The organism is Pseudomonas sp. B3(2017) (assembly GCF_002113595.1).
GTDB lineage: Bacteria > Pseudomonadota > Gammaproteobacteria > Pseudomonadales > Pseudomonadaceae > Aquipseudomonas > Aquipseudomonas ekonensis.
The window spans coordinates 278180-335657 of the sequence record NZ_NEIU01000005.1 but is presented as its reverse complement, the minus strand read 5'-3'; the positions used below and the strand labels follow the sequence as shown (position 1 = coordinate 335657).

General features: G+C 64.0%; 50 protein-coding genes and 1 tRNA gene (2 of these 51 cut by a window edge). 29 read left to right on the top strand and 22 right to left on the bottom strand.

Annotated elements, in window-relative coordinates:
• The 3 genes from CAG33_RS10310 to CAG33_RS10300 all read left to right on the top strand — a co-directional run.
• Positions 1-316, top strand: the end of a protein-coding gene (locus CAG33_RS10310) for an acetyl-CoA C-acetyltransferase (RefSeq protein WP_085577637.1). It extends 890 nt beyond the left edge of the window; 316 of the gene's 1206 nt are visible here — the last part of the coding sequence; its start codon lies off the left edge, out of view; its stop codon occupies positions 314-316.
• 26 nt (positions 317-342) lie between these two features.
• Positions 343-2487 (top strand): 3-hydroxyacyl-CoA dehydrogenase NAD-binding domain-containing protein, encoded by a 2145-nt coding sequence (locus CAG33_RS10305; RefSeq protein WP_085638255.1) that lies wholly within the window; start codon positions 343-345, stop codon positions 2485-2487.
• A gap of 106 nt (positions 2488-2593) precedes the next feature.
• Positions 2594-3316 carry an amidotransferase gene (locus tag CAG33_RS10300; protein ID WP_085577635.1) on the top strand — a complete coding sequence of 241 codons (723 nt, stop codon included), beginning with the start codon at positions 2594-2596 and terminating at the stop codon, positions 3314-3316.
• Positions 3317-3381: 65 nt separating this feature from the next.
• On the opposite strand, the gene CAG33_RS10295 is transcribed toward CAG33_RS10300, so the two are convergent.
• The 3 genes from CAG33_RS10295 to CAG33_RS10285 all read right to left on the bottom strand — a co-directional run bounded on the left by CAG33_RS10295 (position 3382) and on the right by CAG33_RS10285 (position 6123).
• Positions 3382-4353, bottom strand: a complete 972-nt coding sequence (locus CAG33_RS10295; protein WP_085577634.1) for a magnesium and cobalt transport protein CorA — start codon at positions 4351-4353, stop codon at positions 3382-3384.
• A gap of 132 nt (positions 4354-4485) precedes the next feature.
• Positions 4486-5208, bottom strand: a complete 723-nt coding sequence (locus CAG33_RS10290) for a 1-acylglycerol-3-phosphate O-acyltransferase (protein WP_085577633.1) — start codon at positions 5206-5208, stop codon at positions 4486-4488.
• A gap of 225 nt (positions 5209-5433) precedes the next feature.
• Entirely contained in the window at positions 5434-6123 is a 690-nt protein-coding gene (locus CAG33_RS10285) for a crotonase/enoyl-CoA hydratase family protein (RefSeq protein ID WP_085638252.1), read from the bottom strand.
• A 65-nt stretch (positions 6124-6188) separates the two neighbouring features.
• Between CAG33_RS10285 and CAG33_RS28230 the strand changes: the two genes are divergently transcribed.
• From CAG33_RS28230 to CAG33_RS28495, 9 genes are all read left to right on the top strand, one after another.
• Positions 6189-6413 carry a hypothetical protein gene (locus tag CAG33_RS28230; RefSeq protein WP_139831322.1) on the top strand — a complete coding sequence of 75 codons (225 nt, stop codon included), beginning with the start codon at positions 6189-6191 and terminating at the stop codon, positions 6411-6413.
• An 8-nt stretch (positions 6414-6421) separates the two neighbouring features.
• Positions 6422-6511, top strand: a tRNA-Ser gene (locus CAG33_RS10280).
• Between the two features lie 281 nt (positions 6512-6792).
• Positions 6793-8208: a hypothetical protein gene (locus tag CAG33_RS10275; RefSeq protein WP_139831321.1), complete on the top strand. Its 1416-nt coding sequence runs from the start codon at positions 6793-6795 to the stop codon at positions 8206-8208.
• Positions 8209-8256: 48 nt separating this feature from the next.
• Entirely contained in the window at positions 8257-8883 is a 627-nt protein-coding gene (gene cysC, locus CAG33_RS10270; RefSeq protein ID WP_085577630.1) for an adenylyl-sulfate kinase, read from the top strand.
• 117 nt (positions 8884-9000) lie between these two features.
• Positions 9001-9321, top strand: a complete 321-nt coding sequence (locus CAG33_RS10265) for a YbjQ family protein (protein WP_085577629.1) — start codon at positions 9001-9003, stop codon at positions 9319-9321.
• Between the two features lie 189 nt (positions 9322-9510).
• Positions 9511-9699, top strand: a complete 189-nt coding sequence (locus CAG33_RS10260; RefSeq protein ID WP_085577628.1) for a hypothetical protein — start codon at positions 9511-9513, stop codon at positions 9697-9699.
• 323 nt (positions 9700-10022) lie between these two features.
• The gene (locus CAG33_RS10255) at positions 10023-10388 is read left to right on the top strand and encodes a glycine zipper domain-containing protein (RefSeq protein ID WP_085577627.1); all 366 of its coding nucleotides are present in this window, start codon (positions 10023-10025) and stop codon (positions 10386-10388) included.
• Positions 10389-10533: 145 nt separating this feature from the next.
• Positions 10534-10950, top strand: a complete 417-nt coding sequence (locus tag CAG33_RS10250) for a glycine zipper domain-containing protein (protein ID WP_085577626.1) — start codon at positions 10534-10536, stop codon at positions 10948-10950.
• A 126-nt stretch (positions 10951-11076) separates the two neighbouring features.
• Positions 11077-11247, top strand: coding sequence for a hypothetical protein (locus CAG33_RS28495; RefSeq protein ID WP_170929970.1), 171 nt, complete (start codon positions 11077-11079; stop codon positions 11245-11247).
• A 261-nt stretch (positions 11248-11508) separates the two neighbouring features.
• Here CAG33_RS28495 and CAG33_RS10245 read toward each other — a convergent pair whose 3' ends face one another.
• Positions 11509-11892: a hypothetical protein gene (locus CAG33_RS10245; protein WP_085638249.1), complete on the bottom strand. Its 384-nt coding sequence runs from the start codon at positions 11890-11892 to the stop codon at positions 11509-11511.
• The gene (locus CAG33_RS10240; protein WP_085638246.1) at positions 11885-16666 is read right to left on the bottom strand and encodes an RHS repeat-associated core domain-containing protein; all 4782 of its coding nucleotides are present in this window, start codon (positions 16664-16666) and stop codon (positions 11885-11887) included. The genes CAG33_RS10245 and CAG33_RS10240 overlap by 8 nt, the downstream gene beginning before the upstream one ends.
• Before the next feature lie 247 nt (positions 16667-16913).
• Between CAG33_RS10240 and CAG33_RS10235 the strand changes: the two genes are divergently transcribed.
• Positions 16914-17609: an HAD-IA family hydrolase gene (locus tag CAG33_RS10235; RefSeq protein ID WP_085577623.1), complete on the top strand. Its 696-nt coding sequence runs from the start codon at positions 16914-16916 to the stop codon at positions 17607-17609.
• Positions 17610-17696: 87 nt separating this feature from the next.
• Here the strand turns inward: CAG33_RS10235 and CAG33_RS10230 are convergent, their stop codons facing one another.
• Complete coding sequence (locus CAG33_RS10230) at positions 17697-18443, bottom strand: 3-oxoacyl-ACP reductase family protein (RefSeq protein WP_085577622.1); 747 nt, start codon at positions 18441-18443, stop codon at positions 17697-17699.
• Positions 18444-18569: 126 nt separating this feature from the next.
• Between CAG33_RS10230 and CAG33_RS10225 the strand changes: the two genes are divergently transcribed.
• The gene (locus CAG33_RS10225; RefSeq protein ID WP_085638243.1) at positions 18570-19493 is read left to right on the top strand and encodes a LysR family transcriptional regulator; all 924 of its coding nucleotides are present in this window, start codon (positions 18570-18572) and stop codon (positions 19491-19493) included.
• A gap of 241 nt (positions 19494-19734) precedes the next feature.
• Here CAG33_RS10225 and CAG33_RS10220 read toward each other — a convergent pair whose 3' ends face one another.
• The 3 genes from CAG33_RS10220 to CAG33_RS10210 form a co-directional block, all read right to left on the bottom strand.
• Positions 19735-20463 (bottom strand): aspartate/glutamate racemase family protein, encoded by a 729-nt coding sequence (locus CAG33_RS10220; RefSeq protein ID WP_085577620.1) that lies wholly within the window; start codon positions 20461-20463, stop codon positions 19735-19737.
• 54 nt (positions 20464-20517) lie between these two features.
• Positions 20518-22056 carry an NCS1 family nucleobase:cation symporter-1 gene (locus tag CAG33_RS10215; RefSeq protein ID WP_085638240.1) on the bottom strand — a complete coding sequence of 513 codons (1539 nt, stop codon included), beginning with the start codon at positions 22054-22056 and terminating at the stop codon, positions 20518-20520.
• A 625-nt stretch (positions 22057-22681) separates the two neighbouring features.
• Complete coding sequence (locus tag CAG33_RS10210) at positions 22682-23416, bottom strand: phosphoadenylyl-sulfate reductase (RefSeq protein WP_085577618.1); 735 nt, start codon at positions 23414-23416, stop codon at positions 22682-22684.
• Positions 23417-23580: 164 nt separating this feature from the next.
• Here CAG33_RS10210 and thrH point away from each other — a divergent pair, with 164 nt between their 5' ends.
• Positions 23581-24198, top strand: coding sequence for a bifunctional phosphoserine phosphatase/homoserine phosphotransferase ThrH (thrH, locus tag CAG33_RS10205; protein WP_085638237.1), 618 nt, complete (start codon positions 23581-23583; stop codon positions 24196-24198).
• Between the two features lie 41 nt (positions 24199-24239).
• On the opposite strand, the gene pabB is transcribed toward thrH, so the two are convergent.
• The 4 genes from pabB to CAG33_RS10185 form a co-directional block, all read right to left on the bottom strand.
• Positions 24240-25583, bottom strand: a complete 1344-nt coding sequence (gene pabB / locus CAG33_RS10200; RefSeq protein WP_085638234.1) for an aminodeoxychorismate synthase component I — start codon at positions 25581-25583, stop codon at positions 24240-24242.
• A 171-nt stretch (positions 25584-25754) separates the two neighbouring features.
• A complete protein-coding gene (locus CAG33_RS10195; RefSeq protein WP_085577615.1) occupies positions 25755-26741 on the bottom strand; it encodes an alpha-L-glutamate ligase-like protein in 987 nt (328 codons plus the stop codon).
• A complete protein-coding gene (locus tag CAG33_RS10190) occupies positions 26741-28276 on the bottom strand; it encodes an inactive transglutaminase family protein (protein ID WP_085577614.1) in 1536 nt (511 codons plus the stop codon). Before CAG33_RS10190 ends, CAG33_RS10195 begins: the two co-directional genes overlap by 1 nt.
• A gap of 5 nt (positions 28277-28281) precedes the next feature.
• A complete protein-coding gene (locus CAG33_RS10185) occupies positions 28282-28818 on the bottom strand; it encodes an ATP-dependent zinc protease (protein WP_085577613.1) in 537 nt (178 codons plus the stop codon).
• A gap of 297 nt (positions 28819-29115) precedes the next feature.
• Here CAG33_RS10185 and CAG33_RS10180 point away from each other — a divergent pair, with 297 nt between their 5' ends.
• The 6 genes from CAG33_RS10180 (at position 29116) to prpD (ending at position 37729) form a co-directional block, all read left to right on the top strand.
• On the top strand, positions 29116-29838 hold the full coding sequence (locus tag CAG33_RS10180; protein WP_085631342.1) for a GntR family transcriptional regulator: 723 nt from the start codon (positions 29116-29118) through the stop codon (positions 29836-29838).
• Positions 29835-30728, top strand: a complete 894-nt coding sequence (gene prpB / locus CAG33_RS10175; RefSeq protein WP_085577611.1) for a methylisocitrate lyase — start codon at positions 29835-29837, stop codon at positions 30726-30728. The genes CAG33_RS10180 and prpB overlap by 4 nt, the downstream gene beginning before the upstream one ends.
• Positions 30729-30801: 73 nt before the next feature.
• Positions 30802-31929, top strand: coding sequence for a 2-methylcitrate synthase (gene prpC / locus CAG33_RS10170; RefSeq protein ID WP_085577610.1), 1128 nt, complete (start codon positions 30802-30804; stop codon positions 31927-31929).
• Positions 31930-32134: 205 nt separating this feature from the next.
• The gene (gene acnD, locus CAG33_RS10165) at positions 32135-34744 is read left to right on the top strand and encodes a Fe/S-dependent 2-methylisocitrate dehydratase AcnD (protein ID WP_085638231.1); all 2610 of its coding nucleotides are present in this window, start codon (positions 32135-32137) and stop codon (positions 34742-34744) included.
• 54 nt (positions 34745-34798) lie between these two features.
• On the top strand, positions 34799-35989 hold the full coding sequence (gene prpF, locus CAG33_RS10160; RefSeq protein ID WP_085631346.1) for a 2-methylaconitate cis-trans isomerase PrpF: 1191 nt from the start codon (positions 34799-34801) through the stop codon (positions 35987-35989).
• A gap of 255 nt (positions 35990-36244) precedes the next feature.
• A complete protein-coding gene (gene prpD / locus CAG33_RS10155) occupies positions 36245-37729 on the top strand; it encodes a 2-methylcitrate dehydratase (RefSeq protein WP_085631347.1) in 1485 nt (494 codons plus the stop codon).
• Positions 37730-37830: 101 nt separating this feature from the next.
• On the opposite strand, the gene CAG33_RS10150 is transcribed toward prpD, so the two are convergent.
• Positions 37831-38649, bottom strand: a complete 819-nt coding sequence (locus CAG33_RS10150) for a pyruvate, water dikinase regulatory protein (RefSeq protein ID WP_085577606.1) — start codon at positions 38647-38649, stop codon at positions 37831-37833.
• 201 nt (positions 38650-38850) lie between these two features.
• On the opposite strand from CAG33_RS10150, the gene ppsA reads away from it, so the two are divergent.
• The 8 genes from ppsA to CAG33_RS10110 all read left to right on the top strand — a co-directional run bounded on the left by ppsA (position 38851) and on the right by CAG33_RS10110 (position 47009).
• Entirely contained in the window at positions 38851-41220 is a 2370-nt protein-coding gene (ppsA, locus tag CAG33_RS10145) for a phosphoenolpyruvate synthase (RefSeq protein WP_085577605.1), read from the top strand.
• A 99-nt stretch (positions 41221-41319) separates the two neighbouring features.
• Positions 41320-42309 carry an alpha/beta fold hydrolase gene (locus CAG33_RS10140; protein ID WP_085638228.1) on the top strand — a complete coding sequence of 330 codons (990 nt, stop codon included), beginning with the start codon at positions 41320-41322 and terminating at the stop codon, positions 42307-42309.
• Positions 42310-42538: 229 nt separating this feature from the next.
• Positions 42539-43027: a ribonuclease E activity regulator RraA gene (gene rraA / locus CAG33_RS10135; RefSeq protein WP_170929976.1), complete on the top strand. Its 489-nt coding sequence runs from the start codon at positions 42539-42541 to the stop codon at positions 43025-43027.
• Positions 43028-43051: 24 nt separating this feature from the next.
• Positions 43052-44047, top strand: coding sequence for a zinc transporter ZntB (locus CAG33_RS10130; RefSeq protein WP_085577602.1), 996 nt, complete (start codon positions 43052-43054; stop codon positions 44045-44047).
• Positions 44048-44110: 63 nt separating this feature from the next.
• A complete protein-coding gene (locus CAG33_RS10125) occupies positions 44111-44359 on the top strand; it encodes a hypothetical protein (protein WP_007951986.1) in 249 nt (82 codons plus the stop codon).
• Between the two features lie 2 nt (positions 44360-44361).
• Positions 44362-45186: a mechanosensitive ion channel domain-containing protein gene (locus CAG33_RS10120; protein ID WP_085577601.1), complete on the top strand. Its 825-nt coding sequence runs from the start codon at positions 44362-44364 to the stop codon at positions 45184-45186.
• Between the two features lie 90 nt (positions 45187-45276).
• The gene (sigX, locus tag CAG33_RS10115; RefSeq protein WP_011333251.1) at positions 45277-45867 is read left to right on the top strand and encodes an RNA polymerase sigma factor SigX; all 591 of its coding nucleotides are present in this window, start codon (positions 45277-45279) and stop codon (positions 45865-45867) included.
• Positions 45868-45974: 107 nt separating this feature from the next.
• Positions 45975-47009: an OmpA family protein gene (locus tag CAG33_RS10110; RefSeq protein WP_085577600.1), complete on the top strand. Its 1035-nt coding sequence runs from the start codon at positions 45975-45977 to the stop codon at positions 47007-47009.
• A 75-nt stretch (positions 47010-47084) separates the two neighbouring features.
• Here the strand turns inward: CAG33_RS10110 and cobA are convergent, their stop codons facing one another.
• From cobA to CAG33_RS10070, 8 genes are all read right to left on the bottom strand, one after another.
• A complete protein-coding gene (gene cobA / locus CAG33_RS10105; protein WP_085577599.1) occupies positions 47085-47849 on the bottom strand; it encodes a uroporphyrinogen-III C-methyltransferase in 765 nt (254 codons plus the stop codon).
• A 13-nt stretch (positions 47850-47862) separates the two neighbouring features.
• Entirely contained in the window at positions 47863-50577 is a 2715-nt protein-coding gene (locus CAG33_RS10100; RefSeq protein ID WP_085638225.1) for a nitrate reductase, read from the bottom strand.
• Positions 50577-50894, bottom strand: a complete 318-nt coding sequence (gene nirD, locus CAG33_RS10095) for a nitrite reductase small subunit NirD (RefSeq protein WP_085638222.1) — start codon at positions 50892-50894, stop codon at positions 50577-50579. The genes CAG33_RS10100 and nirD overlap by 1 nt, the downstream gene beginning before the upstream one ends.
• Positions 50891-53344, bottom strand: coding sequence for a nitrite reductase large subunit NirB (gene nirB, locus CAG33_RS10090; protein ID WP_085577596.1), 2454 nt, complete (start codon positions 53342-53344; stop codon positions 50891-50893). Before nirB ends, nirD begins: the two co-directional genes overlap by 4 nt.
• Positions 53345-53675: 331 nt before the next feature.
• On the bottom strand, positions 53676-55346 hold the full coding sequence (locus CAG33_RS10085) for a bifunctional protein-serine/threonine kinase/phosphatase (RefSeq protein WP_085638219.1): 1671 nt from the start codon (positions 55344-55346) through the stop codon (positions 53676-53678).
• A 7-nt stretch (positions 55347-55353) separates the two neighbouring features.
• Positions 55354-56565, bottom strand: coding sequence for a NarK/NasA family nitrate transporter (locus CAG33_RS10080; RefSeq protein WP_085577594.1), 1212 nt, complete (start codon positions 56563-56565; stop codon positions 55354-55356).
• A 265-nt stretch (positions 56566-56830) separates the two neighbouring features.
• The gene (locus CAG33_RS10075; protein ID WP_085577593.1) at positions 56831-57406 is read right to left on the bottom strand and encodes an ANTAR domain-containing response regulator; all 576 of its coding nucleotides are present in this window, start codon (positions 57404-57406) and stop codon (positions 56831-56833) included.
• A 15-nt stretch (positions 57407-57421) separates the two neighbouring features.
• Positions 57422-57478: the 3' end of a CmpA/NrtA family ABC transporter substrate-binding protein gene (locus CAG33_RS10070; protein ID WP_085638216.1), read on the bottom strand. Its footprint extends 1155 nt past the window's final position; the window shows 57 of its 1212 coding nt (coding positions 1156-1212); the start codon falls outside the window, past its right edge; its stop codon occupies positions 57422-57424.

The following is a 57478-nucleotide window of genomic DNA, read 5'->3' as shown; positions in this document are numbered from 1 at the left end:
GCTCACCGGCCCCGCGCCTGCCACCCGCAAGGCGCTGGCCAAGGCCGGGCTGCGGGTCGAGGACATCGACCTGTTCGAAGTCAACGAAGCCTTCGCTTCCGTGGTGCTGAAGTTCATCAAGGACATGGCCGTCGACCCGGACAAGGTCAACGTCAACGGCGGCTCCATCGCCATGGGCCATCCGTTGGGCGCCACCGGCTGCGCGATCCTCGGCACCCTGCTCGATGAACTGGAAGCCCGGCGCCTGCGCTATGGCCTGGCGACGCTGTGCGTCGGCGGCGGCATGGGCATCGCCACCATCATCGAACGCCTCTGAGCCCGGACTTCAAGGAATCCACCCCCATGAACCAAGCCATCCGTTACGAACTGGGCCAGGACAACATCGTCACCCTGACCATCGACATGCCGGGCCAGAGCGCCAACACCATGAACGCGGTGTACCGCGAGGCCATGGCCGATTGCGTCGCCCGCCTGGCGGCGGAAAAGGACACGATCGCCGGCGTCATCGTCACCTCCGCCAAGAAGACCTTCTTCGCCGGCGGCGACCTCAACGAGCTGATCAAAGTCGGCAAGCCCGAAGCCCGGGCCTTCTACGACATGGTGCTGACCCTCAAGGGCCAGTTGCGCACCCTGGAGACCCTCGGCAAACCGGTGGTCGCCGCCATCAACGGCGCGGCGCTGGGGGGCGGCTGGGAAATCTGCCTGGCCTGCCATCACCGGGTGGCGCTGGACGACGCGTCGGTGCAGCTCGGTCTGCCCGAAGTGACCTTGGGCCTGTTGCCGGGTGGCGGCGGGGTGGTGCGCATGGTGCGCATGCTCGGCCTGGAAAAGGCGCTGCCATATCTGCTTGAAGGCAAGAAAGTCCGCCCGCAGCAAGCCTTGCAGGCCGGCCTGGTCGACGAACTGGCGGCCGACCGCGACGAACTGCTGGCCAAGTCCCGGGCCTGGATCCTGGCCAACCCGAACGCGGTGCAGCGTTGGGACGTGAAGGGCTACCAGATCCCCGGTGGCACGCCGTCGAACCCGAAGGTCGCGCAGATGCTGGCCATCGCGCCGTCGATCCTGCGCGCGAAAACCCAAGGCACCTTGCCTGCCCCGGAGAAGATCCTCTGCGCGGCGGTGGAAGGCGCGCAGGTGGATTTCGACACGGCGCACCTGATCGAGACCCGCTACTTCACCGAACTGACCACCGGCCAGGTCGCGAAGAACCTGATCGGCACGTTCTGGTTCCAGCTCAACGAAATCAATGCCGGCGGCTCGCGGCCGCAGGGGCATGCGCCTTACGTGACACGCCGGGTGGGCGTGCTCGGGGCCGGGATGATGGGTGCGGGGATCGCCTACGTCAGCGCGGCGGCTGGCATCGAGGTGGTGCTCAAGGACGTGAGCCTGGCCGCCGCCGAGAAGGGCAAGGCCCATTCGGCGGCGTTGCTGGACAAGAAAGTCGCCCGCGGCCACATGAGCGCCGAGCAGCGCGATACGGTGCTGGCGCGGATCCGTCCCACCGAAAGCGATGCCGACCTGGATGGCTGCGACCTGATCATCGAGGCGGTGTTCGAGGATCGGGAGCTCAAGGCCAAGGTATCGGCGGCCGCGCAACAGGTGGTCGGCGCCGACGCGGTGATCGCGTCCAACACCTCGACCCTGCCGATCACCGGCCTGGCGACGGCGGTGCCGGATCCGGGCAAGTTCATCGGGCTGCATTTCTTCAGCCCTGTGGACAAGATGCCGCTGGTGGAGATCATCAAGGGCGCGCAAACCCGCGACGAGACCCTGGCCCGTGGTTTCGACTTCGTCCTGCAGATCAAGAAGACCCCGATTGTCGTCAACGACAGCCGTGGCTTCTTCACCTCGCGGGTGTTCGGCACGTTCACCAACGAAGGCATCGCCATGCTCGGCGAAGGCGTCAGCGCGCCGATGATCGAGACCGAAGCGCGCAAGGCCGGGATGCCGGTGGGGCCGCTGGCGATCTCCGACGAAGTTTCCCTCAGCCTGATGAGCCATATCCGTCTGCAAACGGCCAAAGACCTGCAAGCGGAAGGGAAACCGCTGATTGAGCACCCGGCGTTCGCCGTGATTGACTTGCTGCTCAACGAATTCAAGCGGCCGGGCAAGGCCGCGGGAGGCGGTTTCTATGACTATCCGGCCGGCGGCCAGAAACACCTCTGGCCCGAGCTAAAGACCCGTTTCGAAAGGCCAGACGGGCAGATTCCGCCGAAGGACGTACGTGATCGCCTGCTGTTCGTGCAGGCCCTGGAAACCGTCCGTTGCGTGGAGGAGGGCGTGTTGATGTCCACGGCCGACGCCAACGTCGGCTCGGTCTTCGGCATCGGTTTCGCGGCGTGGACGGGCGGTGCCTTGCAGTTCATCAACCAGTACGGCGTGCAGGACTTCGTCGCCCGCGCGCAATACCTGGCCGAACAGTACGGCGAGCGTTTCGCGCCACCGGCCCTGCTGCTCGAAAAGGCGGCGAAGGGGGAACTGTTCTGACGGTGTCCTGACGGGGATCGGGCGCATTTCGGGGCTTGCCTTGCCGGGTGGTTTCAAGGCAGGCTCTGGGGTGTGCATTATTCCCATCACGTGTCAGGAATTTTTTATGTCGCTACGCATCTGCATTCTGGAAACCGACATCCTGCGTCCGGAACTGGTCGATCAGTATCAGGGTTACGGGCAGATGTTCCAGCGCCTGTTCTCGCAGCAGCCGATCGCCGCCGAGTTCACCGTCTACAACGTGATGCAGGGCGATTATCCGAGCGATGACCTGACCTTCGATGCTTACCTGGTCACCGGCAGCAAAGCCGATTCGTTCGGCACCGACCCGTGGATCCAGACCCTCAAGCAATACCTGCTGACCCGCTACGAGCGCGGCGACAAGCTGCTGGGCGTGTGCTTCGGCCATCAGTTGCTGGCGCTGCTGCTGGGCGGCAAGAGCGAGCGCGCCACCCAAGGCTGGGGCGTCGGCATCCACAACTACAAGATGGCCGCCAAGGCCCCGTGGATGAACCCGGTGCGTGAAGAGCTGACGCTTTTGATCAGCCACCAGGACCAGGTCACTGCACTGCCGGAGAACGCCACGGTGATCGCCTCCAGCGATTTCTGCCCGTTCGCGGCGTACCACATCAACGATCAGGTGCTGTGCTTCCAGGGCCATCCGGAATTCATTCACGACTATTCGCGTGCGCTGCTGGACCTGCGCCAGGAAGCCCTGGGCGAACAGGTCTACAGCAAAGGCGTGGCCAGCCTTGAGCATCAGCACCATGGCACCACGGTGGCGGAGTGGATGATGCGTTTCGTGGCACACAAACCGGCAACCGCCTGACCCGCGCCTGTAGCGAGGGAGTTTGCGTCCACCGGGCCGCGAAGCGGCCCCAGCCCTGGGTTCCCCTACAGCCACCCCGACTTCTTGAAGCTCGCCCACAGCCCCACGCAGCCCACGGTGATGAACCCCAGCACGCCGAAATAGCCGTAGTGCCAACTCAGCTCAGGCATGTTCTGGAAGTTCATCCCGTAGATCCCGGCCACCGCCGTGGGGAACGCCAGGATCGCCGCCCACGCGGCGAACTTGCGCTGCACCACGCTCTGGCGTGACGCCTCCAGCAACACACCGATCTCGATGGTCTGGCTGGCGATGTCCGCCAGGGTCGTCAGATCCTCCATCTGCCGCGTCACGTGGATCTGCACATCCCGGAAGTAGGGGCGCATGTTCTTGTCGATGAACGGGAAGCTCAGCTTCTGCAGTTCCTCGCCGATCTCCACCATGGGTGCCGCATAACGCCGCAGGCGCAGGACGTCCCGGCGCAGGCCGTGAAGCTTCTGGATGTCATGTTCGTTCAAGGCGCTGCACAGCACGTTGCGCTCCAGCTCGTCGATTTCGGCATGGATCGCTTCGCCCACCGGCTGATAGTTCTCGATCACGAAATCCAGGATTGCATACAGTACGAAATCTTCCCCGTGCTCAAGCAGCAGCGGACGCGCCTCACAACGTTGGCGGACGTGGGCGTAGGACGCCGAGTGGCCGTTGCGGGCGGTGATGATGTAGCCCTTGCCGGCGAAGATATGGGTTTCGATGAATTGCAGGATGCCGTGCTGGCGCACCGGCGAGTAGGTGACGATGAACAGCGCGTCGCCGAAGGTTTCCAGCTTCGGTCGGCTGTGCTTTTCCAGGGCGTCTTCGATGGCCAGTTCGTGCAGGTTGAACTGGCGTTGCAGGTTGGCCAGCTCCTGGGCGTTCGGCTCTTCCAGGCCGATCCAAACGAAGTGCCCGGTTTTCGCGGCCCAGGCCGCGCCTTCGTCGAGGGTGATGTTGGTGACTTTCTTACCGGCACTGTAAACCGCAGCAGCGACAACTCGACCCATGGTGGTGATTCACTTCTTCTTGGCAGATGACAGGGGTTTCAGGCTTCAGCTTAGCCGTGTGGCTGCTTCAGAGTGCGTGCAATCTGCATCGTTCACCGGCAAAAGAAAACCCGCACGGGGCGGGTTTCATCTTCAGGCGGCCTGCAGCTGCCGATCCATGGCATCGATGCATTCGCGCATCTGCTCCTGGCACTGGGCCATGAGCCGAGGCATGTCGTCCATCGTCAGTCCTGCTGTAGGAATCGCCGGCAACGAACGGATGAGCACGTTGCCGCTGCGCCAGCGGTTCAGGCGCATATGGTTGATGTAGTTGCTGACGCACACCGGAACGATCGGCACGCCGGCGGCGATCGCCATCTGGAACGCGCCTTTCTTGAACGGCAGCAGTTCCTTGCCCAGGTTGCGGGTGCCTTCCGGAAACACCCAGATCGAGGTGTCCTCATGCTGCAGGGTATGGGTGGTGGTCAGCATCGACTTGCGCGCCTTGTGTGCGTTCCCACGGTCGATCAACACGTTGCCGGCCAGCCAGAACAGCTGGCCGAACAGCGGCACCCACTTCAGGCTCTTCTTGCCGATGCACACGGTGCGGTAAGGCACCACGTTGCCGAACACGAACAGGTCGTAGTTGGACTGATGGTTGGCGATGATCACGCAACTGGCAGGCTTGTTCATCAACCCGCTGACCTCGGCCTTGATTTTCAGCCGCAGGATGCACATGGCCGGCAGCGCATAGAGGCGGGCACACAGACGGCTGTTGTCCGGATTGAACGGACGGCACAGGCCGAGGATCACACCCAGCACACCGGCAAGAATAAAGTGCAGCCCCATCAACAACATACGTAACGCAAACAGCATTTTCACGCCCACCGGGACAAAAAGGTGGCGCAGTGTACGGATGTGCACTGTTTTCGGCAATTGCCGCTCAAGTGTCCGGAGATGGGCGATGTTTAAGCGCATGTTTCCGACTCGGTGGTCAGATGCGACCTAGAGCGTTGTCGGAGGATTCAAATGCCCGCGTAAGAAAAAGCCCGACACGACGGCCGGGCTCTCGGTTTGCTGCGCGATGGCAGGGGCAGGGGGTTATCCCAGATGCTCCTGATCCTGAATGATCGCGTTGTCCAGGGTTTCCAGCAGGGCCTTGCGCACCTTGAGCTTGGTGTTCTTGTGCGCGGTCATGTTGATCTTCTTCAACTGACGTGCAGCGGCGAGGGCGGCGCCCTGCAGTTCTTCGGCCGACACCACCTTATCCAGGAAGCCGGCGTCCACGGCGGATTGCGGATCGAACATCTCACCGTTGATCACCGAACGGTGGAAAGCCGAGCGGCGCAGGCGGTCACGGGCCAGCTCGATGCCGGCGTGGTGCATGGTCATGCCGATCTGCACTTCGTTCAAACCGATGCTGAACGGGCCGTCGACGCCGATGCGGTAGTCGGCGGACAACAGAATGAACGCCCCTTTGGCGACCGCATGGCCCGGGCAGGCCACGATCACCGGGAACGGGTGCGACAGCAGGCGACGGGCCAGGGTCGAACCGGAGGTCACCAGCGACACCGCCTCTTTAGGGCCGGCCGTCATTACCTTGAGGTCATAGCCGCCCGACAGGATGCCCGGCTGACCGGTGATGATCACCACGGCGCGATCGGTCACGGCCCGGTCCAGCGCTGCGTTGAACGCGGCGATCACGTCCGGGGAAATGGCATTGACCTTGCCGTTGCTCAGGGTCAGGGTCGCGATGCCGTCTTCGAGGTGATAGGCAACCAGGTCGCTCATGACGCTATTCCTTATAAGAAAGTTGAGGCAGACGTTACCCAGCGATGCAGGTCAGGTAAAGCACTGTGACTGACCCGCCGGTCACCGCATTCCGTTTGCCGATCCCTATGGAAGGCATTCCCGGTGCCGAAGATGGCCTGGCGCCGACCGGAGAATGGCCGGTTTGCCATGGGCCGGAACCCGCAGAAAAGGGTAAATGCCTTAACCGCATGAAAATTCTGAAAAAAACCTTTGCCATCGGAAAAGCTTTCGACTACATTAGCGCGCCTCGACAGACGCAACGCGAATGACGAGATACGGTGAAGTGTCCGAGTGGCTTAAGGAGCACGCCTGGAAAGTGTGTATACAGGAAACTGTATCGAGAGTTCGAATCTCTCCTTCACCGCCAAATTCGATGTAGACAAAACCCCTGGTTTCGAAAGGAACCAGGGGTTTTTGCGTTTAGGCGCCTCAATATGCATCCCGGCGCATTTGTATCGAAACCGTGACGCAATGGGCACGCTCAATCGTCGAGATCGATTGATTAATTGAATTGGGTAGTTAAACTTGCCGACCGGTGGCTCTGCACGTGACAAGGATGTATCGGAGTCGAGTTGAGTAGTCACGCTGAGGTCCGATGCGTTGGAATCTTTATTTGCAGTTGTCGCTACAACGGGATACTTGCTTCTGGTGGATCTGCACACCAGAAAAGTCACTCCGATCGAGAACGAACGCCCTGAATACTATGGTGTGTCATGGTTTCCGGGCGGCAAGGATCTCGTGTTGTCCCACTCGGGGCTGGATAATCTCACGCTGACCGACATTCAGGGGTATGCGAACTCCGAAGTCGGCTATCTTTCCCACGGCGCCCACTCCACCCAGCCGTTCCTGTCACAACCCCACCAGATTCTTTGCGCTTCCGATGGCCGGGTCGTCTGCACCAATACCGGCAGGAACGCCATCTCGGTCATCGACCTGAACAAGCCCGGGCACTTCCAGGAGAAGCGACTGACCAGCGTCCGTTGGGATCGGTTGTCGCTCAAGGAAATCACTGGCGATCACCTCAATTCCGTCTTCGAAAAAGACGGACGTCTCTATGTGATTGCCCACGGGCACCATAACGGTTCGGTGCTGGCGGTGCTGACCTATCCGGAACTGGAAGTGGTGAGCCTTGATCCCGTGGAGCAGCGAACGGGGCTGCACAACATATGGGTGTCGGACGAAGGCCAGAAGATCGCCTGCCACAGTTCCATCGGCTCCTTGGTCGATCTGGATTCCAATGAGGTCATCTGGCAGGCGGGCAGCCCGATCTACGCCCGGGGGCTGGCGGTGTCTTCCGATGTGATGCTCGTGGGCGAAAGCCAGATGACGGGGCGCGAATCGCGCCGCAGTTCCATGAGCGGCCTATGGGTGCTGGAGCGCAGCACGCTCAAACCGCTGGACTACCTCTCCCTGGGGCCCTACGGCGCGGTCAACGAAGTCAGGTTGCTGAACGTCAAAGACTTCGCGCACCACGGTCACGTCTTTTCGTCGGTCTCCGAACTGCTCGAAAAAGACCTGTACACCCGCCATTCGCAAGAGCGCCTGGACAGTTTCCATCGTCACCGCAAGATTCAGGATGCCTGGAAGGATTGGGAACTTGTGTTCGGTGCTCCGAACGCTCTCGAGTCGGGCGAAAGAGAGGCGAAGCCCGGTCAGTTGTGCTTGCTGAAACAACGTGAGGTCGCAGACGCTGCCGAACGTCGGATGTCCTTCAGTTATTCGATGGATCAGTCTTCTTCGGATGCGCATGTGGCGGTGGTCACCTATAAGGGCACCGGTGACGACACCGATATGAACGCTCTGCTGATTCAGCCTTCGAGCGCCACCGAAGCGCGTCTGGTGCTGTGGACCCAAGATGGAACGCAATGGGCGCCGGAGCCGGACATCGCGGTGCCGGGGCTTCCGCTCAGCGGAGACCTGAACGTGGTGGCCAATGCCCGTGGACTTGAGATTTACCTGAACACGAAACTGCTGCTCAGCATCGAGGCGGACAGACTGCCTTACCTGAGCGGTTCCCTGGGCGTGCGCTGGATCGGTTCGACCATCAGTCGTTCCGCTGAGTGAGGCTATCTTGTAGACGGGCTCAGACTCTTCTCGAGATGAGGAAACGGTATGAATAGAACAACAACGGATGCCATCGAAAATCTAGTGCTGCATCCGACCCGTGTGACACCGGCCGATCGTGAGCGACTTTTCTCGCAGCGACCGCTGACCCTTTGGTTCACGGGCTTGAGTGGTGCAGGCAAGTCGACATTGGCCTTTGCCCTGGAAAAACTGTTGGTCGACAGCGGCAGGCCGGCGTTTGTGCTGGATGGCGACAACGTCCGTCATGGATTGTGCAAGGGGTTGGGCTTTTCCACCGAGGATCGGTCGGAAAACATTCGTCGCATCGCAGAAGTGGCGCGTTTGATGAACGAGGCAGGATTGATCGCCATCGTTGCCTGCATTTCTCCCTGCCGGCTGCAGAGGGAACAGGCCCGAGAGATCATCGGCAACGAGCGATTCCTGGAAATCTATCTGAATACCCCGCTGAGCGTCTGCGAAGGCCTCGACCCGAAGGGGCTGTACCGTAAGGCCAGGGCAGGGCTGATCCCTGACTTCACAGGCGTCAGCGCGACCTATGAAGCGCCTGAGGCGCCGGCGTTGATGCTGGATGCCAGCGAGAAGTCCATTTCCGTGTGCCTGAGCGAGATCCTGGACAAGGTCGAAGGCTGGGGCGCTATGTCTTCCCCTCGCTGAGGGCGACAGGCCGTGAGTGATGGGCGACCCTGGGTCGCCCTTTTTTTTGCCTGTTTCCATTGTGATGGCACGCTCGCCTACAATCACCGCTTTCGCACTGACGCAAGGATCGCCTACATGATCATCACGACCACTCAAACGATCGAGGGGCGGCAAGTCGTGACCTATCTCGATATCGTCAGCGCCGAATCGGTGCAGGGCGTCAACGTGATCCGGGACATGTTCGCAGGCATGCGCGATTTTTTTGGCGGACGCTCGCAGACACTGGAGAGGGCCTTGAAAGAAGCGCGGATCCAGGCGACGGATGAAATCAAGGAAAGGGCGCGCGCGTTGCAGGCCGATGCGGTGATCGGACTGGACTTCGAAATCAGCATGCCGGCCGGCAAGGGCGGGATGGTCGTGGTGTTCGCCACCGGAACCGCGGTGAAATTGCGCTGATTCCAGGTGCGGTGATTTTTCTCAGGGGGCGCCCAGGCGCTGTTTAACCGGTGTAGGCCATTCGTCGGCTCCAGGCAATCTGAACCACGAGTCCAGTAATGACCGGCTAGTCTCAAAAGCCTTGGGGTCGATATTTTTCAGGCAAAAGGCTTGCCGGTATCGACCCCGTTTTTGATAAGGGGCGATGAGATGACTGATCCGTATATCGAAGACGATGGTGCCGAGTTTCCGTTCAACAATTGCGTGCGTTGCGGCCAGACCGAGTATCAGGCTGGCTTTGGCGAAGATCCGGTGCAGACCGGCAAGATCAAGTCGATTGCACCCAAGGGGCCGAAAACGAAGTTTTTGCCCAAGGTGACGACACGTTCCAGGAAGTAAACCGCCGTAGCGAAATTCCGTCGATGAGCGGGGTTTTTTGACTGAGGTTGATTGTTTAAATGTCCTACAGGGTATGGCGATACGCCTGACAGTTTTCACAAACTTTTCACAGCTGCCGACGTAGGGTGAAGCCATCCGTTAGAAAGCAAGTCTCCAGCCCGTCTCCCCAGCGGGCTTTTTTTTGTCCGGCGTAAAACCTTTTCCAGAATGGTTGTCCAATCGGCGCGAAGTCCGCCTTGTCGTCGGATTTTGTCTGGACTTTAACGCCGCGTCGGCATTCAATCTCCGCCCTTTCGTCATCCCTAATTGTTGAGGTTTTCGTCATGCGTTTAACACTGCCTGCTCTGGTTCTGGGGCTTCTGGTCGCTCAAGGTGCAATGGCCGGCGACGGCACCGCCGCACTGGGTGGCGGCCTGGGTGGCGCGCTGGGTAATGTGGTCGGCCAGAAAATGGGCGGCAGCACAGGTGCCGCGATCGGCGCCGGCGTTGCGGGCGCTGCCGGCAGCGCCATGGCGGCAGGCAAGGGCAGCCGCACCAAGGCGGCCATCGGCGGCGGCATCGGCGCCGCTGGCGGTTCAGTGATCGGCAACAGCCTCGGCGGCAAGAACGGCGCGACCATCGGCGCCGGCCTCGGCGGTGCCGCCGGTGGCGCAGTGGGCAGCAACCTGTCCAAGCACAAGCGTCACTGATCGCGACTGCAGATCAAAAGGCCCGGCTCGATGCCGGGCTTTTTTGTGCCTGAACGTTTTGCCCGAACATGCCTCCAACGTCATACGGCCCGTCATTCGATCACTATCGGGCGAACCGTCCCGTTTCGGGAACTGTGAGGTGTGTATGCGCTTGACATTATCCGCACTGGTTTTGGGGTTGTTGGTGGCTCAGGGCGCCATGGCGGCGGGCGACGGCTCGGCAGCGGTGGGGGGCGGTCTGGGCGGTGTGCTGGGCAACGTGGTCGGCGGCCAGCTCGGCGGCAGCACCGGAGCGGCGGTAGGTGCCGGCGTCGGTGGTGCAGCCGGTAGCGCTGTCGGTGCACGCAAAGGCAATCGTACCGAAGCGGCCATCGGCGGCGGCTTGGGCTCGGCCGGCGGTTCGGTCATCGGCAACAGCCTCGGAGGCTCGACCGGATCCGCCATCGGCGCCGGCCTGGGCGGCGCAGCAGGTGGCGCCGTGGGCAGCAGCCTGGGTGACGACGGCGGCAAATCCCACTCAGGCGGTGGCCATAAGCACAAACACAAAAACCGGCACCGGTAACCCTGTGCCGCGTCAGCGAAAACCCGGCGAGATGCCGGGTTTTTTGCTTCTGCAGGGCCGCGGGAGGAACATGGGGTTGCAGAGGCCTTCGAATTTCATGCGTGACTGAACAGGGTGAGGTGTGCCGTGGATACCGACCGAGATGACCGTGAAGGGCAGGAGCCTGAGGAACTACCGCTCATCAATGACCCGGGGAATGAGGATCCGGGGTCATTGATGGATGATGTGTTGGTGCCGCTTTGGGAGGAGGATGATGCGGTGGATGTTGACTATGACGAATATGAAGATGATCAGTGAAAGTGATTTTTATGAAAGTTCGGAGAGGTTGTTTTTAGCGGTTTGAGTGTTTGCATTGAAAATCGTTAGAGTGTTGTTGCTTTGAGACTCGCTAATACTGTTTTTATGTGGCTTTCGAGGTGCAGTGTGCATGTCTCCGACATCGGGACTCATCCTGTCACTGAGTCGCCGATGTTGAAGTGGCGAAGCTAACCCTCCGGTAACAGCGGATGCTTTGGCGTTGGGTTTGCTTGCGAAGAAGCCTGCTCAAGCGAAAAGCCTTCAGGTGGGCCAGAAGCTCGCATCTATTCGTTCTACGGAAACCTTGATGCATAGTCCGTTTAGATCAGGATGTTCGTAATGAATATCCTGATCCGAGAAATCGACAAAAGATCGGAAAACTGCCCCGTCAAGTCGTCCGCTGAGCTCACAAGAAAAGCCGCTCCCTTTCATTTCAATTTTTTTCTTCTCGCAATCTGCTGCCGACACGCCCCCCTCATCAGGTAGTACCATTTCTAACTCGACATCATAGGTTTGGCCCACTTCTAGAGCGATTGGGCAGGAACCCGCAAAACACCTAACCGTATATCCTTCAACAAAAATCAGAACTGCCTCTTCTACGACAGGATCGATTTCGATAATCACCGCTCTGTATTTTTCACTCATAAATAGGTCTCACCGTTTTATCTCCTGCGTCGCCATTGATTATGCGCCAAAATTCCTTGCCGCTTTTTGTGTGCAGTGTGGTGATCTCGTTGTTTCGGTTGCTGCCGACGAACGCAAACTTTGTCTCTCCCCTGCGGTTGTTTCCCATCAGTTGAAAATAACCTGATCGGACTTCTCCCTTGTATAAGTACTCAACAACAGTACCTTGGTCGACAACGTCGCGAGCTATTAGCAAGTATTCCTCTTTGCTCGTGGCCTTAAATTCAGCTCCATGTTTTTCATAATGTTCAGTGAGCTTTCCTTCACTGCCAAAATATCGAGGAGCTGATTTTGGAAGCTTAGGCACCCCCTCATCAACAACCGAATCACCCACCCCATCCGGCACCGCACAACCCGGCCCATTTGGCGTCGGGCAGTTGGAGCTCAACCCCAATGGATCAACCCATCCCGTCGGATTCGGCACGTACCGGTATTGGTTCAATCCGCCCGCCAGCTTCACCGGGTCCGGCGTCAGGTAGCGGCCTGTCTCCGGGTCGTAGTAGCGGTGGCGGTTGTAGTGCAGTCCGCTTTCCGCGTCGAAGTACTGCCCCTGAAAGCGCAGCGGTTGGTCGAGGCGTTCGTCGGGGCTTTGGCTCAGGCGGGTGGTTTTGCCGTAGGCGTCGTATTTCGCCGACCAGACGATTTCGCCGCTGTAGTCGGTGAGTTCCTGCGGGGTGCCGAGGTGGTCGAGTTGGTAGTAGAACGGGCAGGCCCTTTTCGGGCCGGGGCCGTCGAGCAGCGCCAGCGGGCGGAAGCTGCCGGGCTCATAGACGTAGCTGCGGTGGTGCGCCGGGCCGCTTTCGGCGACGAGGGTGTCGCCCTGCCAGAAGAACTCGGTGGTCTGGCCGTCGACGGTCTTGGCGATGCGCCGGCCGAAGGCGTCGTAGCGGTAGCTGGCGGTTTGGCCGTCGGGACGGGTGAGGCCGATCAGGCGGTGTTGGCTGTCGTAGCGGTACAGGGTGACGAGCGGCAGTCCCTGGCCGTGACGCTCGCGGATCAGGTTGCCGAACGCATCGTAGTCGTAGAGCCGGTCGCCGTCGCTGAGCAGGCGGTTGCCCTTGATGCTCGCGGGGCCGGGCCGGTTCTGCATCAGCAGGTTGCCGGCCGGATCGTGGGCGTAGCGCTCCGGCGCCTCGTCCCGGGAGTGGCGCACGCGGATCAGCCGGTCGAGGGCGTCGTACTGGTAGCTGCGTTGGCCGTGGCGCGTGTCGGCGATGTGGTCGAGGTTGCCGTTGGCGCTGTAGGCGTAGTCGCGCCGGTACAGCGGATGGTGCTGTTGGCCGATGGCATGGGCCTTCAGCCGGCCCTGTTCGTCGTAGACGTATTCGCTCAGGAGCAGGCCTTGCTGGCGCTGCTGTTCGCGACCTGAGCGATAGACATGGCGGGTCAGGGGAGCCCCGTTGAGGTCAATCCCCTCCAGCGCGCCGCCTTTGGCATGGCGGTAATCGAGCTTGCTGTTGTCCGGCAGGCGCATGCGCGTGAGCCGGCCGCAGGCGTCGTAGGCGTAGCGCAGCGTGCCCCAGCCCTGGTGCTCGACGGTCAGGCGATCCTGGGTGTCGTATTCGAACGCCAGCGGATGATCCTGGCTGTCGTCCACCCCGACCAGCCGGCCGAGCAGGTCGTAGCGGTAGCTGATCTCCACCCCGTCGGGCAGCGTCTTGCGCAGAAGGCGCCCGGCCGTATCCCGCCGGTAGAGGGTGACGAGCGTTGAGCCGTCGTCGCCGAACTCGGTCTTCTCCAGCAGATGACCGTTGCGGTCGTAGGCGTAACCGGTGCGTCGGCCGTCGAAGCCGGTCTCCTGGCGGATCAGCCCGGTGGGCGTGTAGTCCAGCGAATACGTTTCGCCGGACTCGTTCTCGATCTCCGTCAGCAGCAGTTGCGCATGGTCGTACCGGTACTGCACCCGTGTGCCGTCGGGATTGATCCGGCGGCTGACCCGGTGCAGGTCGTCGTCATACTCGTAGCGGGTGATGCGGCCCAGTTCGTCGCGTTCGGCGGTGACCTGGCCGTAGGCGCTGTAGCTGTAGTCGCGGCTTGCGCCGCCGGGGTGCGTGACCTGCACCAACCTTCCCACCGGATCCCATTGTCGGCGGGTGACGGCGCCATGCTCGTTCCGGGCGCTGACCTGCCGCCCCAGGGCATCGTAGGCGTACTGCCGCACGCCGCCGTCGGGCAGGGCCTCCTCCAGCAATTGGCCGAGGTCGTTCCAAGTGAAGGTGTGGCGGCCATTGTCCGGATAGCGAACCGACAGCAGGCGGCCTTGCGGGTCGTAATGGCAGTGGGTGACCTGGCCGTCAGGATCGACTGCCTCGGTAACGTCGCCCTGGGCGTTGCGCCGGTAAGTCCAGACCGCCTCGCCCCGGCGTCGCCTGTGCAGGAAACCGTCGCGGTACTCGTAGGAGGTCGGGGCATCTTGGGGCGGAATCAGCGCCACCAACCGTCCGGCGTCGTCGTAGCGATACTCGGTGACGGCACCCAGCGCATCCTGCTCGGCGGTCAGGCGGCCGGCCCCGTCGTAGGTCATGAGTCGTTCGCCGCCGTCCGCCGCGACCTGGCGCACCAGCCGCGCGCGTTCGTCGTGGACGTAGGCTTCCTCGCGGCCATCGGCGTAGCGCACCGTCACCTGGCCTGCGTCGTCCCAGACGTAGCGGGTATCCATTTGCGCGAACGAGGCCCAGTGGCGCACGCAGCGCGCCGCCTTGCCGACGCGCTCCCAGGCCCAATAGAAGCTGGCGCCGCCGGCCAACTGACGCTGGAGGATGACGTGGGCGTCGTCGTAGTCGTAGCGTTCGCTTTCGCCGGCGGCGTTGGTGGCTTCGGTGAGGCGGTGGCGGGCGTCGTAGCGGTAGCTGGCGAGGGTCTGTCCGGTGTGCCAGGCGTCGTCGCGGAACACCTGGTATTCGAGGGCCGTCACGTGCCGGCGCTCGTAGCGCAGCAGCAGGGAGCGTCCGGCGCCGTTGTCGAGGCGCCGGATCCGACCTGACGTGTCGCGCTGCACGCTCAGCCGGTTGCCGTAGGCATCGCTGATGGCGGTCAGGCACCCGTCCCGGAAGTGGTGGAACCGCACCGTTTCGCCCGCTGGCGCGACGATCAGTTCCTCCGGGTCTTCGCCGAGGTAGATCGCCGCCCGCGACAGGCTGTTGTGGATCGCCGGGCGCTTGCGGTCCGGCAGGGGAAAGCGGGTGCGTCGGTTTTCGTCGTCGATCCAGACGACCCCGTCGCCGTCGGGCTCCAGCCGGTGGGCCAGCGAATGGCTCCAGCCGAACCCGAGGCCCAGGTCGATCTCGGCGGCGCTGGTGCGGTAGAGCCGGGTGAACGCAAACGGCAGCAGGCCGTCGAGGGTGCCGTCGGTGAGGGTAAGCAGTTCTTCGCCGGTGACCATGGACACCGGGCAGCCGTTGGTGCAGGTGCGGGCGGCGCAGTCGGCGCTGTCGCCGTTGGGGTTCTTTGCCTGGTCCGGGGCGTCGTGGTGGGGTTCGCGCCGCTCCAGCAGCGTCATGTCCCGGGATTTGCCACGGGCCACCGCGGCCGGATTGGGCACCCTCAAGACCAGCGGGCCGGCCGTGCGGATTTCCAGTGGAACGGCAGGCGTCGGCTTCAGCGGCGCCGGTCGCGCGTTGACCATCAAAGGTTTCAGTGCGTTCGCGTGCCGGGCCAGACCGGGAGCCGCCGCCTGTTCGGACAGCCGCAAGGCCGCAGCCGCCAGCCATTGCCGGGCCCGGGGCGACTTGACCTTGTCCAGCACCTTGTCGCTCAACCGCAAGGGCAGGCCCACGCCGCCGGAGATGCTCGTCAGCAGGAAACCGACCAGCAGTTCGGCCCGAACCTCCGCCACCACTTCGGCCAGGCACTGCGGCGGCAGCATCTTCAGCCAACTGGTGAAGGCGGCGAGATGGATGAACAGCAAAGGCTCATCGCCGAGCACCAGCAAACCGTTGGCAATGGCCTCGGAGGAAGCCTTCAGCAAAGCCTCCAGTTCGACCTCGGTCAGATACTGCAGCAGTTTTTCGCTGTTGGCCTGCAGGTCGGCGAGCAGGCCGAACACCTGCTTGATGTCGTCCCAGACGCTTTGCAGCGCGCGCTCGAAGCCACGCCAGTCCGCCCGTTGCAGTTGGCCGTAGCGTTCACGGAAGCCGGCGTCGGAAAACTCCGTCCACAAGGGCTGGAACCCCGTCCATTCCTCACGCAGCCAGGCTTCCAGGCCGTTGACGACGTCCTGATAGGAGGCATGCAGCGCCTTGACATGGTCGGAGGAAACATCGGGAAAGAAGGTGATGCGATAACGCTGGCCCCGTTCGCAGTCGTCGACTTCCAGAATGCCGCTCGGACCGATGGTGCGGTGCAGCGGCTCGCCGTATGTCAGGACTCCGCCCTTGTCGGCCAGCACCGGTTCCAGCATGACCGGCGTGTCGCCGATCGGCACAAAGCGTGCGGCTTCGAACAGATGGACCAAGGTCAGCGGCCCGGTGGCCGGGCACATGACCACCGAGGAGCTGACGGGTTTGGTGGGGCTGACCGGCGCGCTGAGGCGCACGTCGTTGCCGACCTTGAACACCTGCCCGACATCCAGCGCGGTGCCGTCCCAGAACTGCTCGGCCCAGCTGTCGTAGTCGTTGAGGCACAGGCGGAACTCGGCGATCAGCGATTCGAAGTCGGGACGGTCGGGGTTCAGGGCGGCGACCACCAGCAGGCCGATGCTGTTGTTCAAGGCCAGGAGGCGGTCGGATGGAAGCATGGGCAGTCACTCGCGCAGATCAATGGATAGGCGCGGAACTTTGCTGGGGATCGAAAAGTAAATAAGCCGGGAAAGGAGGCAATGCTTGTAGGGCAATTCCTTAAATGTTCCGGGTGCCCGCAGACCGGCGGCGAGATTGCCCGTTGCCCAATCCGCGCGGCTCTCGTTATGCTGCTGAACCCTTTAATCAGATCCGAGCAGCGGCCCGTTCGAGCCGCCTGGGATGTCTTTGATAACGGATCCTGTGATGAATGCACCGATGAAGGCGTTCGGCCCGGTCAAGGCCGTGATTTTCGATATGGACGGTTTGCTGCTGGACACCGAGGGCATCTACACCGAGGTCACGTCCATCATCGCCGGGCGGTACGGGCGGACCTTTGACTGGAGCGTCAAGCAGAACATCATCGGCCGCGGGGCGGAGGATCTGGCGCGGTATGTGGTCGAGGCGCTGGACCTGCCGATCACCGCCGAGGAGTTCCTGGTCATCCGCGAGCCGCTGATGCGCGAGCGTTTCCCGACCGCCCAGGCCATGCCCGGCGCCGAGGAGCTGATCCGCCACCTCAAGGCGCACGATGTGCCGATCGCGGTGGGCACCAGTTCCTCGCGCCAGTCGTTCGGCCAGAAAACCACCCTGCACCGTGACTGGTTCGCGCTGTTCGATTTCATCGTCACCGCCGACGACCCGGAAGTCGGTGCGGCCAAACCTGCGCCGGACATTTTCCTCACCGCCGCCCGACGTCTGGGCGTGGCGCCCGAGGATTGCCTGGTGTTCGAGGACTCGCCGTTCGGCGTGACGGCGGCGAAGGCGGCCGGCATGACGGCCATCGCGATTCCCGACGCGGCCATGGCCGATGAGAAGTACGCCCATGCCGACGGGATTCTCCGTTCGTTGAAAGCGTTCACTCCGGGCGCCTGCGGTTTGCCGGCGCTGGACTGGGCCTGACCGGCCCGTAAAGCCCGGGCACGAAAAAACGCCGCCCCTCCTGGCCAGGAGGGGCGGCGTTTTTCGTTCTGGGCAGAAGAGGGCGGATCAGGCGCCGAAACCGCCGTCGATGGTCAGGCTGGCCCCGGTGATGTAACCGGCTTCGGGGCCTGCGAGGTAGGCGACGAAACTGGCGATCTCATCGGCGGTGCCGTAACGGCCGACGGCCATCAGCGGGATCAGGCTGTCTGCGAAGTCGCCGTGGGCCGGGTTCATGTCGGTGTCGACCGGGCCCGGCTGCACGTTGTTGACGGTGATGCCGCGGGGGCCAAGATCCCGTGCCAGGCCTTTGGTCAGGCCCACCAGCGCGGATTTGCTCATGGCGTACACACCGCCGCCGGCGAAGGGCATGCGGTCGGCGTTGGTGCTGCCGATGTTGATGACGCGGGCGCCTTCGCCCATGTGCCGGGCCGCTTCCTGGGTGGCGATGAACACGCTGCGCACGTTGATGGCCAGGGTCTGGTCGAAGTCTTCCAGTTTGAAGTCTTCCAGCGGGGCGACCGCGAGGACGCCGGCGTTGTTGACCAGGATGTCGAGGCGGCCAAAGGTTTCGACGGTGGCGCTCACCGCGTGGCGGATGGCATCGGCGTCGGCGCTGTCGGCCTTGATCGCCAGGGCTTTGCCGCCGGTGGCGGTGATGCTGTTCTGCAGTTCCTCGGCCTTGGCGGCGGAGCTGACGTAGGTGAAGGCCACGGCGGCGCCTTCGGCGGCCAGGCGTTTGACGATGGCGGCGCCGATGCCACGGGATCCGCCTTGAATCAGAGCGACTTTGCCGCTGAGGGTTTGAGTGGTCATGTTCGATCTCCGGAAAATTCAAGGCGGGATGCCTTGTTGTTGGAGCCGAGTATCGGCTTCGGGCCCAGAGCAGGGTAGACCATGGTTGCTATAGTCTGTGTAAACCAAAAGTTTATAGTGATGCCCATGGAAACCTTCAGCAGTATCGAATGCTTTGTCCGCAGCGCCGAGGTCGGCAGCTTCGCCGAGGCTGCCCGGCGCCTGAGCCTGACGCCGGCGGCGGTCGGCAAGAGTGTGGCGAAACTGGAAGCGCGCCTGGGGGTACGGCTGTTCCAGCGCAGCACCCGCAGCCTGACGCTGACCGAGGCGGGGCAGCTGTTCCTGAGTGAAGTCAGCGCCAGCCTCACCACCATCCAGAACGCCGTCGCCAACCTGGCCAGCGCCGGCGGGCAGCCGGCCGGCACGCTGAAGGTCAGCATGGGCACGGTGTTCGGGCGGCTGTACATCGTGCCGTTGCTGGGGGAGTTCCTGCGGCGGTTTCCGGCGATCAGTCCGGACTGGCATTTCGATAACCGCCAGGTCGATCTGATCGGACAGGGGTTCGATGCGGCGATCGGCGGCGGCTTCGAGCTGCCGCAAGGTGTGGTCGCCCGCCGGTTGACCCCGGCGCACCGGGTGCTGGTGGCGGCGGAGGACTATCTGGACAGGCGCGCCATGATCCAAGGGCCGGAGGATCTGACGGACCACGACGGGATCCTGATCCGCTCGCCGCAGACCGGCCGGGTGCGCTCCTGGCAACTGACCCACCGCAACCGTCAGCACAGCCCGTTGACCCTCAAGGCATGCATGACCATGAGCGATTCCGAAGCGGCCTGCGCCACGGCGGTGCAGGGGTTGGGAATCGCCTTGGTGAGCATGCCGTTCGCCGTGCCTTACCTTGAGGCCGGCACGTTGCGGCGGGTACTGCGGGACTGGTACGTCGACGACGGCAACATCTCCATCTATTACGCCGAGCACAGGCTGCTGCCGGGCAAGACCCGGGCGTTCGTCGATTTCATCATCGAGCAGTTCGCCGGGCAGGGGCTGGCGCAGCGGTTCAGTGCGGTCTGAGTCTGGTTCGGAGGCGAGGCGCGGCCGATCGCCAGCAGGCTGGCTCCCACAGTGGTTGCCGACGGCCCGCAAGATTTCTGCCCATCACAAAACCTGTAGGAGCTTGCCTGCAAGCGATGAGGCCGGCACATCCAGCATCACCAGTGCCTGACCCACCGCCATCGCCAGCTGCTGGTTCCCACAGGGTGAGAGGCGATTCGAATGCGGGAGCCCGCCTGCCGGCGATGAACGATGACGCGGCCTAGCGGCCGAACCGCCCGCCCCAGCCGATGATGGTCTTCGGCCGCGGCGTCGCATAGGTGCGCACCTTGGACGTCGACAGCCCCAGCCGCACCAGCGATTCGGCGACTGTCACCGCGGCGGTCACGCCGTCCACCACCGGCACGCCGGTGCGCTGGCGGATCTGTTCGTCGAGCCCGGCCATGCCGCCGCAGCCCAGGCAGATGACTTCGGCCTTGTCCTGGGTCACCGCCAGCTCGGCCTGGCGGACAATGGCCTCCACTGCGCGCTGCGGCTCGTGCTCCAGCTCCAGCACCGCCAGGCCGCTGGCCCGCACCGAGGCGCAACGGTCCCACAGGCCCGACAGCTTGAGCCGGTCTTCGATCAGCGGCACGGTGCGGTCCAGGGTGGTGACCACCGAATAGGCGTGGCCCAGGTACATCGCGGTGCTGGCGGCGGCGTCGGTGATGTCCACCACCGGCACGTTGAGCAGCTCCTGCAGGCCTTCGCGGCCGTGCTCGCCGTAGCCGGCCTGGATCACGGCGTCGAACGGTTGGTCGTAGGCCATCACCCGGTCCATCACGGCGAGGGCGGCCAGGTAGCTTTCGAAATTGCCTTCGACCGAGTCGGCGCCGAAGTACGGGGTCAGGCCGACGATTTCGGTGCCGGGGGCCGCGACCGCCTGGGCGGAACGGGCGATGGCCTGGGTGATGGATTCGGTGGTGTTGACGTTGACCACGAGAATGCGCATGGAAAGTCCTTATTGCGGTGGGTGCTGCGGCCCGTCGGCGGGCCGCCGGAAGGTTCAGTGGCTGACGTTGTCGACGGCGATGGCCTCGCCGCTGACGTCGGCGTAGTGCGGCTGGCGCTGGGCGATGATCAGGTAGAGCAGTGCGGCGATGCCGGCGCCGGTCAGCCAGGAGAACGGCGAAACGCTGTGGAAGCCCGGCACCAGCGCCAGGACGATGGCGATCAGCGCCGCAGGAATGAACGCCGCCACGGCGCGCAGATTGACCCCGCGGCTGTAGTAATAGGCGCCGGCAGGGTGTTCGCTGTAGAGCTGCGGCACGTGGATCCGGCCTTTGCGGATCAGCCAGTAGTCGACCATGATCACCCCGTACAGCGGGCCGAGGAGGGCGCCCAGGCCCGACAGGAAATACACGATCACCAACGGGCTGTTGTAGAGGTTCCACGGCAGGATCAGCACGGCGAGGGTGGCGCTGATCAGGCCGGCGCGGCGGAAGGTCAGGTATTTCGGCGCCAGGTTGCTGAGCACGAAGGCCGGGGCGACGAAGTTGGCCATGATGTTCACCGCCACGGTGACGATCAGGAACGCCAGGCAGCCGAGCACCAGAAAGAAGGTGTTCGGGATCGAGGCGATGATTTCGGTCGGGCTTTCGATGATCTTCCCGTTGATCTGGAACTGCGCGCCGCACAGCAGCACGGTGATGCCGGCGAACACCAGGATGTTCACCGGCAGCCCCCAGAAATTGCCGATCTTGATGGTCTTGCGGCACGGCGAGGAACGGGCGAAGTCACAGAAGTTGAGGATCAGCGTGCCGTAGATCGCCAGCCACAGCGCGCCGCCGGCGAAGATGTTGCGCCACATCTCGGCGCCGGTCAGCGGTTCGCGGATCGACCAGGCGATGGTCGCGTCGGCCTGGGTGTACATCCACGCGGCGAGGCAGGCGACGGTCAGCAGGATGACCGGGCCGGCGAAGGCTTCGTAGCGCCGCACCATTTCCATGCCGTAGGCCAGGATCGTCAGTTGCACCAGCCAGATCGCCACGAAACACACCCAGCCCAGGCTCGACAGGCCGAGGATCGAGTTGTGGTCGTAGTCGGCGAAGCCCGGATGGATCGCCGTGAGCAGCACGCGGAACACCACCGAGGCGAGGTAGGTCTGGATGCCGAACCAGGCGATGGCGATCACCGCCCGGATCAGGGCCGGAATCTGCGCTCCGTGGATGCCGAAGCTGATCCGGCTGATGACCGGGAACGGCACGCCGGTCTTCTGCCCCATATAGCCGGACAGGTTCATGAAGAAGTACACCAGCGTCGCGCCGATGCCCAGCGACAGCAGGATCTGCCAGCCGCCCAGGCCCATGGCGTACAGGCCGATGGCGAACGAGTAGTTGGCGATGTTGTGCACATCGTTGGTCCACAGGGCGAAGATGCTGTAGCGGCCCCAGCGCCGGCCTTCGGCCTTGGTCGGCGCGAGGTCGCGGTTGTGCAGGCGCGGGCTCAGTTGCAGCGGTTCAGCGGCATCGTCGCCGGTCACGGTTCGGTCGGGGGAAGCGGCGGGCAGATTCAGCGCGATGTTGTTGGAGAGACTTGTACGCATTCCGGCAGGCTCCTGATGTCCGGGCCGCGATGACTGTGCATGAGCGTTGGGGCTCGACAAATCTTCGTCGCGGCCAGTGAGGCATCACTGGTGATGGGGCGTCTGCAGCCTGTACGGGATAGGGCGCTTCAGGCGTGCGGATCGAAAGTGTGTGTATGTCTTGAATAGTTTTGTATACAAAACATGCATGCACTTAAGCCAGATGCGTGCCAGTCGGCGATCTATGGAAAGCGTCGCTCATTTCGAAAAGTTATCGATATCCGATAAGTGTCTGAATTGGAGGCGATATAAATTGACCGGTTGAACAGGTATTTATTTTTCGCCGCGGATTTCGAGGAGGAATGAGAGTAGGGCGGGGGAGCGTCGGGTGTAACTTTTCAGGGCGCAGAAACGAAAAGTGCACACATAAATGGCACGGATGGTGACATTCATGTGTACACATTTTTGAGACGGGTGAAATCTGTGTAGGAGCTTGCCTGCAAGCGATGAGGCCGGCACTGCCGACATTTATGTTGCGTGACGTAGCGTTATCGCCAGCAGGCTGGCTCCCACAGGGATCCCAGGTGTTTGCGGAACCTGAGTCCACCGCAAGATCCTGTGGGAGCCAGCCTGCTGGCGAAGGGCGTTACGCCTTGCTGATGATGTTCCCCGCGTGCAGCCCGCATTCCTTCTGGGTCGCTTCCTCCCACCACCAGCGGCCTTCGCGCTCGTGCTGGTTCGGCAGCACGGGGCGGGTGCAGGGCTCGCAGCCGATGCTGATGAAGCCGCGCTCGTGCAGGCTGTTGTAAGGCAGTTCCAGCATGCGGATGTAGCCCCAGATCTCTTCGCTGGTCATCTGCGCCAGCGGGTTGAACTTGTACAGGGTGCGCTCCGGTGTGGAGAACGCCGAGTCGATCTCCATGACCGCCACCGCGCTGCGGGTGCCGGGGCTCTGGTCGCGGCGCTGGCCGGTGGCCCAGGCCTTGACGTCGGACAGCTTGCGCCGCAGCGGCTCGATCTTGCGGATGCCGCAGCATTCGCCATGGCCGTCCTTGTAGAAGCTGAACAGGCCCTTTTCCTTCACGAACGGTTCCAGTTTCGTGTGGTCCGGCGAGACGATGTCGATGTCGATCTTGTAGAAGTCGCGCACCTGATCGATGAAGCGGTAGGTTTCCGGGTGCAGGCGGCCGGTGTCGAGGCTGAACACCTTGACGTTCTTGTTCAGCTTCCAGGCCATGTCCACCAGCACCACGTCCTCGGCGCCGCTGAAGGATATCCACAGGTCGTCGCCGAACTCGGCGAAGGCGAGCTTCAGGATGTCCTGCGGGGATTTGCTGGCATAGGTCGTGGCGAGTTCCACGATGTCGAACGTTGCACTCATCAGGGCGGCTTCCTACAGGTCGGTGGCGCTGGGCGCTCTATGTGGCGCCGATGGTAACAAAAAGCGCGGCCCGCCGGGGCGCCCTCTGCGTTGCGCGGCCGGGGGCGAGCGGCTAGAGTTCGGGCTCGCTCGGCCCGATAAACATTAAAAAACGGAGTGTCGTTGTGGAAATTGCCTGTCTTGATCTTGAAGGGGTGCTGGTGCCGGAAATCTGGATCGCCTTCGCCGAAAAAACCGGAATCGAATCGCTCAAGGCCACCACCCGGGACATTCCCGACTACGACGTGCTGATGAGACAGCGCCTGCGGATCCTCGACGAACACGGCCTCAAGCTTTCGGACATCCAGGAAGTGATCGCCACCCTCAAGCCGCTGGACGGCGCGGCGGAATTCGTCGACTGGCTGCGCGAGCGCTTCCAGGTGGTGATCCTGTCGGACACCTTCTATGAGTTTTCCCAGCCGCTGATGCGTCAGTTGGGCTTCCCGACCTTGCTCTGCCACCGTCTGGTCACCGATGACAGCGGGCGGGTGACCGGCTACCAACTGCGTCAGAAAGATCCCAAGCGTCAGTCGGTCCTGTCCTTCAAGAGTTTGTATTACCGGGTGATCGCCGCCGGCGATTCCTACAACGACACCAGCATGCTGGGCGAGGCGGACGCCGGGATCCTGTTCCACGCGCCGGACAACGTGACCCGTGAGTTCCCGCAGTTCCCGGCGGTGCACAGCTTTGCCGAACTGAAGCAGGAGTTCCTCAAGGCGTCGAACCGGGACTTGAGCCTGTAAGGCTTGTTGTGGCGAGGGAGCCAGCGCCCTCGCCACACCGCTCAGAGGTTCTGCAAGGTCTCGAGCAGGACCTTCACCTTGGTGATCGATTCCTGGTATTCCGCCTGCCAGTCCGAGTCGGCGACGATCCCGCCCCCGCCCCAGCAGCACACCTGCCCGTCCTTGACCAACAGGCTGCGGATGGCGATGGAGCTGTCCATCTCGCCGCGCACGTCCAGATACAGCAACGAGCCGCAGTACAGGCCGCGCCGGGTCGGCTCCAGTTCGTCGATGATCTGCATCGAGCGGATCTTCGGCGCGCCGGTGATCGAACCGCCGGGGAAGCTGCCGACGATCAGGTCCAGCGCGTCGCGGCCGTCCGCCAGTTCGCCGGTCACGCTGCTGACCAGGTGATGCACGTTCGGATAGCTTTCCAGGCTGAACAGCTCCGGCACCCGCACCGACCCGGTGCGGCAGGTGCGGCCCAGGTCGTTGCGCAGCAGGTCGACGATCATCAGGTTTTCCGCGCGGTCCTTGGGGCTGGCCAGCAGTTCGGCGGCGTTGGCGGCATCTTCGGCCGCTGTTGCGCCGCGGGGGCGGGTGCCTTTGATCGGCCGGGTCTCCACCTGGCGCCGGCTGACCTTGACGAAACGCTCCGGCGACAGGCTCAGCACCGCGCCGCCGTCGGGCAGGCGCTGGAAGCCGGAAAACGGCGTCGGGCAGGCTGCGCGCAACGCCTTGTACGCCAGCCATGGATCGCCTTCGCACGGGGCGCGGAAGCGCTGGGCGAAGTTGACCTGATAGCAGTCGCCGGCCTGAATGTACTGTTGGATGCGCTCGAAGGCCTGACGGTAGTCATCGGCCGAGAGGTCGGCCGCCATCGGCGACTTCAGGCCAAAAGGCGCGTCTGCCGCGTTCGCGGGCCGGCTGAACAGCTCGATCAGGCGCTGCCTTTCGTTGTCGTTCACTGACGGATGGAACACCAGCTGACTGGTGGCCGCCAGGTGATCGCTGATCAGGGCCCAGTCGTACAGGCCGAAGCGTGCGTCGGGCAATTGCAGGTCATCCAGGGCCTGGCTCGGCAGGTTCTCCAGGTGCCGGCCGAAGTCGTAGCTCAGGTAGCCGATCAGGCCGCCGGCGAACGGCAGTTCGCTGCCGTCGGGCAGTGCGGCGTCGCCCAGGCGCGCCAGTTGGCTGCGCAGGCGTTGCAAGAAGCGCTCGCCGCTTTCGTCCGGCAACACCGCCAGTTGCTCCAGCGGCCAGGCGCTGAGCAGGTCGAAGCGGCCGCGGTCGGCGCTCGGGCGGCCGCTGTCGAGCAGCACGGCGCCGGGGGCGTGGCGGACAGCCGCGAAGTAGTCGGCGGGATCGGCGCGGTAGGGCAGCGGGTGTACGGAACAGGTCGGCATGGGCGGGGCAAATCGGCCATCGAGGCGGGGTGGGGATTGTAGTCCCCTCAGGGGTTCGCTCCTAGAGGGGATGTCGGGGATTGGCAGATCGGGGGCCGTTCTGCAGGGCGCGCCAATGCACATGAGCCCTGTGGGAGCGAGCCTGCTCGAAGGTCGCGACGCGGCGCCGGATCAGCCCTCGACCGTCGGGATGTGCCCGAACATTTCCTGGGTGAACGCCACGCGCTCCGCCGCCGTCTCGGTGATGCCCCGGGCCTTGAGCTGCTCCAGGTGCGCCTCGACCGCATGGGTGCGCGACGTCAGCCCGCAGTCGTTGGCGATCTGGATGTTCAGCCCCGGCCGGGCGTTGAGTTCGAGGATCAGCGGGCCCTTGTCCTGGTCCAGCACCATGTCCACGCCGATGTAGCCCAGGCCGCACAGTTCGTAGCAGCCGGCGGCCAGCTTCATGAAGCCGTCCCAGTAGGGCAGCTGTACGCCGTCCACCGCGTTGGTGGTGTCCGGGTGCTTGCTGATGAAGTTGTTCAGCCAGGTGCCGCGCAGGGTCAGGCCGGTGGCCAGGTCGACGCCGACGCCGATGGCGCCCTGGTGCAGGTTGGCCTTGCCGTTGGACTGGCGGGTCGGCAGGCGCAGCATGGCCATCACCGGGTAGCCCATCAGCACGATGATGCGGATGTCCGGCACGCCTTCGTAGCTGATGCTGCGGAAGATCTGGTCCGGGGTCACCCGGTACTCGATCAGCGCCCGGTCGCGGTGCCCGCCCAGGGAATACAGGCCGGTGAGGATGCTGGAGATGTGGTGCTCGATCTCCTCGTGGCTGATGATCTTGCCCGACACCGTGCGGTAGCGGCCCTCGAAGCGGTCGGCGACCACGATGATGCCGTCGCCGCCGGCACCCTGGGCCGGCTTGATCACGAAATCGTTGCGCCCGCCGATGATCTCGCCGAGCTTGTCGATTTCCTTCTCGGTGGAGATCACGCCATACAGTTCCGGCACATGGATGCCGGCCTGGAGCGCGCGCTCCTTGGTGATGATCTTGTCGTCGACGATCGGGTACAGGCTGCGCTTGTTGTACTTGAGCACGTAGTCCGCGTTGCGCCGGTTGATGCCCATGATGCCGCGGGCTTCCAGGGCCTTCCAGGTCTTCCAGAAACCGAACATCAGGCGTCAGCCTTCTTCAGGAAAGCCTTGAAGCGCACCAGTTCGGTCAGGCGGTAGCCGCGGTAGCGACCCATGGCCAGCATGAAGCCCACCAGGATCAGCAGCACCGCCGGGAAGGTGAACACGAAGTACACCAGCTCCGGCACGGTCATGATCAGGTGCGCCAGGGACGCGGCGAACAGCGTGCCGATGGCCACTTTCATCGCATGGCTGGCGCCGCGCTCTTCCCAGGTGATCGACAGGCGTTCGATGGTCATGGTCAGGATCACCATCGGGAACAGCGCCACCGACAGCCCGCGCTCAAGCCCCAGCTTGTGGCTGAACAGGCTGATGGCGGCGATCAGCACGACCACGAAGGTCAGCACCACCGACAGGCGCGGCAGCATCTGCAGCTTCAGGTGTTCCAGGTACGAGCGCAGCGAAAGGCCCAGCGCCGTGATCACGGTGAACAGCAAGATGCCGAAGCCCAGTTGCGTCTCGCGAAAGGCCAGGGCGATCAGCACCGGGGTGAACGTGCCCAGGGTCTGCAGGCCGATCAGGTTGCGCAGGATGAGGATCACCAGCACGCCGATCGGGATCATCACCATGATCATGAAGGTCTGCTGGGTCTGCAGCGGCAGGCCGTACAGCGAGTATTCGAGGAAGTTGGCGTCGGTGTTCTCGTCGGTCAGCTTGGCCAGGCGGATGGCGTTCATTTCGCTGTTGTTCAGGCTGAAGGTCACGTTGGCCTTCTTGCCGCCGTCGACGGTGATCAGGTTCTCGTCGCCGATCCACCACAGCAGACGGTCGGTCGGCAGGCCCTGTTCGCCGGTTTCCGGGTTGAAGTACAGCCAGTCGGTGCCGTTGAAGCTGCGCAGCCACAGTTCAGGCATCTGCGGCTGGTCGGCCACCAGGCGGATGGTGTGCACCTTTTCCACCGGCACGTGGGCGATGGACAGCAGCAGCTCGACGATCTTGGCCTTGTGCGCGGTGGACGGATCGCCCGCCAGCAGCAGTTTCACGTTGTCGTCGTTGACGTTGTTGACCCGCTTGATCGCCTCGCCGATGAAGGTCTCGACGTCGGCCGAGTGCTGGCGGATCGGCGCGAGCAGGGCTTCGGCGGCGATCTTTTCGGGGCCTTCGATGGCCATGCTGTCGCGGAAGGTCGGGCCTTTGACCTTGGATTTCTCGGCGGTGTAGCGCTTGGTCAGCACCAGGCGGTAGTAGAGGGTCTGGTTGCCCTTGGCCCGACGCGCCGACCAGGTCACCTTGCGGTTGCCGTCGATGCGGTTGACCGCCACCCCGTAGTTGTTGGAGATGAAGCTCTCGTTGAGGCTGACGTAGTCGCGGCTCAGGGGCGGCACGAACATCTGGATCTTGACCGGGTCCTTGGTGCTGGCGACGAACTCGACCTTGGCGTCGATGTTCCACAGGTCGTCGGTGGCGTCTTCGGTGACCGGGATGCCGAGCACGAAAATCTGATAGGCCGTGACCGAGACGCCCAGCAGCACGAGGACGGCGATCAGGATTTTCAGGTGGAAGGTAAGAGAACGCATTGAAATTACTCGGCGGTATGAGCGGCGATGGCGCAGGCAGGCTTGCCGGCAGCGTATTTAAGACTGGGGTCGACCAGCGCATCGAAGCGCTTGAGCGCTTCGGAGCCGATCAGAAGCGGGTATTGGAACGCACTGCGGTCGGTCAGGTTCACTTCGATGCTGCGCATCGCCGCGCCCATGCAGATGTCGAGCTCGATCACCGGGCGGGCGGTGTACTGCTTGCCCTCTTCGGGGTCGTAGTCGCCGGCGCGGCGCTTGATCTTGCTGACCCGGGCCAGCGGCCGCTCGATCGGGTGCGAATGCGCCTTGTCGATGGCCAGGTAGAAGCGCACCCACGACTCACCGTTGCGCTTGAAGCGCTTGATGTCGCGGGCGCTCAGCGAGGCGGTCTTGGCGCCGGTGTCGAGCTTGGCCGCGACTTCCAGGTTGATGCCGTCCAGCGCCGCGTACTCGTTGAGGCCGTACACGGTCTTCTCCCCGGCGGCGGCAAGGGCGGGCAAGCAGAACAGCGCGAAGAATGTGGGGAAGGGCTTGAGTCTCATAAATCCTGGCGAGCAGCGTTCCGTTCTCGGTTCAGGGCCACGGCATCAGGAGGTCCTGTCTGCCCGTGTGCCTTCGTGTGCCTATCAGCTTTTTATGACAAGCCGTGCAAATGACCCGCAAATGCGGGCGGCATTCTAGCACGACGCATTTATGGCGCCAGCGCCGGGGGCGGTCTATAACCCATGGGGTTGGAATCGCGGGTTATTAGACGATTGTCGACAATGTCTATTTATCCTTTGACTGATGCGGGCTAATTGGCTAGTTTTTGCCGCATTGGAATTCAAGGTGTCGACAATATGCTGGATCAACTCGATCCTCCGGTCGCCAGCGGCGACGATTCGGAAACGCTCTCGGAAAACGTCTTCCGGCGCATCCAGGCCGCCATCGTCAAGGGGGAGATCGCCCCGGGCAGCAAGATCTCCGAACCTGAGCTGGCGCGCACCTACGGCATCAGCCGCGGCCCGCTGCGCGAGGCCATTCATCGCCTGGAAGGCCAGCGTCTGCTGGTGCGGGTGCCGCACGTCGGGGCGCGGGTGGTGTCGCTGAGCCACGCCGAACTGCTGGAGCTCTACGAGATCCGCGAATCCCTCGAAGGCATGGCGTGCCGCCTGGCGGCCGAACGCATGAGCAGCGAAGAAATCGACGAGCTGCGCCAGGTGCTGGAGACCCACGAGCGCGACGCGGCGTTCCAGGCCGGGCTCGGCTACTACCAGCAGGAAGGCGATTTCGACTTCCATTACCGGATCATCCAGGGCAGCGGCAACCGCACCCTGACCCAGATGCTCTGCGGCGAGCTCTACCAATTGGTGCGCATGTACCGCATCCAGTTCTCCACCACGCCCAACCGTCCGCGCCAGGCCTTTGCCGAACACCACCGGATCCTCGACGCCATCGCCGACCGTGACGGCGAACTGGCCGAACTTCTGATGCGCCGCCACATCGGCGCCTCCAAACGCAACATCGCCCGTCACTACCAGGACGGCGCCAACCCGACAGCCACTGAACGAGGTGAGTCATGAGTTCCAACCAGAACACTCCAGGCCAGCGTTTTCGCGACGCGGTCGCCAGCGAGCATCCGCTGCAAGTGGTCGGCGCGATCAACGCCAACCATGCGCTGCTGGCCAAGCGCGCCGGCTTCAAGGCGATCTACCTGTCCGGCGGCGGGGTGGCCGCCGGCTCCCTCGGCGTGCCGGACCTGGGCATCACCGGCCTGGATGACGTGCTGACCGACGTGCGCCGCATCACCGACGTCTGCGACCTGCCGCTGCTGGTGGACGTGGACACCGGCTTCGGCGCCTCGGCGTTCAACGTCGCGCGCACCGTCAAGTCGATGATCAAGTTCGGCGCCGCCGCCATCCACATCGAAGACCAGGTCGGCGCCAAGCGCTGCGGCCACCGTCCGAACAAAGAGATCGTCACCCAGCAGGAGATGGTCGACCGCATCAAGGCCGCCGTCGATGCCCGCACCGACGACAGCTTCGTGATCATGGCCCGCACCGACGCCTTGGCCGTCGAAGGCCTGGAGTCCGCCCTGGACCGCGCTGCGGCGTGCATCGAGGCCGGCGCCGACATGATCTTCCCGGAAGCCATCACCGAACTTGAGATGTACAAACTGTTCGCCAGCCGCGTGAAGGCGCCGATCCTGGCCAACATCACCGAATTCGGCTCGACGCCGCTCTACACCACCGAGCAACTGGCCGGCGCCGACGTGTCGTTGGTGCTGTACCCGCTGTCGGCGTTCCGCGCCATGAACAAGGCGGCCGAAAACGTCTACACGGCGATCCGCCGCGACGGCACCCAGCAGAACGTCATCGACACCATGCAGACGCGCATGGAGCTCTATGACCGCATCGACTACCACACCTTCGAGCAGAAGCTCGATGCGCTGTTCGCGCAGAAGAAAGGCTGAACCAGATCCTGTGGGACGGGCAGGCCCGCTCCCGCAAGTTTCCCAAACAAATTCAAGAAGATTGGAGACAGCAATGGCCGAAGCAAAAGTACTCAGCGGCGCCGGGCTCCGGGGCCAGGTCGCCGGGCAGACCGCCCTGTCCACCGTGGGCCAGGCCGGTGCCGGCCTGACCTACCGCGGCTACGACGTGCGCGAACTGGCGGCGGATGCGCAATTCGAAGAGGTGGCGTACCTGCTGCTCTACGGAGAACTGCCGACCCAGGCCCAGCTCGCCGCCTACCAAGGCAAGCTGAGCAAGCTGCGCGACCTGCCGCAGGCGCTCAAGGAAGTGTTGGAGCGCATTCCCGCCGACGCCCACCCGATGGACGTGATGCGCACCGGTTGCTCGTTCCTGGGCAACATCGAGCCGGAGAAGGACTTTTCCGAGCAGCGCGACAAGACCGACCGCCTGCTGGCCGCGTTCCCGGCGATCATGTGCTACTGGTACCGCTACAGCCACGACGGCAAACGCATCGATTGCGTCAGCGACGAGCCGTCCATCGGCGGCCACTTCCTGCACCTGCTGCACGGCAAGAAGCCGAGCGAGCTGCACGTCAAGGTGATGAACGTCTCGCTGATCCTCTACGCCGAGCACGAGTTCAACGCCTCGACCTTCACCGCCCGCGTGTGCGCCTCGACCCTGTCGGACCTGTATTCCTGCGTGACGGCGGCCATCGGCTCGCTGCGCGGCCCGCTGCACGGCGGCGCCAACGAAGCGGCGATGGAAATGATCGAGCGCTTCTCGTCGCCGGAAGAGGCGATCAAAGGCACCCTCGGCATGCTCGAGCGCAAGGACAAGATCATGGGCTTCGGCCACGCGATCTATAAGGACAGCGACCCGCGCAACGAGGTGATCAAGGGCTGGTCGAAGAAGCTCGCCGACGAAGTGGGCGACAAGGTGCTGTTCCCGGTCTCCGAGGCCATCGACAAGACCATGTGGGAGCAGAAGAAGCTGTTCCCCAACGCCGACTTCTACCATGCATCGGCGTATCACTTCATGGGCATCCCAACCAAGCTGTTCACCCCGATCTTCGTCTGCTCGCGCCTGACCGGCTGGGCGGCGCACGTGTTCGAGCAGCGCGCCAACAACCGCATCATCCGTCCGAGCGCCGAGTACACCGGCGTCGAGCAGCGCAAGTTCGTGCCAATCGAACGTCGCTGAACGGTGGAGGCCAGGCACCGATACCGACGTTCACCGAAGTCCTTGTGGGAGCTGGCTTGCCAGCGATGACGGAGTCATATCCAGCATCGATGGCGGCTGACCCGCCGCAATCGCTGGCAAGCCAGCTCCCACAGGTTTAGGTGTGATTCCAGTATCGATGTCAGGCCCCATCCTTTTGTTATCACCGTGCCCCGAGTCCTGACCGATGAACACACAATTTCGTAAACCGCTCCCCGGCACCGCCCTGGACTACTTCGATGCCCGCGCCGCGGTCGAGGCGATCCAGCCCGGCAGCTTCGACACCCTGCCGTACACCTCGCGGGTGCTGGCGGAAAACCTGGTGCGCCGCTGCGACCCGGCCACGCTCACCGATTCGCTCAAGCAACTGATCGAGCGTAAGCGCGACCTCGACTTCCCGTGGTTCCCGGCCCGGGTGGTGTGCCACGACATCCTCGGCCAGACCGCGCTGGTGGACCTGGCCGGCCTGCGCGACGCGATCGCCCGGCAGGGCGGCGACCCGGCGCAGGTCAACCCGGTGGTGCCGACCCAACTGATCGTCGACCACTCGCTGGCGGTGGAGGCGGGCGGGTTCGATGCGCAGGCGTTCGAGAAGAACCGCGCCATCGAGGACCGTCGCAACGAGGACCGTTTCCATTTCATCAACTGGACCAAGAAAGCGTTCAAGAACGTCGACGTGATCCCGCCGGGCAACGGCATCATGCACCAGATCAACCTGGAGAAAATGTCCCCGGTGATCCAGGTGCGCCCCGATGAAAACGGAAAGCGCGTGGCGTTCCCCGACACCTGCGTCGGCACCGACAGCCACACCCCGCACGTCGATGCACTGGGCGTGATCGCCATCGGCGTCGGCGGCCTTGAGGCCGAAAGCGTGATGCTCGGCCGCGCCTCGTGGATGCGCCTGCCGGAAAGCGTCGGCGTCGAACTGACCGGCAAGCTGCAGCCGGGCATCACCGCCACCGACATGGTGCTGGCGCTGACCGAATACCTGCGCAAGCAGAAGGTCGTCGGCGCGTGGCTGGAGTTCTTCGGCGAGGGCGCCTCGGCCCTGACCCTGGGCGACCGCGCGACCATCTCCAACATGGCCCCGGAATACGGCGCCACGGCGGCGATGTTCTACATCGACCGGCAGACCATCGACTACCTCAAGCTCACCGGCCGCGACGACGAGCAGGTGCAGTTGGTCGAGAACTACGCCCGCACCACCGGCCTGTGGGCCGACAGCCTCACAGGCGCGCAGTACGAGCGCAGCCTGAGCTTCGACCTGTCCTCGGTGGTGCGCAACATGGCCGGCCCGAGCAACCCCCACGCCCGCGTGGCGGTGGCGGATCTGGCCGCCAAGGGCATCTCCGGACAGTGGGACGACGTGCCGGGGCAAATGCCCGACGGCGCGGTGATCATCGCCGCCATCACCAGTTGCACCAACACCAGCAACCCGCGCAACGTGATCGCCGCCGGCCTGCTGGCGCGCAACGCCAACAAGCTGGGGCTGACCCGCAAGCCGTGGGTCAAGTCGTCGCTGGCGCCGGGCTCCAAGACCGTGGCGCTGTACCTGGACGAAGCGGGGCTGGGCAAGGAGCTGGAGCAGCTCGGCTTCGGCGTCGTGGCGTTCGCCTGCACCACCTGCAACGGCATGTCCGGCGCGCTGGATCCGGTGATCCAGCAGGAAATCATCGACCGTGACCTGTACGCCACCGCCGTGCTCTCGGGCAACCGCAACTTCGACGGGCGGATCCACCCGTACGCCAAGCAGGCGTTCCTTGCTTCGCCGCCGCTGGTGGTCGCCTACGCCATCGCCGGCACCATCCGTTTCGACATCGAGAAAGACGTGCTGGGCGTGGCCGACGGCAAGGAAATCCGCCTGAAGGACATCTGGCCGAGCGACGAAGAGATCGAAGCGGTGGTCAAGGCGGCGGTGAAGCCTGAGCAGTTCCGCCAGGTCTACATCCCGATGTTCGCGATCCACGAAGACACCGGCCCCAAGGTCGCGCCGCTGTACGACTGGCGCGAGATGAGCACCTACATCCGCCGTCCGCCGTACTGGGAAGGCGCGCTGGCCGGGGCCCGTCCGCTCAAGGGCATGCGCCCGCTGGCGGTGCTGCCGGACAACATCACCACCGACCACCTGTCGCCGTCCAACGCGATCATGCTCGACAGCGCCGCCGGCGAATACCTGGCGAAAATGGGCCTGCCGGAGGAAGACTTCAACTCCTACGCGACCCACCGCGGCGACCACCTCACCGCTCAGCGCGCGACCTTCGCCAATCCGAAACTGTTCAACGAAATGGTGCAGGAGAACGGCAAGGTCAAGCAGGGCTCGCTGGCCCGGGTGGAGCCGGAAGGCAAGGTGATGCGCATGTGGGAAGCCATCGAGACCTACATGGACCGCAAGCAGCCGCTGATCATCATCGCCGGCGCCGACTACGGCCAGGGTTCGTCCCGTGACTGGGCGGCCAAGGGCGTGCGGCTGGCCGGGGTCGAGGCGATCGTCGCCGAAGGCTTCGAGCGCATCCACCGCACCAACCTCGTGGGCATGGGCGTGCTGCCGCTGGAGTTCAAGCCGGGCACCGACCGCAAGACCCTGGGCATCGACGGCAGCGAGACCTACGACGTGATCGGCGACCGCACGCCGCGCGCCGACCTGACGCTGGTGATCCACCGCAAGAACGGCGAACGCGTCGAGGTGCCGGTGACCTGCCGCCTCGACACCGCCGAAGAAGTGTCGATCTACGAGGCCGGCGGCGTGCTGCAGCGCTTTGCCCAGGACTTCCTCGAAGAGTCGGCGGCCGCCGTCTAATCCACGCTGTGCCGGCGCAGGCCTCAAGGTCCGCGCCGGCGATTAAGGAGCACCATGGCTCACGCACCACAGATCAAGATCCCCGCCACCTACATGCGCGGCGGCACCAGCAAGGGCGTGTTCTTCAGCCTGCAGGACCTGCCCGAAGCGGCGCAGGTGCCGGGCCCGGCCCGCGATGCGTTGCTGCTGCGGGTGATCGGCAGCCCCGACCCTTACGAGAAACAGATCGACGGCATGGGCGGCGCCACGTCCAGCACCAGCAAGACCGTGATCCTGTCCAAGAGCATCAAGGCCGACCACGACGTCGACTACCTGTTCGGCCAGGTCGCCATCGACAAGCCGTTCGTGGACTGGAGCGGCAACTGCGGCAACCTCTCGGCGGCGGTCGGTTCGTTCGCCGTCAGCAACGGCCTGGTCGACCCCGACCGCATTCCCCGCAACGGCGTGGCGGTGGTGCGGGTGTGGCAGGCCAACATCGGCAAGACCATCATCGCCCACGTGCCGATCACCAACGGCGAAGTCCAGGAGACCGGTGACTTCGAGCTCGACGGCGTGACCTTTCCGGCGGCCGAAGTGCAGCTGGAATTCATGGATCCGGCGGCGGAAGAAGAGGGCGGCGGCGGTTCGATGTTCCCCACCGGCAACCTGGTCGACGACCTGGAAGTGCCCGGCGTCGGCACCTTCAAGGCGACGATGATCAACGCCGGCATTCCGACGATCTTCGTCAACGCCGAGGACATCGGCTACAAGGGCACCGAGCTGCAAGGCGCGATCAACGGCGACCCGAAGGCGCTGGCGATGTTCGAGACCATCCGCGCCCACGGCGCGCTGCGCATGGGCCTGATTTCCCGTCTGGAAGAGGCGGCCCAGCGCCAGCACACGCCGAAGGTGGCGTTCGTCGCGCGGCCTGCGGATTACCTGGCCTCCAGCGGCAAGGCAGTGGCGGCCGAGGACGTCGATCTGCTGGTTCGCGCCCTGTCCATGGGCAAGCTGCACCACGCGATGATGGGCACGGCGGCGGTGGCCATCGGCACGGCGGCGGCGATCTCCGGGACGCTGGTGAACCTGGCGGCCGGCGGCACCGAGCGCAATTCCGTGCGCTTCGGCCATCCGTCCGGGACGCTGCGGGTCGGCGCCGAGGCGAGCCTGGAGAACGGCGAGTGGGTCGTGAAGAAAGCCATCATGAGCCGCAGCGCGCGGGTGCTGATGGAAGGTTTCGTCCGGGTGCCCGGCGACGCCTTCTGACCTGACCGGAACACGGTGTGGGAGCCTGTCGGGCGGTGCTTTCGCTGGCGTCATCGCCAGCAGGCTGGCTCCCACCTTGTTTTGCGGCGACCGCGCAGGTTGCTCCACCCGAGATCCCTGTGGGAGCCAGCCTGCTGGCGATAGCGTCAGCCCAGACGCCACAGCAGAATCGATACAGCCGCATTTCCACAATAAGAAAGCGTTAGCCCTGAACCGAGGTCCCCTCAACGAACCACTTCACGGAGTGAATCGACCATGAGCGCCAACGTCGACCAGAACAACCGCCCCGACTACGACCGTGTCCTGCAGGACATCGCCGACTACGTCCTCACCTTCAAGACCGAATCCGCCGAGGCCCTCGACACCGCCCGCCACTGCCTGATGGACACCCTGGGCTGCGGCCTGCTGGCCTTGCGCTTTCCGGAGTGCACCAAGCATCTGGGCCCGCTCGTGGAGGGCACCGTCGTGCCGTTCGGTGCGCGGGTGCCGGGCACGCCTTACCGGCTCGATCCGGTGAAGGCCGCGTGGGACATCGGCTGCGCCGTGCGCTGGCTGGACTACAACGACACCTGGTTGGCCGCCGAGTGGGGGCATCCGTCCGACAACCTCGGCGCGATTTTGGCGGTGGCCGATCACCTGTCGCAGCAGCGCGTGGCCCGGGGCGAGACGCCGCTGGACATGCGTGCGGTGCTCGAAGCGATGATCATGGCCCATGAGATCCAGGGCGTGATCGCCCTGGAAAACTCGTTCAACCGCGTAGGGCTCGATCACGTCATCCTGGTGAAAGTCGCCTCCACCGCCGTCAGCGCCAAACTGATGGGCGCCAACCGCGAGCAATTGCTGTCGGCGCTGTCCCATGCCTTCGCCGACGGCCAGGCGCTGCGCACCTACCGCCATGCGCCGAACGCCGGCTCGCGCAAGTCCTGGGCGGCGGGGGACGCGTCGAGCCGGGGCGTCAGGCTGGCCGACATCGCGATGCGCGGCGAGATGGGCATCCCCGGCGTGCTGAGCGCCCGGCAGTGGGGCTTCTACGACGTGTCGTTCAGCCACACCAACAGCGATCTGGCGCTCAAGCCTGAAGACCGGCGCTCCTTCAGCCTCTCACGGCCGTTCGGCAGTTATGTGATGGAGAACGTGCTGTTCAAGGTCAGCTTCCCCGCCGAGTTCCATGCGCAGACCGCCTGCGAAGCCGCCGTGGCCCTGCATCCGCAGGTGCGCGACCGTCTGCGCGAGATCGACCGGATCGTCATCACCACCCACGAATCGGCGATCCGCATCATTTCCAAAGTCGGCCCTTTGGCCAATGCCGCCGACCGCGACCATTGCCTGCAATACATGACCGCCGTGCCGCTGGCGTTCGGCGACCTGGTGGCCGAGCACTACGAGGACGGCTTCCACGCGGCGCATCCGATCATCGATGAGCTGCGGGACAAGATGATCATCGTCGAGGATCCGCGCTTCACCCGCGAGTACCTGGAGGCGGACAAGCGTTCCATCGCCAATGCGGTGCAAGTGTTCTTCAAGGACGGCACCCACACCGACAATGTGCGGGTGGAGTACCCGATCGGCCACCGCCGGCGCCGGGCCGAGGGGATTCCCCTGCTGGAGGACAAGTTCAGGGCCAACCTGGCGACGCGCTTTGGCGGGCAGCGGTGCGGGGAGATCGTGGCGTTGTGCAGGGATCAGGCGCGGCTGGAGGGGACGGCGGTGAACCGGTTTGTCGATCTGTTCGTCATCTGAGCGACTGGGTCATCGTTCAATCGCGAGCGGGCTCGCTCCCACATGTCGTGCGCTGTAGGAGCGAGCCTGCTCGCGATGGCGCCGGTGCGGGCGCCGCAGTACTACTTGAAGCGCCGCTCGACGCCTTTCTCCACCAGGATCTTGGCCGAGATCTCTTCCACCGAAAAATGCGTGGAGTTGATGTGCGGGATGTTCTCGCGGCGGAACAGGTTCTCCACTTCGCGCACTTCGAACTCGCACTGGGCGTAGCTCGAATAGCGGCTGTTGGGCTTGCGTTCGTTGCGGATCGCGGTGAGGCGGTCCGGGTCGATGGTCAGGCCGAACAGCTTGTGCTGGTGGGCGCGCAGGGCGGCCGGCAACTGCAGGCGCTCCATGTCGTCTTCGGTCAGCGGATAGTTGGCGGCGCGGATGCCGAACTGCATGGCCATGTACAGACACGTCGGCGTCTTGCCGCAGCGCGACACGCCCACTAGGATCAGGTCCGCCTTGTCGTAATAATGCGTGCGGGCGCCGTCGTCGTTGTCCAGGGCGAAGTTCACCGCCTCGATGCGCTCCATGTAGTTGGAGTTGTGGCCGATGGAGTGGGACTTGCCGACAGTGTAGGAGGAGTGCTCGGTCAGTTCCTGTTCGAGCGGCGCCAGGAAGGTCGAGAAGATGTCGATCATGAAACCATTGGACGTGGCCAGGATCTCACGGATGTCCTGGTTGACGATGGTGTCGAAGATGATCGGCCGCAGGCCGTCCGCTTCGGCGGCCTTGTTGATTTGCTGTACCATGGCCCGCGCCTTTTCGACGGTGTCGATGTAGGGCCGCGTGAGTTTGCTGAAGGTAATGTTCTCGAACTGCGCCAGAAGGCTTTGACCCAGGGTTTCGGCGGTGATGCCGGTGCCATCGGAGATGAAGAAAGCGGATCGTTTCATGTGCACCCTGGACCTTAAGTGAGTGTCCTGCGTCATTCGCCACACAGGACGCTTGATTCTTGGATATGATAGGCGCGGTTTGCCGGCCGCCATCGGCCCGCATTCTCACTTATTTTCCAGGTCCAGGCCATACAGCCGGCCGACGCTCCCCCGAGCCGCCGGTTTCTGAGCTTTTCCAACACAGTTAGTGGAGAGATCACCTTGGTAGAGTACGTAGTTTCCCTCGATAAGCTCGGCAAACACGATGTTGAGCATGTGGGGGGCAAGAACGCATCCCTGGGCGAGATGATCAGCAACCTGGCAGGCGCCGGCGTTTCCGTTCCCGGCGGCTTCGCCACCACCGCCCAGGCCTATCGCGATTTCCTGGAACTGAGCGGTCTGAACGACCGGATCCACGAAGCCCTCGACGCGCTCGACGTCGACGACGTCAATGCGCTGGCCAAGACCGGCGCCCAGATCCGCCAATGGATCATGGAAGCCGAATTCCCCGAAAAGCTGAACGCCGAAATCCGCACCGCGTTCGCCGCGCTGTCGGCCGGCAACCCTGACGTGGCCGTGGCCGTGCGTTCCTCCGCCACCGCCGAAGACCTGCCGGACGCTTCCTTCGCCGGCCAGCAGGAAACCTTCCTGAACATCCGTGGCGTGGACAACGTGATCCGCGCCGCCAAAGAGGTGTTCGCTTCGCTGTTCAACGACCGTGCGATCTCCTACCGCGTGCACCAGGGCTTCGACCACAAACTGGTCGCCCTGTCGGCCGGCGTGCAGCGCATGGTGCGTTCGGAGACCGGCACCGCCGGTGTGATGTTCACCCTCGACACCGAATCCGGTTTCCGTGACGTGGTGTTCATCACCGGCGCCTACGGCCTGGGCGAAACCGTCGTGCAGGGCGCGGTGAACCCGGACGAGTTCTACGTCCACAAGGGCACGCTCTCGGCCGGCCGTCCGGCGATCCTGCGCCGCAACCTGGGCAGCAAGGCGATCAAGATGATCTACGGCGACGAGGCCAAGGCCGGTCGTTCGGTCAAGACCGTCGATGTCGACAAGGCCGACCGCGCGCGTTTCTGCCTGACCGACGCCGAAGTCAGCGAACTGGCCAAGCAGGCGATGATCATCGAGAAGCACTACGGCTGCCCGATGGACATCGAGTGGGCCAAGGACGGTGACGACGGCAAGCTGTACATCGTGCAGGCCCGTCCGGAAACCGTGAAGAGCCGCACCCAGGCCAACGTCATGGAACGTTACCTGCTCAAGGAAACCGGCACCGTGCTGGTGGAAGGCCGCGCCATCGGCCAGCGCATCGGCGCCGGCAAGGTGCGGATCATCAAGGACGTGTCCGAGATGGACAAGGTTCAGGTCGGCGACGTGCTGGTCTCCGACATGACCGACCCGGACTGGGAACCGGTCATGAAGCGCGCCAGCGCCATCGTCACCAACCGTGGCGGCCGTACCTGCCACGCGGCGATCATCGCCCGTGAGCTGGGCATTCCGGCGGTGGTGGGCTGCGGCAACGCCACCCAGCTGCTCAAGGACGGCCAGGGCGTGACCGTGTCCTGCGCCGAAGGCGACACCGGCTACATCTTCGAAGGCGAGCTGGGCTTCGACGTCAAGAAGAACTCCGTGGACGCCATGCCGGAGCTGCCGTTCAAGATCATGATGAACGTCGGCAACCCGGACCGCGCCTTCGACTTCGCGCAGCTGCCGAACGCCGGCGTGGGCCTGGCCCGCCTGGAGTTCATCATCAACCGCATGATCGGCGTGCACCCCAAGGCGCTGCTGAACTACGACGGCCTGCCGCAGGACATCAAGGAAAGCGTCGACAAGCGCATCGCCGGCTACAGCGACCCGGTCGGCTTCTACGTCGAGAAACTGGTCGAGGGCATCAGCACCCTGGCCGCGGCGTTCTACCCGAAGAAGGTCATCGTGCGTCTGTCGGACTTCAAGTCCAACGAATACGCCAACCTGATCGGCGGCAAGCTGTACGAGCCGGAAGAAGAGAACCCGATGCTGGGCTTCCGCGGCGCCTCGCGCTACATCAGCGAATCGTTCCGCGACTGCTTCGAGCTCGAGTGCCGTGCGCTCAAGCGTGTGCGCAACGAGATGGGCCTGACCAACGTCGAGATCATGGTGCCGTTCGTGCGCACCCTGGGCGAAGCCTCTCAAGTCGTCGAGCTGTTGGCCGAAAACGGTCTGGCCCGCGGCGACAACGGCCTGCGCGTGATCATGATGTGCGAGCTGCCGTCCAACGCCATCCTGGCCGAAGAGTTCCTCGAATTCTTCGACGGCTTCTCGATCGGTTCCAACGACCTGACCCAGCTCACCCTGGGCCTGGACCGGGACTCGGGCATCATCGCCCACCTGTTCGACGAGCGTAACCCGGCGGTCAAGAAGCTGCTGGCCAACGCCATCGCCGCATGCAACAAGGCCGGCAAGTACATCGGCATCTGCGGTCAGGGCCCGTCGGACCACCCGGACCTGGCCAAGTGGCTGATGGAGCAGGGCATCGAAAGCGTGTCGCTGAACCCGGACACCGTGCTGGAAACCTGGTTCTTCCTCGCCGAAGGCCAGGCTTGATAACGATGTGAACGGACCGCTCCCTCCGGGGGGCGGTCTTTCAGTGATTGAAACAGGGCGAGCGCCTTCGGATGCCGCCCTTTTTTGTGCAAGAGCATTATGCAAAGCAGCAGCAACCTGTTTCCCGTCGCCCTGATCAGCGCCGAGCGGCGCGGCGATCTGAGCGAAGACATCTACCGGCTGAAACCGGGCAACAGCCCGGACTCGACCGTCGAACTGGCCGTCACCCGCCTGGGCATGGCCGACGAACCGGCCGCGCGCGGCGTGCCGGTGATCCTGCTGCACGGCAGCTTTTCCAACCGGCGGTTCTGGTTCTCTCCCAAGGGGCTGGGGCTGGGCGCCTACCTGACGCGCCTGGGCTTCGACGTGTGGATCCCGGAGATGCGCGGCCATGGCCTGTCCCGGCGCAACGAGGAGTACCGCCGTAACCGCGTCGCCGACTACGCCCGCTACGACCTGCCGGCCATCGCCGCGTTCGTGCGTGAGCAGAGCGGGCAGGTCCCGCACTGGATCGGCCACTCCCTGGGCGGCATCACCCTGGCGGCGGCGCTGGGCGGCGAGTACCTCGGCGAGCCGGCGGTGGCGTCGGCGGCGTTCTTCGGCACCCAGGTCAGCCGCACCTACTGGCCGCTGAAGATTCCGCCGGTGGAGTGGAGCGGGCGCTTCATCCTCAAGCGCTTTGCCCAGCTGTCCGGCTCGCGGCTCAAGCGCGGCCCGGAGGACGAGCCGATCGGCCTGGCCCTGGAAAGCATGCGCTGGTACGGCCTGTTCGGGCGTTTCGGCGACAAGGACAAGGACTGGTGGGCCGGCCTTGCCGACGTGAAGGTGCCGGTGTTGGCGGTGAGCGCGGCGGGGGACCATCAGGATCCGGCGTGGGCCTGCCGCAAGCTGTACGAGCAGATCGGTTCCGAAACCAAGCAATTCATCAATCTGGGGCGCGAGCAGGGCTTCAGCGAGAATTTCGGCCATGTCGAGATGCTGGTGAGCAAAGCCGCGCAGGCCGACGTGTGGCCGTTGGTGGCGCGTTGGCTGGCGGATCAGCAGACGCCGTTGCTGGGCGAGAAACCGGATCTGGCTGCGGCGGTATGAGCGCAAGGCTCTGACAAGGGCATTTCGTTCAGGGCCGCTTGCGGCTAAGATATGACGCATTGCGTGGTTCTGGTCACAAATGGTGACTGTTTAGCTATTACGTTTCAGCGTTTGTTCAGGTTCGGTCGGCGACCATGGCGCAAGCCAAGGTAAACGGCGGCCACCGGAACTCGTTTCAACAGCATGCGGCATCCCTGATCGTTTTCCTCTTTACAGGAGTTTTTCGATGATCCATTACCTCACCCCTGACCTGTGCGACGCCTACCCGGAGCTGGTGCAGGTGCTGGAGCCGATGTTCAGCAATTTCGGCGGCCGCGATTCGTTCGGCGGCGAAATCGTGACCATCAAGTGCTTCGAAGACAACTCGCTGGTCAAGGAGCAGGTCGAGCTCAAGGGCAACGGCAAGGTGCTGGTGGTCGATGGCGGCGGTTCCCTGCGCCGCGCGCTGCTGGGCGACATGCTGGCCGAGAAGGCGTCAAAGAACGGTTGGGAAGGGCTGGTGATCTACGGCTGCATCCGTGACGTCGACGTCATCGCCCAGACCGACCTGGGTGTCCAGGCGCTCGCCAGCCACCCGATGAAGACCGACAAGCGCGGCATCGGCGACCTCAACGTCGCGGTGACCTTCGCCGGCGTCACGTTCCATCCGGGCCAGTACATCTATGCGGACAACAACGGCGTGATCATCTCGCCGAGCCCGCTGAAGATGCCGGAATAAGTCGCCGTACGCACAGGGGTGAGGATGTTCGAGGAAGACAACGCGCAGTGGGGGCTGGTGCATGCCCTGGTGCTGGACGGCAAGGGCGGTGCGCGTTCGATAGCCCGGACGGACCTGGACGACCTGCAGCTGCAGGCCCATGAAAGCCTATGGCTGCACTGGGACCGCAGCCATCCGCAGACCCAGACCTGGCTGCGCAAGTCCAGCGGACTCAACGAATTCGCCTGCGACCTGCTGCTGGAAGAGAACACCCGGCCCCGCCTGCTGCCGCTGGCGGATTCCGAATTGCTGCTGTTCCTGCGCGGGGTCAACCTCAACCCGGGGGCCGAACCCGAGGACATGGTGTCGGTGCGTATCTTCGCGTCGGCCCAGCGGGTGATCTCCCTGCGCCTGCGTCCGTTGCGCGCCACCGATGAACTGCTGGCGCAGTTGGCGGAAGGCAAGGGGCCGAAAACGTCTTCCGAGCTCATCCTCTACCTGGCGCAGTACCTCACCAACAAGGTGCAGGATCTGGTCACCTGCCTCTCGGAAATGGTCGATGACGAGGAAGAAAAGCTGGATGCCGACGAACGGTATACCCCCGAGCATGGCGCCAATCTGCACATCCGTCGACGCGCGGCGGGACTGAAGCGTTTTCTGGCCCCGCAGCGGGATATTTTCGGACAGTTGTCCCGGATAAGGCTGCCATGGTTCGTCGATGACGACGGCGATTACTGGAACGAACTGAACAACAGCCTGACCCGCTACCTCGAAGAGCTCGAATTGACCCGAGAGCGCGTGGGGCTTGTGCTGGAGGCCGAAGACCGGCGCCTGAGCGTGCGGATGAACCGCACCATGTACCGCTTCGGCATCATCACCGGGATCTTCCTGCCGATGAGTTTCCTCACCGGCCTGTTGGGGATCAACGTCGGCGGGATTCCGTTCTCCACCAGCCCCTACGGCTTCCTGATCGCCTGCCTGACCGTGGTCGCCGTGGCGCTCGGGCAGTGGTGGCTGTTCCGCCGTTTGCGCTGGGTGTGAACATGGCGCATGTGACCCGACCAAATTTGCCCGCGTCTTTCACAGACATCACGAGAGGTGCGTATGCACGATCCGTTTGAACAGTCTTTGCGCGACATGCTCAACGCCTCGCCGTCCAGCCGTGACGACGACGCCTGCCTTGGCCGCGTGCTCAAAACCGCCAACCGCCAGGTCGGCGCCGGCGACCTGTTCAGCCTGCTGGGCCGCTGGCTGCCCGCGCTGATGATCGCCCTGAACAACGGCTCGGCCCATGTCGCGCCGGTCTCCCGTCTTCGTAAACCCACCGCCCGCACCGCTGATAAGGCTGATTGAATATGGAACTTGACCTCTGGACCCAGAGCCTCGTCACTGCAATGACTGCGTTGTGGACAAAAGTCGCCAACTTCATCCCGAACCTGTTCGGCGCGCTGGTCGTGCTGCTGCTCGGTTTCGTAGTGGCCAAGCTGCTGGACACCTTGCTGTCCAAATTGCTGGCCAAACTGGGCCTGGATCGCCTGATGGCCGGCACCGGCCTGACCAAGCTGATGTCCCGCGCGGGGCTGCAAGTGCCGATCTCTACCCTGATCGGCAAGATCGTGTATTGGTTCGTCCTGCTGATTTTCCTGGTTTCTGCGGCAGAATCCCTTGGCCTTGAGCGGGTTTCGGCTACGCTGGACATGCTGGCGCTGTATGTGCCGAAGGTGTTCGGTGCAGCGCTGGTGCTGCTCGTCGGCGTCCTCTTGGCCCAACTGGCCAACGGATTGGTGCGCGGGGCGGCGGAAGGCGTCGGTCTGGACTACGCTTCAGGACTTGGACGCATCGCACAGGGGCTGGTGATCATCATCAGCATCTCGGTCGCGATCAGCCAGCTTGAGGTCAAGACCGACCTGCTGAACCATGTGATCGTCATCGTATTGATTACCGTTGGTCTGGCGGTTGCGCTGGCCATGGGCCTGGGAAGCCGGGAAATCGCCGGTCAGATCCTGGCGGGCATCTATGTGCGTGAGTTGTATCAGGTAGGGCAACAAGTGCGTGTTGGCGAGGTCGAAGGGCAGATCGAGGAGATCGGCACGGTTAAAACCACATTGCTGACCGATGAGGGTGAGCTAGTCTCTCTCTCCAATCGGATCCTTTTGGAGCAGCATGTGAGTAGCCGCTAACCCGGCAAACCCTGCTAATGTATGCCGCCGCAAAATGCCAGCCGTCGCTGGCGGCGGTGGACATTGACCTGACTGTCGGCCCGACCTGTTTTGAATAAAGCCCAAACGCTATCCACGCGCTACGACCCCCGCGAGCTCTCTGACGAGGAGTTGGTCGCGCGCTCGCACACCGAGCTGTTTCACGTGACGCGCGCGTATGAAGAACTGATGCGGCGTTACCAGCGGACATTATTTAACGTTTGTGCGCGGTATCTCGGGAACGATCGCGACGCAGACGATGTCTGTCAGGAAGTGATGCTCAAGGTGCTGTACGGCCTGAAGAATTTCGAGGGCAAGTCGAAGTTCAAGACATGGCTATACAGCATCACCTACAACGAATGCATCACGCAGTATCGCAAGGAACGGCGAAAGCGTCGCTTGATGGACGCACTGAGTCTTGACCCCCTCGAAGAAGCGTCGGAAGAGAAGGCGCCGAAACCCGAGGAGAAGGGTGGACTGGATCGCTGGCTGGTGTATGTGAACCCGATCGACCGTGAAATCCTGGTGCTACGATTTGTCGCAGAGCTGGAGTTTCAGGAGATCGCAGACATCATGCACATGGGCCTGAGCGCGACCAAAATGCGGTACAAGCGCGCTCTTGATAAATTGCGTGAGAAATTTGCAGGCATTGCTGAAACTTAGTTCGGCGCAAATATCTCTTACGTGTAGGCAAGTTCTGATAGACTTGCCGCCGAGTTGTCCCCCGGTTTGCGGGACTGCTTCACAATCACCAGATGGGGATTTAACGGATGAAACTGAAAAACACCTTGGGCTTGGCCATTGGTTCTTTGATTGCCGCCACTTCGTTCGGCGCTCTGGCACAAGGCCAAGGCGCAGTTGAAATCGAAGGCTTCGCAAAGAAAGAGCAATTCGACAGCGCTCGTGACTACAAGAACAACGGCAACCTGTTCGGCGGTTCCGTTGGTTACTTCCTGACCGACGACGTTGAGCTGCGTCTGGCCTACGACGAAGTGCACAACGTGCGTTCCGACGACGGTCGTAACATCAAGGGCGCAAACACCGCCCTGGACGCTCTGTACCACTTCAACAACCCGGGCGACATGCTGCGTCCGTACGTATCGGCTGGCTTCTCCGACCAGAGCATCGGTCAGAACGGCACCGGCGGTCGTGACCGCTCCACCTTCGCCAACGTTGGCGGCGGCGCCAAGCTGTACTTCACTGACAACTTCTACGCCCGTGCCGGCGTTGAAGCTCAGTACAACATCGACAAAGGCGACACCGAGTGGGCTCCAAGCATCGGTATCGGCGTGAACTTCGGTGGCGGCTCCAAGCCAGCAGCCGCTCCGGTTCCAGCTCCTGCTGAAGTCTGCTCCGACAGCGACAACGACGGCGTTTGCGACAACGTCGACAAGTGCCCGGACACCCCAGCCAACGTAACCGTTGACGCTGATGGCTGCCCAGCAGTTGCTGAAGTCGTACGTGTTGAGCTGGACGTGAAGTTCGACTTCGACAAGTCGGTTGTTAAGCCAAACAGCTACGGCGACATCAAGAACCTGGCTGACTTCATGAAGCAGTACCCTTCGACCACCACCACCGTTGAAGGTCACACTGACTCCGTAGGCCCAGACGCTTACAACCAAAAACTGTCCGAGCGTCGTGCAAACGCCGTTAAGCAAGTTCTGGTTAACCAGTACGGCGTTGGCGCTAACCGCGTTCAGTCCGTTGGCTACGGCGAATCCCGCCCAGTGGCTGACAACAAAACCGAAGCTGGCCGCGCCGTTAACCGTCGCGTAGAAGCTCAGGTTGAAGCCCAAGCTAAGTAATTAGCTCGCCGCTTTGAGAAAAGCCCGGCTCAGGCCGGGCTTTTCTTTGCCTGCGATTTGCTGAGGCGGGGCGCCTCAGGCTGACTGATGCGCCGCCGCTGCCGGCGAACCGCGCTCCCACACGAGTTGGGCCGAATGGCCGGCCACCGCGCCAATCACCAGGATCGCAGGGCTTTTCAGCCCGAACGCCCGGGCCGCTTCCTCCATGGCCGCCAGATCGCTGCGGCATTCCCGCTGCTGCGCCAAGGAGGCGTTCTCGATCATGGCCACCGGTGTATCCGCCGCCATGCCGCCTGCCAGCAGCTGTTCCCGAATCTCGCCGAGTTTGGCCACCCCCATGTAGATCACCAGGGTCGTCCCGCCCTGCGCCAGAGCCTGCCAGTTCAGTCGGCTGTCGTCCTGGGTGTGCGCCGTGACCAACGTCACGCCCCGCGCCACGCCGCGCAGCGTCAGCGGTATGTCGCAGCGCGTCGCCCCGGCCAGCCCGGCGGTGATGCCATTGACCAGTTCCACCTCGACGCCGCGCTCACGCAGCCACTGCGCCTCCTCGCCGCCGCGCCCGAATATGCACGGATCGCCGCCCTTGAGCCGCACCGTGCATTTGCCTTGGCGGGCGTAGCGCAGCATCAGCCGGTGGATGAAGGCCTGGGGCGTGGAACGGCAACCGCCGCGCTTGCCCACGGCGATGACCCGCGCGGCGGGGCAATGCTCCAGCACCGCCGGATTGACCAGGTCGTCGATCAGCACAACGGCCGCTTCACGCAGGGCGCGGACGGCCTTGAGGGTCAGCAGTTCCGGGTCGCCGGGGCCGGCACCCACCAGCCAGACTTTTGCGTTCATGGTGTTTTCCTCATCAGATGACCGCGACCGGCTGGCTGCGGGAAGCCAGCAGGCGCTTGATTTCAGGGACGCAGGAGCCGCATTGCGTGCCGCAGCCCAGCTCTTTTTTCAACCCCGGCAGATCCAGCCCTTGATCGATGCCGGCGCAGACCGCGCTGTGGCTGACGTTCTTGCAGTTGCACAGGGTCTTGTCTTGCGTGGCGTGCGCTGGGGCGCTGCCCGGCGGCGCGCTCATCGGCGCCAGCAGCCAACGGCGCAGCTGTTCGTCCGTGCGGCCCTCCAACCACAGCCCCTGCAGCCAATGCTGAGCGAGCGTCTCGCCGGCCAGGCGGATCGCGGTGATCCGGCCGTGTTCGATGCGCACCCGTTTGCCGATGGCGCGGCGCGGGTCGTCATAGGCCAGCACGGGGCCCTCGATCAGGGCCAGGCACACGTCGATGTCACGCAGCAAGCGTGGATCCGGTGCGCCGGAACTGGCGGCACGGATCAGCAATGCCGGACGTTCACGTCCGATCAAGCTGAAACTTGCGTAGGAAAATGCCTCACAAAGGGAGCGCAGCGCATCGAAATGTCGCTGTACATCGCCTTCGATGAGTGCGAACAGTTGCCACGGCAGTTCCACCGGTTCCAGGCGTACGCCGCTGTGCTTGAGTTCCGGCTGCTTGGACAGGGGATCGAAGGCGGGCAGGGTCAGGCTGTTAACGCCGCCCTTGAGGAAACGGTCGCCCCAGTGCATCGGCAGAAAGGCCTGGCCGGGCCGCACGCTGTCGTCGCTCTCGACGGCGACGATCACCGCACCCCGGCGGCTTTTCAGGTTGACCAGGCTCCCCGGTTGCAGGCGGTGCCGACGCAGTTCGTCCGGGTGCAGGCTCAGAACGGCCTCGCCGACATGGCCGAACAGCTGCGCAGCGGTGCCGGTGCGGCTCATGCCGTGCCATTGGTCACGCAGGCGCCCGGTGATCAGGGTCAGGGGGAAGCGTGCGTCGCGCTGTTCCTTGGCGGCGCGGTACGGGTCGGCCACGAACTGCGCCCGGCCGCTGGCGGTAGGAAAAATGCCGTCTTCGTACAGTCGGGGTGTGCCCTGGCGGGCGTCGGTGGGGAAGGGCCATTGCTGCGGGCCGATCCGGTCGATCAACGCGTGGCTGATGCCGGACAGATCCAGGTCGCGGCCACGGGTCAGTTGTTTGTATTCGTCGAACAGCTGGGCCGGCTGCTCGAAGGCAAACAGGCTCGGTTGCCGGGGGCGCAGACGTTTCTCCAGGCGTTGTGCGAAATCCACGGTGATCGCCCAGTCCGGACGCGCTTCGCCGGGTGCGGAAATGGCTTTGCGCACGTGGGAAATCCGCCGCTCGGAGTTGGTCACCGAGCCTTCCTTCTCACCCCAACTGGCCGCCGGCAGCAGCAAGTCGGCAAAGGCGGCGGTTTCCGTGGTGCGAAAGGCTTCCTGCAACACCACGAACGGACACGCCTCCAGCGCCGCCCGGACAGCTTTCTGGTCGGGCATCGACTGTGCGGGGTTGGTGCAGGCGATCCACAGCGCCTTGATCTTGCCGCTGCGCACCTGCTCGAACAGTTCGACGGCGCTCAGACCGGGGGCGTCCGGCAGGCGCTCCACCCCCCAGTATTCGGCGACCTGGGCGCGGTGTTGCGCATTGGCCGCGTCCCGGTGGCCGGGCAGCAGGTTGGACAGGCTGCCGGTTTCCCGCCCGCCCATGGCATTCGGCTGACCGGTCAGGGAGAAAGGGCCTGCACCGGGACGGCCGATCTGCCCGGTGGCCAGGTGCAGGTTGATCAATGCGCTGTTCTTGGCGCTGCCGGCGGTGGATTGGTTCAGACCCATGCACCACAGCGACAGGAAGCTGGGCGACGTGCCGATCCATTGAGCACATTGCTGCAATTGCTCGACGCTGATGCCGCACAGTTGCGACACCATCGCCGGGGTGTAGTCGCGCACCAGGCTTTTCAGTTCGGCGAGGCCGTCGGTGTGGGCCTGGATGAAGTCCCGGTCGATCCAGTCTTCCCACACCAGCAGGTGCAAAATCCCATGGAACAAGGCGACGTCGGTACCCGGCAGGATCGCCAGATGCAGGTCCGCCAGGTCGCAGGTGTCGGTGCGCCGGGGGTCGATGACGATGACTTTCATCTGCGGGCGGCGGGATTTGGCGTCTTCCAGGCGACGAAACAGCACCGGGTGGGCGTAGGCCATGTTGCTGCCGACGATCATCACGCAATCGCTCAGCTCCAGATCCTCATAGCTGCACGGCGGCGCGTCGGCGCCGAGGCTGCGCTTGTAGCCCACCACCGCCGACGACATGCACAGCCGCGAGTTGCTGTCGATGTTGTTGGTGCCGACCAGCGCTCGCGCCAGTTTGTTGAAGGCGTAGTAGTCCTCGGTGAGCAATTGCCCGGAGATGTAGAACGCCACGCTGTCGGGGCCGTGTTCGGCGACGGTGTCGGCGAACACGTTGGCGGCGTGTTCCAGCGCGGTGTCCCAGTCGCAGCGGCTGCGCGCCAGGCCTTTGCCCAGGCGCAGTTCCGGGTGCAGCGCCCGGGCCGCAAGGTCGCCGGTCAGGTGCAGGGTCGAGCCCTTGCTGCACAGCTTGCCGAAGTTGGCCGGATGCGCCGGATCGCCGCTGACGCCGAGGATCCGCTCGCCGTCATGCTCGATCAGCACGCCGCAGCCGACCCCGCAGTAGCAGCAGGTCGAGGCGGTCGTCTGGCGGTCCATCAGACGGCGTCCCGCAGGGCCAGCAGCACCCGACCGTTCTCGACCCGGGCCGGATGGTGGTGGGCGCAACCGACGTCCGGGGCCAGGGCCTCGCCGGACTCAAGGTCGATCTGCCAGTTGTGCAGCGGGCAGGCCACGCGCTTGCCGTAGATCAACCCTTGGGACAGCGGCCCGCCCTTGTGCGGGCAGCGGTCGTCAAGGGCGAACACGTCATCCTCGCTGGTGCGGAAGATCGCGATGTCGCCTTTGGGCCCGGCGATGATCCGCGAACCGAGGGCGTTGATCTCTTCCAGGGCACAGATATCGAGCCAGTTCATGCCGGCACCTCCAGGTTTTTCACGGGGATCACGTCGAATTCTTTCTTCAGTTGCGGCTGCGCCAGGCGTTCCTTCCACGGATCCTGTTCGAACGACAGGGAGAACTGCAGGCGCTCGTTCAACGCCCTGCGGCGTTCCGGATCCTCCAGCACGGCCTTCTTGATGTGCTCCATGCCGACCCGTTGCAGGTAATGCACGGTGCGTTCGAGGTAGAAGGCCTCTTCCCGGTACAGCTGCAGGAACGCGCCGTTGTATTCGCGCACTTCCTCGGCGGTCTTGAGCTTGACGAAGAACTCGGCGACTTCGGTCTTGATTCCGCCGTTGCCGCCGATGTACATCTCCCAGCCGGAATCGACGCCGATGATGCCGACGTCCTTGATCCCCGCTTCCGAACAGTTGCGCGGGCAGCCGGAGACCGCCAGCTTCACCTTGTGCGGCGACCACATGTTGAACAGGTCGTGTTCGAGGTCGATGCCCAGTTGCGTCGAGTTCTGGGTGCCGAAGCGGCAGAACTCGCTGCCGACGCAGGTCTTCACGGTGCGGATGGACTTGCCGTAGGCGTGGCCGGACGGCATGTCGAGGTCTTTCCACACCCCCGGCAGATCCTGTTTCCTGATCCCCAGCAGGTCGATGCGCTGGCCGCCGGTGACCTTGACCATCGGCACGTTGTACTTGTCGGCCACGTCGGCGATCCGGCGCAGTTCCGACGGGTTGGTCACGCCGCCCCACATCCGCGGCACCACCGAGTAGGTGCCGTCCTTCTGGATGTTGGCGTGGGCCCGCTCGTTGATCAGGCGCGACTGCGGATCGTCCTTGGCTTCGCCGGGCCAGGTGGAGATCAGGTAATAGTTGAGGGCCGGGCGGCAGGTGGCGCAGCCGTTGGGGGTGCGCCAGTTGAGGTAGCTCATGGTGCCGGCGATGGTCAGCAGGTGCTCCTGGCGGATGGCCTGGCGGATCTGGCCGTGGTTGAGGTCGCTGCAGCCGCAGATGGCCTTTTCGCTTTTCGGCTTGACGTCCGCCGCGCCGCCGACGGTGTTGATCAGGATCTGCTCCACTAGGCCGGCGCAGGAGCCACAGGAACTGGCGGCCTTGGTGTGCTTCTTCACCTCGTCGACGCTGAACAGCCCGTGTTCCTGGATCGCCTTGACGATGGTGCCTTTGCACACGCCGTTGCAGCCGCAGACTTCGGCGTTGTCGGCCATGCTCATGGCTTTGTCCTGGCCTTGGTGTCCTACGTCGCCGAGGGCGTTTTCGCCGAACATCAGGTGGTCGCGGATCTCGCCGATGGCATGGTTCTCACGAATCTGCCGGAAATACCAACCGCCATCTGCCGTATCGCCGTACAGACAGGCCCCGACCAGCACGTCATCCTTGATCACCAGTTTCTTGTACACCCCGCCGATCGGGTCGGAGAGGGTGATGGTCTCGGTGCCTTCGCCGCCCATGAAGTCGCCGGCGGAAAACAGGTCGATGCCGGTGACCTTCAGTTTGGTGGACGTGACCGAACCCTGATAGCGGGCAAAACCCAGTTGCGCCAGGTGGTTGGCGCACACCTTGGCCTGTTCGAACAGCGGCGCGACCAGGCCGTAGGCGATGCCGCGGTGGCTGGCGCACTCGCCGATGGCATAGATGCGCGGATCGTAGGTCTGCAGGGTGTCGTTGACCAGGATGCCGCGGTTGCACGGGATGCCGGCCTTTTCCGCCAGTTCGGTGTTGGGGCGGATGCCGGCGGCCATCACCACCAGGTCGGCGGGGATGATGTCGCCGTTCTTGAACTGCACGGAGCCGACCCGGCCGTTGCCGGCGTCGTGCAGGGCCTGGGTCTGCTCGCACAGGCGAAAGTGCAGGCCGCGAGCCTCCAGGGCGGTCTGCAGGAGCTGGCCGCTGGTCTTGTCCAGTTGCCGTTCCAGCAGCCACTCGCCCAGGTGCACCACGGTGACGTGCATGCCGCGCAGCATCAGGCCGTTGGCGGCCTCCAGCCCCAGCAGGCCGCCGCCGATGACCACGGCGTGCTTGTGGGTCTTGGCAGTGTCGATCATCGCCTGGGTGTCGGCGATGTCGCGGTAGCCGATCACGCCCTGCAAGGTGTTGCCGGGAATCGGCAGGATGAACGGCGTGGAGCCGGTGGCGATCAGCAGGCGGTCGTATTCGGCTTCGGTGCCGTCTTCGGCGATCACCCGGCGCTTGACCCGGTCGATTTCCACCACCTTGCGGTTGAGGAGCAGTTGGATGCCGTTTTCCAGGTACCAGTCCAGGTCGTTCAGCACGATCTCTTCGAAGGTCTGCTCGCCGGCCAGCACCGGCGACAACAGGATGCGGTTGTAGTTGGTGTGCGGTTCGGCGCCGAAGACCGTGATGTCGTAGAGCTCGTCGCTCAGCTTGAGCAGTTCCTCCAGGGTGCGGACCCCGGCCATGCCATTGCCGATCATCACCAGTTTGAGTTTTTTCATCAGGTTCTCCGGGAGCGTGGGGCTTGCCTCTTGTGGGCAGTCGGGCCGTGCTCGGCAAATGTGGCGCAAACAAAAAAGGCGTCCCGTCAGTGGCCTGACGAGGACGCCTTTGTCCTGATCCCGTTCGCTCGGGAAGCGCGGCCTTCGTCGTTGAAGGCTGCGCTTTATGTGTGTTGCAAACGGTAATGCAGCGGTTGTGCCAACTGGCTGCATCCGGCGGTTTTCAAGGGGTGGGCCGTGATCGGGGTGGCGGGAGGCCCGTGGTTTCGCACTGAATCGAAGCGGGTTGCCCGCAAATGGGGCGCACGCCCGCGAAAGAAGCGCCCCGGTGTCAGCCATGGAACAACAGGAACAGCAGCGTCAGGTTGCCCAGCAACCCCACCAGCGCCAACGTCCGCCAGACCTTCAGCGGTTCCCGCTCCAGCAAAGGCCGGGGCCGGACGCTCAGGCTGCGGCGTTCGCCGTGCTCCAGCACCAGCAACCATTCTTCGGCGGTCTCGTAGCGTTGCGCGGGATCGGCCTCCACCCCGCGCGCAAGGCACTGCGCCAGCCATTCCGGCACGTCCGGCCGGTAGCGGGCGGCGCTGACCGGCACCCCGAAGCGCGGGCGCTGGAACGCTTCGACCTCGCCGAAGGGGTAATGCCCGGTGAGCAGAAAGTACAGGGTCACGCCCACCGCATAGAGATCTTGCGACGGTGCGGGCGCTTCTCCGCGAAAGGCCTCGGGGGCGATGTAGCTGGGCGTGCCCGGCAGCGTGTCGGTGCTGTCCCGCGACAGCCCCGGGCAGTGGGCAAGGCCGAAATCCAGCAGGCGCAGCTCGCCGTCGTCACCCAGCAGCAGGTTCTCCGGCTTGATGTCGCGGTGCAGGATCTGCCGGCGGTGCAGCAGGCCCACCGCACGCAGCAGGCGTTCGGCCAACTCGCGCCATTGCGCCAGCGGCAACGGGCCGTGCTGTTCGAACAGCCGGGCGAGGGTCGTCCCGGCGTATTCGCGCATCACGTAGTACAGATGCTGACGCTGGGTTGCCGCATGGACTTCGGGAAAGTGCCGCCCGGCGACCCGTTTCAGGAACCATTCCTCGGACAGCAGGGCTTGGCCTGCGTGGGAATCGTCCGTCAAGTGTGTCGGCAGGGTCTTGAGCAGCCAGGCCTGACCCTGCGGGTCGAGCACGCGGTACAGCATCGATTTCTGGCTGTGGCCGATGAGGCCTTGCACCTGCCAGCCTTCGAAGGCCTGTCCGGGTTTCAGCGGCGGCGGCAGCGGCCACTGCTGCAGATGGATCAGCGCATCGCCGATGTTCGCTTCGCCCAGTGCGTCCACCCGCACCAGCAAGGCGCTGGCGTTGTCCTGGCTGCCGGCCAGGTGGGCGGCGGCGACCAGCGTGCGGGCGGCCACGGCCAGGTCCGGCTGGTCGCGCAATGTCGCCGCAATCGCCGTGTCGCTCAGCGTGGACCACACGCCGTCGCTGAGCAGCACGAAGCACTCGCCGGCACGCAGTTCGCCGTCGAGAAAATCCAGCACCAGATGCTGATCCAGGCCCAGGGCGCGCTTGAGCACGTGCTGCATGCCCGGTTGCTCCCAGACGTGATCCTCGGTGACCCGTTGCAAGGTGTCGGCGTGCCAGCGGTACACCCGGCAATCGCCGACGTGGGCGAGGGTGAAACGCTGGCCGCGCATGACCAGCGCGCTGACGGTGGTGAGCAGCGGCTGACCGCCGCCGTTGGCCTGCAGCCAGCGGTTCTGCGCCAACAGCAGGCGGTCCAGGGCCTGGGCCGCGCTCCAGGTCTCCGGGGTGGCGTAGTAGTCCAGCGCCAACGCCTGCAAGGTCGAACGGGCGGCCAGGCCGCCGTCGGCGCACTGGCTGACGCCGTCGGCGATGGCGAACAGAAAGCCTTTGCTCGCCGCCAGCGCCGGGGCCGGGGTGACCAGGCGCAAAGCGTCCTGGTTCTCCGGGCGCGGGCCGGTGGCGGTGGCTTCGGCGAAACTCAGTTGCAGCGCCATGGTCGGCTCAGACCCGCGCGGCGGTCACGGCGGCCGAACCCCATGTGGTTCTCCAGCGGCGCTTGACGCCGTGCAGGCCGAACCAGGCCAGTACGCCCAGGCTCGCGAACAGCCACAGCGCCAGTTGATAACTGCCGGTGCTCTGCTTGATGGCGCCCATGCCCGCCGCCAGGGCGAAGCCGCCGATGCCGCCGGCCATGCCGATCAGCCCGGTCATCACACCGATCTCCCGGCGAAAGCGCTGCGGCACCAGTTGGAACACCGCGCCGTTGCCCGCGCCCAGGCCCAGCATGGTGCAGACGAACAGCGCCAGCGCCGCGTAGGAGTTCGGCAGGTTGAAGCCGACCACCGCGATGCAGATCGCTGCCACGGTGTACATCGCCAGCAAGGTGCGGATGCCGCCGAAGCGGTCGGCCAGCGCACCGCCCAAGGGCCGCATCAGGCTGCCGCCGAACACGCAGGCGGCGGTGTAGTAGCCGGCGGTCACCGGGTTCAGGCCGTATTGATCGTTGAAGTAGCCGGGCAGGGCGCTGGCCAGGCCGATGAAGCCGCCGAAGGTGACGCTGTAGAAAAACATGAACCACCAGCTGTCGCGATCGCCCAGCGCCTTGAAGTAGTCGGCCATGGCCTTGGCCTTCGGGCGTTCCGGCGCGTTCTTCGCCAGCCAGGCGAACACCGCGAGCGTCAGCAGCAGCGGGATCAGGGCGAAGCCGAACACGTTGTTCCAGCCGAACGAGGCGGCCAGCACCGGGGCGATCAGCGCGGCGAACACCGTGCCGGAGTTGCCGGCCCCGGCGATGCCCATCGCCTTGCCCTGGTGCTGCGGCGGATACCACTGCGAGGCCAGCGGCAGGGCCACGGCGAAGGAGGCGCCGGCCATGCCGAGGAACAGGCCCAGCAGCAACGCCTGTTCGTAGCTGTGGATGCCCAGTTTCCAGGCACCGAACAATGCGCCGATCACGATCACCTGGCCGATCAGCCCGGCGGTCTTGGGCGACAACCGGTCGGCGAGCATGCCCATCAGAAAGCGCAGCACCGCGCCGGCCAGGATCGGCGTCGCCACCATGAGGCCGCGCTGCTGAGTGGTCAGGTGCAGGTCGGCGGCGATCTGCACCGCCAGCGGGCCGAGCAGGTACCAGACCATGAAGCTCAGGTCGAAATAGAGGAAGGCCGCGAACAGGGTCGGGGCATGGCCGGATTTCCAGAAGCTTGAATTCATCGCGCACCTCAGCTGTGAATGGCTCGGGAGCCGTCGTCCCGAGAAGGGGTCATGCCAGCCGGTGGCGCGCCGCCACGGCCGCACCACCGGCCCCGGTCAGTGGGGCCAAAACGCAAAGACGCCGCTATCCGGATCGCCGCAGGGGCGAGGCAGATGAGCGACGTCTTTGTCGTAGGGTGGGGCAACCGCCGTTGGTTACCTGTGTGGAGTGCTTAGCCAGATTTGTGCCAACCGCAGGCAACCCGTAGCGGCTTGCAGGGTGGTTTCAGCCCAGCAGCTCGCTCATGGCAATGATCTGCTCCGCCACCTGGATCAGTTTCTGCTGGCGGCTCATGGCCTGGCGGCGCATCAGGGTGTAGGCGTCTTCTTCGTTGCAGTCCTTCATTTTCATCAGCAGCCCCTTGGCCAGTTCGATGCGCTTGCGCTCGGCCAACTGCTGGTCGCGGGCCAGCAGTTGGGCGCGCAGGGCCTGGTCGCTTTCGAAGCGGGCCATGGCCACATCGAGAATCGGCTGCAGGCGCTGTGCGTGAATGCCTTCGACGATGTAGGCACTGACCCCGGACTTGATCGCCTGGCGCATCACGCCGGGGTCGTGCTCGTCGGTGAACATCACGATCGGCCGGGGCCGGTCGCGGGTGACCAGCACCACTTGCTCCATCACATCGCGGCCCGGTGACTCGGTATCGATCAGGATCACGTCGGGGCGCACCGTTTCGACGCGTGCGGGCAGGTCGATGGTCAGGCCGGATTCGTCGATGACGTCGAAGCCGGCTTCGGTCAGCGCGGCCTTCAGGCGTCCGACTTTTTTTGCGGTGTCGTTGATCAGCAGAATGCGCAGCATGTTCGCGGTCTCCTGTCAGCGGCGGGCCAGCGACAGCGCGCTGTCGCAGAGGGCGTGCAGCCGGAAGCTGCG

Bases quoted from the DNA above. Each gene is read 5' to 3' on its own strand.
- CAG33_RS10305 (WP_085638255.1), top strand. From the start codon at position 343: ATGAACCAAGCCATCCGTTACGAACTGGGCCAGGACAACATCGTCACC.
- CAG33_RS10300 (WP_085577635.1), top strand. From the start codon at position 2,594: ATGTCGCTACGCATCTGCATTCTGGAAACCGACATCCTGCGTCCGGAA.
- CAG33_RS10295 (WP_085577634.1), bottom strand. From the start codon at position 4,353: ATGGGTCGAGTTGTCGCTGCTGCGGTTTACAGTGCCGGTAAGAAAGTC.
- CAG33_RS10290 (WP_085577633.1), bottom strand. From the start codon at position 5,208: ATGCTGTTTGCGTTACGTATGTTGTTGATGGGGCTGCACTTTATTCTT.
- CAG33_RS10285 (WP_085638252.1), bottom strand. From the start codon at position 6,123: ATGAGCGACCTGGTTGCCTATCACCTCGAAGACGGCATCGCGACCCTG.
- cysC (WP_085577630.1), top strand. From the start codon at position 8,257: ATGAATAGAACAACAACGGATGCCATCGAAAATCTAGTGCTGCATCCG.
- CAG33_RS10265 (WP_085577629.1), top strand. From the start codon at position 9,001: ATGATCATCACGACCACTCAAACGATCGAGGGGCGGCAAGTCGTGACC.
- CAG33_RS10260 (WP_085577628.1), top strand. From the start codon at position 9,511: ATGACTGATCCGTATATCGAAGACGATGGTGCCGAGTTTCCGTTCAAC.
- CAG33_RS10255 (WP_085577627.1), top strand. From the start codon at position 10,023: ATGCGTTTAACACTGCCTGCTCTGGTTCTGGGGCTTCTGGTCGCTCAA.
- CAG33_RS10250 (WP_085577626.1), top strand. From the start codon at position 10,534: ATGCGCTTGACATTATCCGCACTGGTTTTGGGGTTGTTGGTGGCTCAG.
- CAG33_RS10245 (WP_085638249.1), bottom strand. From the start codon at position 11,892: ATGAGTGAAAAATACAGAGCGGTGATTATCGAAATCGATCCTGTCGTA.
- CAG33_RS10240 (WP_085638246.1), bottom strand. From the start codon at position 16,666: ATGCTTCCATCCGACCGCCTCCTGGCCTTGAACAACAGCATCGGCCTG.
- CAG33_RS10235 (WP_085577623.1), top strand. From the start codon at position 16,914: ATGAATGCACCGATGAAGGCGTTCGGCCCGGTCAAGGCCGTGATTTTC.
- CAG33_RS10230 (WP_085577622.1), bottom strand. From the start codon at position 18,443: ATGACCACTCAAACCCTCAGCGGCAAAGTCGCTCTGATTCAAGGCGGA.
- CAG33_RS10225 (WP_085638243.1), top strand. From the start codon at position 18,570: ATGGAAACCTTCAGCAGTATCGAATGCTTTGTCCGCAGCGCCGAGGTC.
- CAG33_RS10220 (WP_085577620.1), bottom strand. From the start codon at position 20,463: ATGCGCATTCTCGTGGTCAACGTCAACACCACCGAATCCATCACCCAG.
- CAG33_RS10215 (WP_085638240.1), bottom strand. From the start codon at position 22,056: ATGCGTACAAGTCTCTCCAACAACATCGCGCTGAATCTGCCCGCCGCT.
- CAG33_RS10210 (WP_085577618.1), bottom strand. From the start codon at position 23,416: ATGAGTGCAACGTTCGACATCGTGGAACTCGCCACGACCTATGCCAGC.
- pabB (WP_085638234.1), bottom strand. From the start codon at position 25,583: ATGCCGACCTGTTCCGTACACCCGCTGCCCTACCGCGCCGATCCCGCC.
- CAG33_RS10195 (WP_085577615.1), bottom strand. From the start codon at position 26,741: ATGTTCGGTTTCTGGAAGACCTGGAAGGCCCTGGAAGCCCGCGGCATC.
- CAG33_RS10190 (WP_085577614.1), bottom strand. From the start codon at position 28,276: ATGCGTTCTCTTACCTTCCACCTGAAAATCCTGATCGCCGTCCTCGTG.
- CAG33_RS10185 (WP_085577613.1), bottom strand. From the start codon at position 28,818: ATGAGACTCAAGCCCTTCCCCACATTCTTCGCGCTGTTCTGCTTGCCC.
- CAG33_RS10180 (WP_085631342.1), top strand. From the start codon at position 29,116: ATGCTGGATCAACTCGATCCTCCGGTCGCCAGCGGCGACGATTCGGAA.
- prpB (WP_085577611.1), top strand. From the start codon at position 29,835: ATGAGTTCCAACCAGAACACTCCAGGCCAGCGTTTTCGCGACGCGGTC.
- prpC (WP_085577610.1), top strand. From the start codon at position 30,802: ATGGCCGAAGCAAAAGTACTCAGCGGCGCCGGGCTCCGGGGCCAGGTC.
- acnD (WP_085638231.1), top strand. From the start codon at position 32,135: ATGAACACACAATTTCGTAAACCGCTCCCCGGCACCGCCCTGGACTAC.
- prpF (WP_085631346.1), top strand. From the start codon at position 34,799: ATGGCTCACGCACCACAGATCAAGATCCCCGCCACCTACATGCGCGGC.
- prpD (WP_085631347.1), top strand. From the start codon at position 36,245: ATGAGCGCCAACGTCGACCAGAACAACCGCCCCGACTACGACCGTGTC.
- CAG33_RS10150 (WP_085577606.1), bottom strand. From the start codon at position 38,649: ATGAAACGATCCGCTTTCTTCATCTCCGATGGCACCGGCATCACCGCC.
- CAG33_RS10140 (WP_085638228.1), top strand. From the start codon at position 41,320: ATGCAAAGCAGCAGCAACCTGTTTCCCGTCGCCCTGATCAGCGCCGAG.
- CAG33_RS10130 (WP_085577602.1), top strand. From the start codon at position 43,052: ATGTTCGAGGAAGACAACGCGCAGTGGGGGCTGGTGCATGCCCTGGTG.
- CAG33_RS10125 (WP_007951986.1), top strand. From the start codon at position 44,111: ATGCACGATCCGTTTGAACAGTCTTTGCGCGACATGCTCAACGCCTCG.
- CAG33_RS10120 (WP_085577601.1), top strand. From the start codon at position 44,362: ATGGAACTTGACCTCTGGACCCAGAGCCTCGTCACTGCAATGACTGCG.
- CAG33_RS10110 (WP_085577600.1), top strand. From the start codon at position 45,975: ATGAAACTGAAAAACACCTTGGGCTTGGCCATTGGTTCTTTGATTGCC.
- cobA (WP_085577599.1), bottom strand. From the start codon at position 47,849: ATGAACGCAAAAGTCTGGCTGGTGGGTGCCGGCCCCGGCGACCCGGAA.
- CAG33_RS10100 (WP_085638225.1), bottom strand. From the start codon at position 50,577: ATGGACCGCCAGACGACCGCCTCGACCTGCTGCTACTGCGGGGTCGGC.
- nirD (WP_085638222.1), bottom strand. From the start codon at position 50,894: ATGAACTGGCTCGATATCTGTGCCCTGGAAGAGATCAACGCCCTCGGT.
- nirB (WP_085577596.1), bottom strand. From the start codon at position 53,344: ATGAAAAAACTCAAACTGGTGATGATCGGCAATGGCATGGCCGGGGTC.
- CAG33_RS10085 (WP_085638219.1), bottom strand. From the start codon at position 55,346: ATGGCGCTGCAACTGAGTTTCGCCGAAGCCACCGCCACCGGCCCGCGC.
- CAG33_RS10080 (WP_085577594.1), bottom strand. From the start codon at position 56,565: ATGAATTCAAGCTTCTGGAAATCCGGCCATGCCCCGACCCTGTTCGCG.
- CAG33_RS10075 (WP_085577593.1), bottom strand. From the start codon at position 57,406: ATGCTGCGCATTCTGCTGATCAACGACACCGCAAAAAAAGTCGGACGC.